Below are 57,671 nucleotides of genomic sequence, written 5' to 3' on the forward strand. Positions count from 1 at the left end.
GTACGTTGTCGTTTTTGGACGACGAGATAGATCAGTGCCCCACCTTGTAAGAGAACGAGTACGACGATGAATACTAGAATCGCCTGCATCATCGGCCGTCCTCGACTTTTCGGATCCATGCGCGGAACTCTTCGATTTTCAGCGGGAGCGTCATGATGTAATCAACACCACGATCAACCGCTAGGACGTGATCTCGTTCGCGATTATACATCGAGATCATCATCGATTGGAATGGCGCGATACTTTGTTGTTTTGCCCGCAACAACAATTCCAGTCCATCTGCTCGCGGTAATGCGGACGTGAACACGAGCAAGTACGGACGGGAGGCCACATACTCATCAAGGAACGTCTCTGCTCGTTCAAACGTTACGAACCGTTCGAATCGTTCCATCAGTTCCCGTTCCATCATCCGGCGGATATGTGGATCTTCCGTTACGACGACGACCTCCGCGATATGCTGGATTTTTTTATAGCGTGCAAGGCGATCGAGAACAAGCTCGCGCGACAGCGTCGCCGGTAAAATTTCGCGTGCATTTTCTAACCCATAGAAAGAGGATTCCGTATTAAAATACACGACGGGGATTCGTTCCTCGATGACGGGTTCACTCGCGAGGACGACATCGGCATACGAGATGTCTGTCCGCACGCACCATCCTTCCTCGATCAGACCATTGACCGTCTCCGGCATTTGTCCGACCGTGTGCACGAACAAGGTATTCGTCGACGATTGTCGGACAACCTCTTCCGTCCATTCAATCGTTGAACTGACCTCACGATCTTGACTTGTTGACTCAAACGACTGATTGATTAACTTCCACATCTCTTCACGCCGCATTTAGTTCCCTCCCTCAGTGAATGCTTTTTTCATCGTATGATAGACCGGCTTCAATTCTTCACGTTGCTGCGGATTCGTCCATTCCGCCCAGTTGTAGAAACCACGATCCTTCTCTGGAATGCGTGTCTCACCGACTTGACCTGTGACTTCGATTCCTTCTGTGATCATCTTCGCTTCGAGCCCATCTTTCCAGAAGTCGCCGATGATTTCGTGTTTACTAGGGTCACGCATATTCAAGACCATCCATGGAATACGGAGTTCGACGGTTGGTTTCGTCACATCTGAGATATCCGTCAAGATGTCATCCGGTTCTCCTTCGTGTAAAACACCTGTGTCCCATTTAACGGCTGGTTTGACGATTTTTTTCGTCACCGGATCTCGTCTTGCATAATCGAGCATTTGATAGATTGGAACGAACTTACCGCTATCTTTTTGATCAGATGGCGGTTTCACCATCTCAAACGGCATCTTCAAACCGTAATGATAACGGAAGATGTCATAGCGAGCATCGACATCGATACGCGCCGTCTGATCAATCGTCAGGCGATATTCGGCTCCTTCGTCAAGCGTCAACGGACCGACTTTCGTATTCCCATCATTCGGTTTCGTCGATAGTGCAAGTGTCGTCGGCTCTGCTTTCTTCCGATCGATGCGCAAGTAGAGATATGCCTCGTCAGAAGTCATGTAAATCGCTTGATCCTTATTTTCAGCAACTGGAGCATACCCTTTCCAGTCATCCAGTTTTCCGTCAATGACGATGTCCGAACGAAGGAAACCAAGCATCCCGAAATGTTGTTCACTCGTCTGGACATTCGACCAGCGTGGACGAGTATCCGCATCATCATAATCCATCGTGTTCCACGTCCGTTTGAACCATTCATCTTGCCAGATGAAGACAAGTCCACCGGCCGTCTTGACGTCCTTGATGTCCTGATAGAGCTGCGCGACGAGTTCACCTTGTTTCTTTTCACTGACATGTCCTTGATCAAAACCATTCGGTCCAAGGTGTGTCTTACCGCGTGAGCTTGGAATGCCGAATTCTGATACGAGTAACGGCATCTCATGATAGTCTTTCATTTCTTTCAAATAACGAGCATATGATTCAGAGCCCTTGTCTGCTTTTTGGCTGTATTCTTCCTTGATGAACGAAGGATAATACGGATAGATGTGATAAGACGCAAACAAGCCACCAGGGAAATCCTTCGTTGCTTTCAAATGATTGAAGTCGATCGAGACGAGATCTTGCTCTTCTTCAACTTCTTTCGGGTGTTTCAACGGATCCGTCGTCGGCCAGTTCGTCGAACCAATTGGTCGAGTCGTTCCGTACTCTTTAATTTCATGTGCTGTCGCTGTATCCATCCGACCGGCAAGCCACGATTCAAACGGTGACGCCTCTTTTGTCGTCGTCACGTACTTCCCTTCAAATCGTGTGCCTTTGTTCTTTTTATTCGTCTCAACGACGGCTTCCGGTAACCATTCGATTCCAAAGACGAATGCTGAAACGTATTGCGAAACGTCCGATGTATATGTTCCAGAAGCATGACCAACGACTTCCTTGACGACGGCGTTGCCATGAATGACATCGACCATTCGTTTTGCTTCCGTATCGGTCATCTTCAAGAAGTCTGGCTCAAAAGCGTTCTTCAACTCTTCGAATGGTTTTTCCTCGACCCACATACCTTGCATCAGATAAATCGGTTGTTTTGCACGTTCATTATAGGCTTTTAGTGCATCATAGAAAGCCGGTGGATGAAGCGTATATATTCGAATTGTATTGACGCCCAACTCACCAATTTCCTTTAGCCAACGATCGTATTCATTACGACTGATCGCATGTTCCCCGGGAAATGCACCGGGTCGACCGAGTCCGACGTTGACGCCTTTGACGAAATACGGCTTCCATTCGCCATCTTGATACATTTCAAGTGTGTCTTGTCCTTCACGTGCTCGAGTTCGTAGTTCTTGATTACCGACTTTCGTTTGAGAGAGTGGCTTAACTTTCGCAGCCTGCGTCGAGACACGTTTTGTATCTTCTAGAATTCGTGTCAGTGTCGGGGCATAAATCTTCCAAAAGAATGCTGATTCACTCTCTGCACTATCGAGAATGAACTGTTTGCGGAACCAATCGAGCCCACTATATCGATAGTAGCGCGGGATATCCGCGACATCAGTGTAGTCCCCAGCAAAATAGTGTCCACTTCCTTGCGTGACATACGCTGGGAATTCAAGCGGCAACTGATATTTCCGAAGCATCGCTTGGGTTTGTTTTGACGGTTTCCAAGAAAAATGCGCTTGTTGCTCGCCACCGTCTAGCTCTAAAATCTCAAACCAGTAGTTATAACGGACCTCATCTTTTGCATTGCCCTTGTTTTTATCCCATTTATAGAGAAGCGGCGTGTCATCATTAACAAAGAATGCTTTTTCTGTTGAGTCATTGATAAAGACATAACCTGGACCAGATAGTTTGAATTCTTTTTCTTTCGCCTGCGCTTTTAATTGAGCTACGACGTTCTTCTCAAGACCTTGCAGTTTTGTTAAATCCGGGAAAAACCGACCAATCCATCCTGTCCAAGCCGTTCCGAATAATTGGCGGAACGCATTGGACCGTTCGACTGACGTCGGACTTGCCGCCGTATTAAACTCCGCCACGACCGTTTTCCCTTGCGAAATCGCTTCGGTCGCAAGCTCGACGTCTTCCGTCGTCAAGCCACCACGATGTTCTTTTTTTCCGTTGACGTCATATGACTTTCCATACGTATCCGTAAACAACAGCACATCTGCTTTAGAGGCTTGTTGTAACATTTTTTCACCTTGTGTTCCGTCATAACGGTTGATGTAGTCCGAATACGCATAATCCTGCCCTTGCGCATTTCGGATCTTTAAGTGATTCAATAACCACGTCGTTCCGGCATGCTCTCGCTCCTCCGTTCCGTTCGTGTAGTCAAATAGCGCAATGTTTAATGTCTTTTCCTGTTTCAAGAACCAAATGGCAAATGGTGTCAGAATGAGTAAGACGACGATTGCGAACGTCCATTTATAACGCCTCATATTGGCATAGCCTCCCACTAGAACAATTTGTTCCTATCATTGTAACGTGAATCAAATGATGTTCATATAATGGAAATCAAAATTGATGGAAGGAAATGATAAGATGCTAATTTTAGATTACTTTACCCCTAACAAAAAAAAACGTTCCGTTCTCTTTTGTCGGAGAACAGAACGTTTCGTTTTTTACAGAAGACGATAAATCGCTTCCCATGCCGCATCGACGCCTTCTCCTGTCTCAGATGAGAAAGGAATCAAGGTATCTTGACCGTCAAATTGCAATTTACGTTTGATTGCCGCGATATGTTTATCACGTTGACTCTTTTTGATTTTATCGAGTTTTGTCGCAACGACGATGACTGGTAGATCATAATACTTCAAGAAATCATACATCGTCACATCATCCGCAGACGGATCGTGTCGGATGTCGACGAGCTGTACGACACCTTTGAGGATTTCACGTTGTGTGAAATACTTTTCCATCATCTTGCCCCACGCTTCGCGTTCCGTCTTCGAGACTTTTGCATAGCCGTAACCGGGTACATCGACGAACATGACTTCATCATTGATGTTGAAGAAGTTCAAGGTTTGCGTTTTACCTGGTTTTGAAGACGTCCGCGCGAGTGCTTTACGCTGGACCAATTTGTTGATGAATGAGGACTTTCCGACATTCGATCGCCCTGCGAGTGCCACTTCTGGCAATAATGGCTCCGGATAATGTTCCGGATTGACGCCACTCGTAATAAAATCAGCTTTATAAATTTTCATGTTACTCTCCTTTTAATGCATGTTCGAGCACTTGCTCCATCGTCGCGACTGGAATGAATTCCATTCCTGCGCGGACGCTTTCCGGGATATCATCGATGTCCCGCGTATTATCTTGCGGTAAAAGAACGGTCGTCAAACCCGCACGATGCGCTGCGAGCGACTTCTCTTTTAATCCACCAATTGGTAAGACACGTCCACGCAACGTAATTTCACCCGTCATCCCGACGTCCCGGCGCACCGGACGCTTCGTCAAGGCAGAAATCAGTGCTGTCGCGAGTGTAATCCCAGCAGATGGTCCGTCTTTTGGTACGGCACCTTCAGGAACGTGGATGTGGATGTCTTGCGTTTCGTAGAAGTTCGGTTCGATGCCAAGGGACGTCGCGTTCGCTCGGACGAAGCTGTACGCGGTCTGAGCCGACTCTTGCATGACGTCACCGAGTTTCCCGGTTAATTGTAATTTCCCTTTACCCGGAGCAAGGCTGACTTCGATCGTCAACGTATCGCCCCCAAAAGCAGTATACGCTAAACCAGTCACCGCGCCAATCATATCTTCCAGTTCGCCTTGACCATAGCGGTAGATCGGTTTACCTAAGAAATCATCCAGATTACGTTTTGTCACCGTCACGCGCTTCTTCTCACCCATCGCAATTTGTTTCGCTGCTTTCCGGCAAAGAGAGCCGAGGACACGTTCGAGATTCCGGACACCGGCTTCTCGTGTATAACGACGGACGACTTCTTCCAGCGCGTCTGCTTTGACTGTCAATTGACTCTTTTTCAGACCGTGTTCAGCCAGTTGCTTCGATAAGAGATGACGAACAGCAATTTCCGTCTTCTCTTGTTCCGTATAGCCACCGATTTGAATCAGTTCCATCCGATCGAGCAACGGTCCGGGAATGTTCGAGACATCGTTCGCTGTCGCGATGAACAGGACATTCGATAAATCGAATGGTTCTTCGATATAGTGATCAGAAAAGCTGTTGTTTTGTTCCGGATCAAGAACTTCGAGCATCGCGGACGACGGGTCACCACGGAAGTCATTTGACATCTTATCGATCTCATCGAGCAGGAAGACCGGGTTGTTCGTTCCTGCTTGTTTTAAACCACGAATGATCCGTCCTGGCATCGCACCGATATACGTCCGGCGATGTCCACGGATCTCCGCTTCGTCGCGCACGCCACCAAGTGAGACACGGACGAACTTCCGCTCAAGTGCTGTGGCAATCGAACGGGCAAGCGACGTTTTCCCGACTCCTGGAGGACCAGAAAGACAGAGAATCGGTCCACGTAATGAGTCCGTCAATTGACGAACGGCAAGATACTCAAGGATTCGTTCTTTGACCTTCTCTAGACCGTAATGGTCCTTTTCAAGCTGTTCTGAAGCAGCAGAGACGTTCAAAAAATCGTCCGTTGCTTCATTCCATGGCAACGAGAAGAACCATTCGAGATAGTTGCGAATGACCCCATGTTCGGGACTCGTCGCCGGTACGACCGCTAAACGACTGATTTCCTTCTCGACGTTCGCAACCGTCGTTTCTGGTAAATCAAGCATCGCAAGCTGCTCCCGGTATTTCGTCGCATCGCTTTCAACAGAAGCTGATTCGCCACCGAGTTCTTGTTGAATCGTCTTCAATTGTTCCCGCAAGTAATACTCGCGTTGCGATTGTTCAATCGTCTTCTTCGTCCGTTCACGCATCTCACGTTCGAGTTCGACGACTTCATATTCGTGTTTCATGACGTCTAGCAACATCAATCCTCGTTCGACCGGATCCTGTTGTTCGAGAAACTCCTGTTTCTTCGAGATATCGATTGGTAGCTTCGACGTGATATAGTCCGTCAATGAATCGAGGCGTTCGTATGTCTCGAACCGGCGACGTTCATCCGTTCCGATTCCTTTGATCCGAGAGACGAGTTGACCAAACTGTTCTTTGATGAGACGAACGAGCGCTTCTTGTTTCGCTCCTTTGATGTCCATCTTCTCGATTGGTTCGATGACGGCTTGATAGCCCTCGTCCGTCTCCTCGACGTTTTCAATCCGGACGCGTTCCTTCCCGATGACGCGGACACGGACCGTATCATTCCCGAGTTCACTCATCTTCGCGATTTGAACAAGTGTCCCAACCTGATGCAGCCCGTCGACAGACGGCTCCGCTTCTGGGTCACGTTGCGTGACGACGACGAGATCGATCTCGTGTTCCTTTGATGCAAGTAAGGCTTTTAAGGATACCGGACGCCCAACATCAATCGTCAATCCGATCAACGGATATGCGACGACACCGCGTAACGGTAAAAGTGGATATTGTTTTTTCTTCATTCGAATTCCTCCTAAACAAAAAGACTCGGAAAGGCGTACAAGTAGCCTCCGAGCCGATTTGTCACGGTGTTACGCCGTTTCTTTTTCTTTCCCATGTTCAATTGTACCATCTTTCAACTCGAGCGTTGGACCGCGTTTACCAGTCAACGTTTCTGCTGTAATGATGACTTTCGCGATGTCTTCACGCGATGGGATTTCGAACATGATATCAAGCATAGTTTCTTCGATGATTGAACGAAGACCACGCGCACCTGTTTTACGTTCGATTGCAAGTTTTGCAATCTCAAGAAGTGCATCTTCCGTGAAGTCGAGTTCGACATCATCAAGTTGAAGCATTTTCTTATATTGTTTCACGAGGGCGTTTTTCGGTTTCGTCAAGATTTGAACGAGTGCCTCTTCATCAAGTGGCTCGAGCGTCGCCATGACCGGCAAACGACCGATGAACTCTGGAATCAAACCGAACTTTTGAAGATCTTCTGGCAATGCAGCTGCGAGAATTTCTTTTTGCGTAAGGTTACGGTTCTCTGAATCGTTTCCGAATCCGATGACTTTTTTACCAAGACGACGTTTGATCGACTGATCGATACCATCGAATGCGCCACCGACGATGAATAAGATGTTCGTCGTATCGATTTGGATGAATTCTTGATGTGGGTGTTTCCGTCCACCTTGTGGCGGTACACTCGCAACAGTTCCTTCCAAAATTTTAAGCAAGGCTTGTTGGACACCTTCACCAGAAACGTCACGTGTAATCGACGGATTTTCTGATTTACGAGCGATCTTATCGATTTCATCAATGTAGATGATGCCTTTTTCAGCCTTCTCGACATCGTAATCCGCTGCTTGGATGAGTTTCAACAGGATGTTCTCGACGTCTTCACCGACATAACCGGCTTCCGTCAAACTTGTTGCATCGGCAATCGCAAACGGTACGTTCAAGATCCGTGCCATCGTTTGGGCAAGAAGTGTCTTACCGCTACCTGTTGGTCCAATCATGACGATGTTCGATTTTGAGAGCTCGACATCATCTGCACGACCACCAGCATTGATTCGTTTGTAGTGATTGTACATCGCTACAGACAACGATTTCTTCGCTTTCTCTTGACCGATGACGTAATCATCAAGTGTCGTACGAATTTCATGCGGTTTTGGAACATTCTTCAGCTCGACTTCTTCTTCAGTACCGAGTTCTTCCTCTACGATTTCATTGCAGAGTTCGATACACTCGTCGCAAATGTAAACGCCAGGTCCAGCAACAAGTTTGCGTACTTGTTCTTGTGTCTTTCCACAGAAAGAACATTTTAGCTGACCTTTTTCTTCGTTAAATTTAAACATAAAGGTCCACCCCTTTAACGTGGAAATTGTATGGATGCCTGTAGCATCCCGTCTCACGTTTTACTATTTATGATTGTAGCATGAACAAGGAAAGTCTTTCAAATCCTGGACGAACGATTTACAGTTTGATGTTCTGAACCAAGGATTGTTTGTCCTTGTTTGACCTATCGTACAAAAAAATCGACTCCAAGACCAGAAATTGGGCTTGAAGTCGATCGAAAACCATGAAATGGCTTATTTTGCTTTTGCGTTGTCGACGAGAACATCGATAGCTTTACGGAATTGAAGATCGCCTTTAAGCGTTTCAAGACCACCTTGTGGTGCAAGCATCGTTTCAAGTTGATCTGCAGGGATGTTGTAGAGTTCTGACATTGATTGAAGTTCAGCTTGAGTTTCCTCATCTGTTACTTCGATTTTTTCGTCAGCAACGATTTGCTTGAGGACGAGACGTGCTTTAACGCGCTCTTCCGCTTGCTCTTTCATTTCAGAACGCATTGCCTCTTCTGTCGTTCCAGTCAACTGGAAGTACATGTTGAGGTCGATGCCTTGTGATTGAATACGTTGTGTGAACTCTTGAACCATACGCTCGACTTCGTTTTCGACCATGACTTCTGGAAGATCAACTGTCGCATTTTTCGTAGCCGCTTCGACTAACTCATCGCGCATTGAAGCATCAGCTTCTTGTTTGCGTGTATTTTCGAGACGCGTACGGATTTTTGTTTTCAACTCGTCGAGTGAAGAAACTTCTTCATCCATTTCTTTTGCGAACTCATCTGTCAATTCAGGGAGCTCTTGTGCTTTAACTTCGTGGATCGTTACTTTGAATGTAACTGGTTTTCCAGCGAGTGATGCTTCGTGATATTCCTCTGGGAATGTCACTTCAAGATCTTTTTGCTCGCCAGTTTTTAAACCGACCATTTGCTCTTCGAATCCAGGAATGAAGTTTCCAGAACCGATGACGAGTGAGTAGTTCTCAGCAGTTCCGCCGTCGAATTGGTTTTCCCCATCGAAACCTGCGAAGTCGAATACGACTGTATCGCCATTCTCGATGACGCCATCTTCTTTAACGACGAGTTCTGCACCGCGTTCTTGCAATGTTTTGAGTTCAGCGTCGACGTCTTCGTCAGTAACGTTCGTTTCAACTGCTGTGTACTCAAGACCTTTGTACTCACCGAGTGTAGCTTCTGGCTCGATGACGAACGTGATTTTGAATTCGACTGGCTTGCCTTTTTCGAGTGTTTCAACGTCGATGTTCTCAAGCGCGATTGGCTCGATTCCTGATTCGACGACTGCACCTTCTATTGTGTCCTTGTAAAGGATATCGAGTGCATCTTGGTACAGTGCTTCTTCACCGTACATTTTGTTGAACATTGCGCGTGGCATTTTTCCTTTACGGAAACCAGGTGTGTTCAAAGTCTTAACGACTTTCTTGAACGCTTGGTCTACCGCTTTATCAAATGCTTCAGCAGGCGCTTCATACGTGAGGACGCCGAGGCTACCTGATTGTTTTTCCCATTTTGCAGTCATGCTGAGTCCCTCCAAAATTGTCAATTAGCGTACATGTGTGTACAACAAGTCACATTATAGCACAATCGTTCTGACGATTACCACTGTTGAACGAATCGTTTCCAGATGTCTCAATCGAAGTAAATCTGCTCGAATGCGATGACTTCTGGATAAAGGATATGTGCCGCTCGATATAACCGCTTCGCCAGCGGACTGAGGATACGTTCCGGTTCTTCACGTTCAAATGTTAGACCTGCGAGTTCTTCGCATGCTGTGAGCCACTTCTCCATGTCTGATCCGATTCGTTCTCGTTCTTCAAAATGAATCAGTTGATCCGATCGCAAGACGAGCAATGCTCGGAACGGATCCATTCGCTCTAACGTATGCATCGATGCGAGTAACGCTTGTTGCTCCTGTTGATGTACCACCAGGATTTCTTCTAAATCTTCGCGTGACGAAATCGTCCAGTCTACACCTAAGTGTGGCACATGAATGCTTATCGGATATGACACGTGATGAAGCACATTTCCTAATAACTGATCAATGACGAGTAGACTTTGATGTTCTGTCTCTTGCGCCTGAAGATATTTCTGCGTGATGTATGCAATGAGCTCAGTTGTCCGTTCAAATTCCATACCGGTCAAATGACGCATTTGTTCGACCCAACTGCCATGTCGCAACACATGCATCAATTCCGTTGCTGATGTTACTTCACGCTGTGCAACAGGGTTGTTTTGAACTGCCGGCTTTTGTTCTCGAACACGCATCTGTTGTTTGACTTCATCTAATCGAAGCGCGAGCTCATAAGGCAGATACGGTGACGCTGAGCGCAAAGCGAGTTTCATCGGATACCGTTCTCCGAGTTCATAAAGAAAGAGTGCGAGCACTTGCTCGACACCCTCGACTTCAAGAAATCGTTCTGCCACTGTTTCAAATCGTTCACGGTCATGCATTAAGAGTGGTTGAATGACATAGAGCCGGTGTAATACATCTTCTCCTGTCAATTGGTCAGTCTCTAATTCCATAATCAATTGTTCTTGTTTAGAAGCGGGCAAACGAAGAATCCGTGCTCGTTCTACTTCTAGTTCATGTTCCATCCAGCGCGATGTCCCCATATTCCGGCACTCCTTCATGTTCAACTTCTTATTTCGTAAATGGATCGAGTAAAGACGTCCAGTTCGTGATCGCTTCTTGAAGTTGTCCCGCCTGCTCGATTCCTAATCGATTCAACGTATCTAATGAGACGTCAGCTTCAAGTAATCGAGCGATGTCTTCCGACTGATTCACGTACTGCTCGAGTTTTGCACTTAAATTCTGCAATTCTTGCGGTGGATTTTCAAGTCCCGCTAATCGTTGATCGATTTGATCCAGTTCTTGATTGAACTGATCAATCGTTCCGTTTTCCTTCAACTTTTCGATTTGTTGATCAAGTGCTTGTTCAGGGGTCGCGGATTCACGCGCTGTCGTAGCAGCCTCATTCAAGGAAGCCGACAAATCTGACGTGACTTGTGCCGTATCTTTCGCAATGCCTTGAAGTTCTCCAGCGTAATCGACACTATTTTTTACATCGTTGACTTGTTGTTTTGCATCGTCGACTGTATTTGAAATCTCACTACATCCAGCAAGAAACGTACTTAGTACGAGGACTGCTCCAACTTTCTTCCACATTGCATTCATCCCTTTCGAGTTCATGATACCTTAATTATAATCGAAAATCGGAATAAAAAAAAGAGACCACCCTCGTAAGGGCAGTCTCTATTTTAATTATAGCGTCCCAAGAGGGATTCGAACCCCCGACCGACGGCTTAGAAGGCCGTTGCTCTATCCTGCTGAGCTATTGGGACGTGTCAACACGAATAAACTATACTAGAACAATTCTTTCGTGTCAATCACATTACAAACATTGCATTTATTTTATTACAAAAATGTTCCGTCCAGATGCAGGGCATTCACTCGATCGCCGTTCACATCGAGAAAATCGATAGAATAACGGTTTTGATCCACTTCAAGAATCGCATACGTCTTGTCTGGTCGATGGCGTGGCATCCGGATTGAACCTGGATTGATGAATAATACGCCGTCCCGATATTCAGCCTTCGCAACATGGGAATGACCATATAAGACGATGTCCGCTTGCTTTTCCTTCGCATGATGTTGCAAGACATCTAGACTGTATTTGACGTCCTGACGATGTCCGTGGACACAAAGGATGGTATGACCATCCATTTCCGACATGACTTCTTCCGGAAAATCGTGTCCGTAATCGCAATTCCCTCGCACAACACGATATGGATATAATGATTCGATGTCGCGCGTCAATTGGGAGTCCCCACAATGAAATGCCAAATCCACGTCTTGGTGACGTTCGAATATCGTAAGCAGTTCTTGTTCTAGTCCATGGCTATCACTAACGATCAACGCTCTCATCTTCATCACACTCCTAAGAAAGTAGTTAAGTCCTGTTCGAGCTTACGCAATGCATTGCCACGATGACTAATCATCGCTTTTTCTTCTTTCGTCAACTCAGCAGCCGTTTGTCCACTTGCCGTGACGAACAATGGATCATAACCGAAACCGTTCGAACCCGCCGCTTCAAAACCGATTCGCCCTTCCATCGTTCCACGAACCGTCAATGTCTCACCAGTTGGTTTTGCTAGCGCGAGTACACAAACGAAGCGCGCCGTCCGCTCCTCTTCCGGAATACCTTCTAACTTTTCAAGTAGTAGAGCATTGTTCGCCGCATCCGACTTTTCAAGACCCGCGAAGCGTGCTGAGTAGACGCCGGGAGCGCCATCTAAAGCGTCAACTTCAAGTCCTGAATCATCAGCAAGTACCGCGTGACCAAAGTAGGCTGCTGCCTCTGTTGCTTTCAAGAGTGCATTTTCCTCGAATGTTTCACCTGTTTCATCCGTTTCCGGAGCATCGGCGTGATCGAGTAACGATTCGACCGTATAACCGAGACGACCCAGCATGCTTTCAAGTTCCTTCACTTTACCTGCATTGTGTGTTGCGACGATGACCTTCATCTATGTTCCCCCACTTCTTCTCCTACATACCACCAAGAGACACCGAGTGCCTCACGGCCAGCATTAATCAGCTCCTTAATTCCTTTTTCCCCAAGTTCGAGCATTTCGAGCATCTCTTGACGGGAAAATGTCGACTCTTCTCCTGTTGCTTGCATCTCGACGATTTTACCCGATGAGGTCATGACGAGATTGAAGTCGACTTCCGCCGCAGCATCCTCTTCGTAGCATAAATCGAGCAAGACATTCGACTCGACGATTCCAACCGAAATAGCTGCGATACCCTCTTTGATTGGTGTATCCGTCAGTTTTCCCGCTTGAATCAATTGATCGATTGCACGGACGAGCGCTAGAAATCCACCGGTGATCGATGCTGTTCGTGTACCGCCGTCTGCTTGAATGACGTCACAGTCGATCCAGATTGTTCGTTCCCCAAGCTTCTCTAAATCAACGACTGCCCGAAGCGAGCGACTGATGAGACGTTGGATTTCCATCGTCCGTCCCGTCTGCTTGCCGCGGACGGCTTCTCGTGCCGTCCGCTGAGCCGTCGCTCGTGGTAACATCGAATATTCAGCATTGATCCAGCCCTGGCGTTTACCACGAAGGAATGGTGGTACTTTCTCCTCGACGGTCGCCGTACAGAGGACTTTCGTATCGCCCAGTTCAATTAAAACCGAACCTTCTGCATGTTTATTGATATCAACCGATAAGTGAATGGGACGGAGATTCTCCGCTGTTCGTTGGTCTATTCGCATTTAGTCTTCCTCCGTTCCAAGCACGATGCGTTCTGCGTGGATTGGCTGATCGAGCCAATCCGTTGCAATCTGATCAAATGAGCGAATATCGCCTGTCGCATAATAACGATGTTCCGGTATTTGTGTCACATCTGCTGAAATCGTATTGTAGTCAAGTAGTGCTGCTACCTCAAGTGCTGTCTCGTCCCCTGAAGAGATGAGTTGGACGCCTGGTCCGATGACCCGTCCAATGACATCTGCTAAGAGTGGATAATGTGTGCACCCAAGGATCAATGTGTCCATATCATAATTCATTAAAGGTCGTAATGTATTCGCAACGACACGTTCGACATAAGTACCGTCCGTCTGCATCGACTCGACGAGCGGAACGAACGGTGGGCAGGCTAACGATTCGACGACGACTTGTCCTTCGACATGTCGTAACGCCTTCTCGTAGGAATTACTTGTAATCGTCATCTTCGTTCCGATGACACCGATTCGTTTCGTCCGCGTCACTTTGACTGCCGCACGGGCTCCAGGATCAATGACACCAATGACAGGTATATTTAAACGTTCTCGCGCTTCTTTTAAAACAACAGCCGTTGCTGTGTTACAGGCGATTACGATCAATTTCACATCTTGTTGTACGAGATAATCAATCATCTCCCACGTAAACTCACGAATCTCCTCTTCTGGACGAGGACCGTACGGACACCGCAATGTATCCCCGACATAAATGATTCGCTCATGGGGCAACTGTCGCATCAATTCACGTGCGACCGTCAACCCACCGACTCCGGAATCTAGTACTCCAATCGCTCGATTCACTCTTCTCCACCTCTTTCTCTCTTTCCTATGGTAACAAAAAAGGACGACGGTGCAAGACCGGCGTCCGAGAATGTACGATTACAGGATTACTGAGCAAGACCTTCGCTAGTCAGCATATCTGAAAGAGTCGTGATTGCTTCAGAAGCATCGTCACCGTTTGCAACGATTTTGATATCTGAATCTTTCGCGATTCCGAGTGAAAGAACACCCATGATTGACTTCAAGTTGACAGTCTTCCCGTTGTATTCCAAGTTGATGTCTGATTGGAATTTAGAAGCTGTGTTGACGAGCTGAGTAGCCGGACGAGCGTGAATGCCTGAATCCGCGATGACTTTGAATGTTTTTTCCATGATTAAGAAATCTCCCTTCACTAATAACGTACTAGTGAGTCGTTTTCGAATATGTGAACTCATTATCAAATGATAACGGATTCGAATCGATTCTGCAAGGAATTTTTATACGCTTCACTCCACGGGAATGCTTTCCCGGCACGATCAATTTGTACCATCGATGTCCGTCCTGTGAACATCAGTTCACCTTGCTCATCAAATGCCGCATAATGGACGTCACACGACGCACTTCCGACATGTACGGGATAGGCATAGACGGCAAGACGCGTACGTGGATAAACTTGGCGAATGTAATTACACTGGGCATCCGCAACGACGATAATGCCGTCTTCTGCAAGCGAATATCCTGTTTCCTCTAACATCAATGTCCGAACGTCCTCAAAATAGACGAACGGTACCCGGTTATTCATATGACCATAGGCATCCGTCTCCGCAAAACGAACCGCGACGTCGAGTCGTGTGCCATGTTTCATCTGTTCAAGCCATGTTTCAAGTTCTGGAATATAAGCTGGTACGCGCACAATGAGTTCCTCCTGTCTGAATGAAAAAAGAAGGAGCAAGCTCCTTCTTTGATAAGTCATGAACTAACTGCTTCACCTGTCCGTCCTTCGTCACTACCAAAGAACTTCTTGAATGAATGAAGTGTCGTCTGACGGTTCATCGCTGCGATCGAAGTTGTCAGCGGAATCCCTTTCGGACAAACCTCGACACAGTTTTGAGCGTTACCGCACTGCATGATCCCGCCATCTTCCATCAACGCTTCAAGGCGTTCTTCCTTGTGGAAAGCACCTGTCGGATGCGAGTTGAATAGACGAACTTGTGAAATCGATGCTGGTCCGATGAATGTCGAACGATCGTTGACGTTCGGACATGCCTCGAGACACACGCCACACGTCATACATTTCGATAACTCATATGCCCATTGACGTTTGTTCTCTGGCATCCGTGGTCCTGGACCTAAGTCGTACGTTCCATCGATTGGAACCCATGCTTTGACTTTTTTCAACGCATCGAACATGCGTTGACGGTCAACTTGAAGGTCACGAACGATCGGGAACGTCTGCATCGGTTGCAGGCGGATTGGCTGTTCGAGTTTATCAACGAGTGCTGTACACGACTGACGTGGTGTACCGTTGATGACCATCGAACAAGCGCCACATACTTCTTCTAGGCAACCCATGTCCCAGTTGATTGGTGTCGTTTTTTCACCGGCTGCATTCACAGGGTTTCGGCGAATCTCCATTAAAGCAGAGATGACGTTCATGTTCGGACGGTACGGAATTTCAAACGCTTCATCATACGGTTTACCATCTGGTCCATCTTGACGTTGAACGATGAATTGAACCGATTTTTGCGTAGTAGATGATTCGAGTGGTGTCGCCATTATGCTTTCACCTCTTTCTTCGACTTCTTGCTGTAGTCGCGTTTCCGTGGTGGAATCAACGACGTGTCGACGTCTTCATAGAAGATTTCCGGATGACCATTCGTATAACGTGCCATCGTCGTCTTCAAGAACTGTTCATCATTACGTTCCGGGAAGTCCGGTTTATAGTGTGCTCCGCGACTCTCGTCACGTTTTAAGGCACCGAGCGTGATTGCTTCGGCTAGATCGAGCATGTGATCGAGCTGACGGATGAACGATGCCCCTTGGTTACTCCAACGTGCTGTATCCGTTGCCGAGATGCGCGTGAACCGATCGCGAAGTTCCTTGATTTTCGTCAGTGTCTCTTCGAGCTTATCGTTATAACGGACGACCGTGACGTTGTCCGTCATGATTTCTCCAAGCTCACGGTGGATTTGATACGCGTTTTCCGTACCTTCCATCGATAGGATATCGTTGAAGCGGTTGATCTCTTCGATTTTATGCGCTTCGACGACGTCTTCACTCATCTCATGAACTGATGTCTCGAGTTCGTTCATATACGCGATTGCTGATGGTCCAGCGACCATTCCGCCGTATACCGCAGAGAGAAGGGAGTTCGCTCCGAGACGGTTACCACCGTGCATCGAATAATCACATTCACCAGCTGCGAACAATCCAGGGATGTTCGTCATCTGATCATAGTCGACCCATAGTCCACCCATTGAATAGTGAACGGCCGGGAAGATCTTCATCGGTACTTTTCGTGGATCATCACCGACGAACTTCTCGTAGATTTCAAGGATCCCACCGAGTTTGACGTCGAGTTCTTTTGCGTCTTTATGCGATAGATCCAGATAGACCATGTTCTCCCCGTTGACGCCGAGTTTTTGATTGACACAGACGTCGAAGATCTCACGTGTTGCGATATCTCGTGGAACAAGGTTTCCGTATGCCGGATACTTCTCTTCGAGGAAGTACCAAGGCTTACCGTCTTTATAAGTCCAGACGCGACCACCTTCACCTCGTGCTGATTCACTCATAAGACGTAACTTATCGTCTCCAGGAATCGCTGTCGGGTGAATCTGGATGAACTCACCGTTCGCATAGATCGCACCTTGACGATAGACAGCTGCTGCTGCTTGTCCTGTGTTGATGACCGAGTTCGTCGATTTTCCAAAGATGACACCAGGACCACCTGTCGCGAGGATGACAGAATCCGCGGCAAATGCCTCGATTTCCATCGTCCGGAGGTTTTGACAAACCGCTCCACGACAGATGCCATTGTCATCGATAATGGCACGAAGGAATTCCCATCCTTCATATTTTTCTACCAAACCTTGCGCTTCGAACTTACGAACCTGTTCATCTAATGCGTACAACAGTTGTTGCCCTGTCGTTGCCCCAGCATATGCCGTCCGGTGATGCAACGTTCCTCCGAAACGTCGGAAGTCGAGTAAGCCTTCCGGTGTCCGGTTGAACATAACACCCATCCGGTCGAACATATGAATGATCTTCGGCGCTGCTTCCGCCATTTTTTGAACAGGTGGTTGATTTGCGAGGAAGTCCCCACCGTATACCGTGTCATCGAAATGCTGGTATGGTGAATCCCCTTCCCCTTTTGTATTGACCGCTCCGTTGATACCACCTTGTGCACAAACAGAGTGTGAGCGTTTGACGGGTACGAGTGAGAATAACTTAACTGGTACGCCTTGCTCCGCTGCTTTTATCGTAGCCATCAGACCGGCAAGCCCTCCGCCGATGATGACAAGATTCTTGTTCGCCATGTTGTCAGTTCCCCTTTCCTTACAACACGCCTGCAAACGTTAAGATCGAGCGTACGCCTACAAACGATAAACCGATGAATACGAGTGCTGCCACGTAAGACATCGCCCGTTGAGATGCTGGTGACTGTGTGATTCCCCATGTGATGCAGAACGTCCAAAGTCCGTTCGCAAGGTGGAATGTCGTCGCCAAGATCCCGACGATATAGAACGCGAGCATGAATCCGTTATCGACGATGTTCTGCATCATGCTTGCATCGACTGGAGTTCCCATCGCAGCGGCAATCCGTGTTTCCCAAACGTGCCACGTGATGAACACGACAAGGAATACACCGCTAAACCGTTGCAGTACATACATCCAGTTCCGGAAGTATGTATAACGTCCTGTGTTCGCAGAACCAGTGAATGCGATGTACACACCGTAGACGCCATGCAAGATGATCGGAATGAAGATGACAAAGATCTCTAAGAACAATCGATACGGAACGTTCCCCACGAATTCCGCGGCCTTATTGAAGTCTTCCTCACCACGTACGATGAAGTAGTTCGTCGTTAAGTGCGAAAGTAAAAATAACCCGATTGGAATGACGCCGAGCAGTGAGTGTATTTTACGACTCACGAAATCACGATGATTCGCCATCCAAATCCCCCCTTTTGTTTGCCAATCAACCGTTGGCGCATTTTGGTAGAAAAGCGCTTTCATAAGGAAATTCGTCTTTTCATCACTTATTCTACTCCTGTCCTTTTTAGAAGACAACCCGAGCCGTTGCATTTAACTGCAAATTTTTTTAGGAAAACAATGACCGACAAGAATCATCTCGGTATAATGGTTCACAGATAGGAGTGAATCATGATGGATGCTACACCAAATCAAACACCACTTTTCGGTATCGAATTGATCCGAGATTATGTGCTGACCGATCTTCTTGGATCGGATTATCGGCAAGTCATCTATTGGGCAGGTAAACGTTTAGCGCGTCAATTCCCTGTCGTAGATGAATCTGAATTAGCCTCATTTTTTGAACAAGCAGGTTGGGGAACGCTCGAAATCAAGAAACGCAAAGGAACTGCTATCTCATTCGTGCTGTCTCCTCCTGATACAACGAGAGATGAACGACCACAAGGCTACTTCCAACTCGAAGCCGGTTTCCTCGCTGAACAGTTCTCCCGTTTTAATGGGTGTGTCGCGGAAGGATATGCTGAGACAAGTAAAGAGCTCGTTCAAATCACGGTCCAAATCGACCCTAAAGATCCACTTGAACCGCTCAAGTAAAATTTACATAGAACGTGACAGGAATCTTAATTTTCAACATCGAAATAGATTCATGAAACCTTTTGCAGTAAGTGCTCGTAAAATCATTCGTACACAAATCGCGAGGAGGAACTTCACATGTTCAAAAAACTAGCAGCAGATTTAACGGGATTCAGTGATATCGGACAAGTCATTCATCCTGATGATTTCGACAAGGCAGCCGCTGACGATTATGTCTTGCATGAAGACGGTGAGAAAATCTACTTCTTGATCAAATCCAAATCTGATGAGTATTGCTTTACGAACTTGGCTTTAGTTCACCTAGATGGTGAGAGTGCCGTCAGTTCAAAACGCGTCTTGTATCGCTATCCGTACGCACACTATCCGATTCGCCACGTCATGTTCGAAACGGCGGGAACAGTCGATCTTGATGTCGAGATCAAATTCGAGATCGGTGGTAAACATTATTCGATCGACGTCGATAAAAAACAACTTGAACATGTGAAAGATCTTTATAAAACACTTCTTGCCATTGCTGAAAAACAGTATGAAGGACAAAAGATGCTCGAGTTCGCAAACAGCTCATTGAATCATTCGGTCACGATTCTCGGCGGACTTCGTCAAGGTGACATGAACGTGCCGCAAACATTCAAGGAGTTGTCCGAACAATCCTTCGAGTGGCTACAAGGTCACTACCATCAGTGGAACCAGCGTGACTTTGGTTCATACTACGAAAAGTACATCAACAACTAATCACTAAAAAAGCCGCCCTCTTCAAGAGGACGGCTTTTTTTCATTCTTCATTCGCTTGACTTAAATATTCAGCGACGGTTTCCGCTAACTTGACAGGTAATCCTGCTTCCGCCAACTGTTCGATCGTTGCGCGTCGCAAGCTACGCATCGATCCGAAATGACGAATCAACTGTTGGCGTCGTTTCGGTCCGACTCCTGGAATCTCGTCGAGCAAGGAACGGGTCATCCCTTTTGAACGGAGCGAGCGGTGGAACGTGATCGCAAACCGGTGGACTTCATCTTGCATGCGTTGAAGTAGATAAAACGCACTTGAACGCGGACTTAATTCAATTAACCGTGCACCTTCTCCGAACAACAACTGACTTGTCCGGTGTTTGTCATCCTTTTTTAATGACCCGACTGGCAGGGATAAACCGAGTTCATCTTGAATGACTTCTAAAGCAGCATTCAACTGTCCAACTCCTCCGTCAATCAGGACGAGATCTGGAAGGCGCGCTCCTTCAAGTAACAACCGACGATACCGACGGCGCACGATTTCCCGCATCGATTCATAGTCATCGGGTCCTTGCACCGTCCGGATTTTGAACTTCCGGTATTCCTTCTTAAGCGGTTTACCGTCTTCAAAGACGACGAGGGCCGAGACGGCATCCGCACCTTGAATGTTCGCGTTATCGATGATTTCGATCCGTGACAGTGGATGAACGTCGATCGCATCGGCGAGTTCTTCGACTGCTTGAACGGTCCGTTTCTCATCTTTTGCTAACAACTCGAAGCGTTCCGAGATCGCATTTTCAGCATTCTTCGTCGCTAGATCAAGTAATTTCCGTTTTGATCCTCGGACCGGAACGTGAATTTTAATCGATAGCGCCTCTTTGAGCAGCAACTGATTGACGAGTGGCGGTACATATACTTCACTTGGTTTGATGTTCTTTTCGTAGAACTGGACGATGAAACTCTCGAGCTCTTCTGCCGGCGTACCATAGATCGGGAAAAGCGAGACATCACGTTCGATCATCTTTCCGCCGCGAAGGAAGAAGACTTGGACACACATCCAGCCTTTATCGACATGGATCCCGAATACGTCACGTGACGTCAGATCCGCTGTGATCATATTTTGTTTGTTCATGATTGACTCGATCGCCCTTACTTGATCGCGCAATTCTCCCGCACGTTCGAATTCCATCGTTTCGGCCGCGTCCGCCATCTTCTGTTTCAAGTCTTCGACAAGCTCCTTCGTATCGCCCGATAAGAAACGTCGGATTTCCGAAACGAGCGCCTTTTGTTCCGACTCGAGATTCGGGATTTCGCATGGACCAAGACACTGACCGATGTGGTAATACAGACAAAGTTTTTTCGGCATCGGCTGGCATTTACGTAGCGGATATAAACGATCTAGCAGACGTTTCGTCTCGTTTGCCGCATACGCATTCGGATAAGGACCAAAATAATGACCACCATCTTTTTTCAACTTACGCGTCGTGATCAGGCGAGGATATGTCTCATTCGTAATTTTCAAGTACGGATACGACTTATCATCCTTCAACATGATATTGTACTTCGGATCATGTTTCTTAATAAGCGTCATCTCAAGCAACAACGCTTCTAGTTCACTAGCTGTGATGATGTATTCGAAGTCACGGACTTCCGCGACGAGACGTTCCGTCTTAATATCATGTGCTCCCGTGAAATAGGAACGGACACGATTCTTGAGATTTTTTGCTTTTCCGACATAGATGACTTCGCCGAATTCATTTTTGTGCAGATAACATCCTGGCTCATCAGGCAAAAGGGATAGTTTCGCTTTGATATGTTCTTGATGTCCCAAATAAATGTCTCCTTTCACCGTTTTTAGTTTTACTCGTTCGGGTAAATACCATACATTGATTATGACATACGGAGGATGAAAAATGCGTACATATGATTGCATTGTGATCGGAACAGGTTCCGCTGGAAATCAAGCGGCTTATAAATTCGCTGAAAAAGGACTACGTGTTGCCATCGTGGAGAACTTCACTCCAGGTGGCACATGCGCACAACGTGGATGTGACGCAAAAAAAATCTTACTGACGGGTAGTGAGACGAAAGACGCTGTCGAGCGATTGCTCGGATACGGCGTAAAGGGTCTGATTTCGATTGATTGGCGCCAATTGATGGAGCGAAAGAATGAATACACACGCGCCATCCCGGAGCAAACACGAAAGCGGTACGCGGAAACGGACATCGACTATTTCCATGGAGAACCGCATTTCGTGTCTTCACATCGCCTTCGAATTGGTGAAGACGAAATCGAAGGGAAACAGTTTTTAATCGCAACCGGTCTAAGACCTCGCGAATTAACTGTACCCGGTAGTGAGCGTTTCATAACAAGTAATGAGTTTCTTGAACTGAAAGAACTTCCACGACGACTCGTCTGCATCGGCGGCGGTTATATCTCGTTCGAGTTCGCCCATCTCGCTCGTATTGCTGGCGCAGACGTCACGATAGTATTACGTTCTAACCCCTTAAAACAATTCGAGAGCGAATTGGTCGATGTGTTGTTAGAAGCCACACGGGCACTTGGTATCTCGATCATCAAAGAAGCAGAGGTCGTCGCTTACGAAGAGGAATCACTTCATTTATCGAACGGCGACGTATTGAAGACCGACGTCGTCTTGAATGCGACTGGACGTGTCGCGAGTATCGACCAGCTTGGTCTCGAAGCCATTGGCGTTGCCCATAACGAAAAAGGAATCCATGTCAATGCGTACCTTCAGTCTTCCGTCGAACATATCTATGCCGCAGGAGATGTCGCTGTCAGCGGGAATCCCGCATTGACGCCGTTTGCTGGAACCGAAGGACGACTCGCTGCCGATAACATGCTCGAAGGGAACAACCGGAAACTGGAGCTGCTCCCTGTACCAAGCGTCGTATTCACTGCTCCGAACCTCGCCCTCGTCGGTGAAACGGAAGCTGCTTTGAAAAAAGCAGGTATTCCTTACCGTGGTCGCTTGATCGATACGTCCTCCTGGCAAACGAACGCACGGATCAAGGACAGTTTTGCTCGGGCGAAAGTGCTCGTTGGAGAAGATGATCAAGTACTCGGCGCACACTTCATCGGTGTCAATGCAGCGGAACTAGCAAACTATTTCTCGTTTGCGATGCAACACCGGATTCCAAGTACTTCGATGCAACAGACTGGATTCGCTTACCCGACACCGGCTTCAGATATCGCTTCGTTATTCGAGGATTGACAGGAGGCTTTTTGATGATTCAATACGGCTATACGATTTTATACGTTGAAGACACTGCGCAGACGCTGACATTCTATCGAGACGTTCTTGGACTATCCGTCAAGGCGGAGCACGGGAGCTACATCGAGTTCGAGACCGGTCAGACGACACTCGCCTTCAATACGCGTGAAGACGTGCAACAGTTGATTCCGGATTACACGATACCGAGTGGAAAAACACAACAGACGTTAGAGATTGGTTTTATTACGGATGACGTCCCTACTCTATTTCAGAAGGTGGTGGAGGCAGGATATGAGACCGTCCTCGCGCCTGCACAAAAACCATGGGGGCAAGTCGTCGCCTATGTTCTCGACCCCGATGGTCACCTGATTGAACTTTGTACGCCAATGTAATCTAAAAAAACAGACCGTTCTGCCTGTGCAGAACGGTCTGTTTTGATATGCAGGAAAGAATTAGTTAGATGTTTCAACGAATTCTTTAAGTGCATCTTTTGGCATGAAGCCCATTGTTTTGTTGACAGGTTGTCCATCTTTGAAGAGAACGAGTGTCGGGATACTTTGAACTTGGAATGCTCCAGCTACTTCTGGGTTTGCATCTACGTCGACTTTGACGATTTTTACATCTTGCATGTCAGCATCGAGTTCTTCAAGAACAGGTGCGAGCATACGACATGGTCCACACCATGTTGCCCAAAAATCAACAAGGACGAGTCCTTCTTGTGTTTCTTCTTTAAATGATTGGCTAGTTGCGTGTACGATTGCCATTGATCATAACCTCCTAATGAGTAGATCGACCCGGTAAAAAAAATAGGTGATCTCTTTATTGATTCGAGTATATCATAGCAGTCTCTTCCAACAAACGAAACTGCTCACGCGAAAAATCCGCAAAAATAACCGGCACCATGATAATGGTACCGGTCTTCAAACTTATCCGTGAACGAGCATTTTTTTGAATTCAGCTGTCAATAGTGGCACGACGTCGAACAAATCTCCGACGATACCATAGTCCGCGACAGAGAAGATGTTCGCTTCCGGGTCCTTGTTGATTGCAACGATCACTTTGGCATTCGACATCCCTGCTAAGTGTTGGATCGCACCTGAGATCCCGCATGCAATATAAAGGTCCGGTGTAACGACTTTCCCCGTCTGACCGATTTGAAGGGCATAGTCGCAGTAATCCGCATCACAAGCACCACGTGAAGCACCCACTGCTCCTCCGAGGACATCTGCTAGTTCTTGTAACGGTGCGAAGCCATCCGAGCTCTTGACACCGCGTCCACCTGCGACGATAACTTTTGCCTCTGATAAATCAACGCCGCCAGTTGCTTTGCGTACGATGTCTGCGACGATCGTTCGTAAATCCTTCAGTTCGACCGTGACCGACTCGACAGTTCCTTGTGAACTACCTGCTTCAAGCGGATCGATGTTGTTCGGACGGACCGTAAAGAGCGTCTTGCCCTCTGAGACTTTGACTTTTTCAAATGCTTTCCCCGAGTAGATCGGGCGAATGAATGACGCATCCGCGCCTTCCCCTTCAATCGCCGTCACATCACTGATCAAACCAGCTTGTAGTTTTGCCGCGATCTTCGGTGATAAATCTTTACCGAGCGACGTATGTCCGAAGACGAGCACGTCTGGTGACGTCCGGTTCATCAACTCGAGGAAGACTTGTCCGTAACCATCTGGCGTGTAGTGTAGAAGACGCTCATCCTCGACGACAAGCACCTGGTCCGCTCCGCGCGATGCTAAAGCATCAGCATCCTTTGCGACATCGTGCCCAATCAGGACTGCGATAACTTCGTCAGCGACACGTCGTGCTGCTGCGATTGCCTCAAACGACACATTCCGTAAACTGCCATCTCGTGATTCTGCGAGTACTAATGCTTTTGTCATTCGTTTCTCCCCCTTAGACCACTTTTGCTTCGTTGCGTAATAATGATGCGAGTTGCGCGACTTGCTCGTTTAGTTCACCTTCAAGGATCTTACCGGCTGCTTTGTTCGGTGGTAAGAAACGCTCAATCGTTTCTAGACGTGGTGCGAGTTCGTCTTCATCAAGTTCGAGATCATCGAGTTCGAGTTCTTCTAGCGGCTTCTTCTTCGCTTTCATGATCCCCGGAAGACTTGGATAACGTGGCTCGTTCAACCCTTGTTGCGCAGTTACAAGTAACGGAAGCGTCGTTTCAATCGTCTCTGTATCCCCTTCAGCGTCGCGTGTCACGATAGCTTTCGTACCGTCGAGCTCTAGTTTCGTGATCGTCGTCACGTAAGGAATATCGAGTAATTCTGCGACGCGCGGTGCCACTTGACCACTTCCGCCATCGACTGCGACGTTCCCAGCGATGACGAGATCGACTGTCTGTTCCTTCAAATAACCAGCGAGCACTTCAGAAATCGTGAAATGATCTGCCTCTTCGATGTCATCTTCAATCGAGATACGAACGGCTTGATCCGCTCCCATTGCGAGTGCTGTTCGTAATTCCTTATCCGCATCTTCCGGTCCGACCGTCACGACCGTCACCGTTCCCCCTTGTGCATCACGGACACGAATCGCTTCTTCTACCGCATACTCATCGTATGGGTTAATGATGAACTCAGCGCCATCCTCATCGATTTGACCATTCTCGAGTTGGATTGCTTCTTCCGTATCGAATGTGCGTTTCAACAGTACATAGATTTCCATCTCATGCTCCCCCTTGTCGTCTATTCACCATCATTCTTTGTATCCGCTTACACGATTGTTGTCATGAAAAGGGCTTAACTCAGCCCTTTGATCAACATCCGATGAATCCCGTCGCGTGTCTCAAGCAACTCATATTTGAATCCACTTGCCATCCAGCTCGTCACGACCTCATCGATCGTTCCGAAAATCATCTGACGTGCCAATCGATAATCGAGTTCGTTTGAAAACTCACCTGTCGTCATCCCGTGCTTGACGACCCGGTCAATCAGATGCAAGTACGGTTTCAAGACAGCAGCGATGTTTTGACGCATGTCTTGGTTCGATTGACGCAACTCGATCTGCGTGACGACCGCTAAATCATAGTCGACGGATAATTGCTCGAGGTGTGCCTCGATCAATGCTGCCAATTGTTCCGTCGCTGATGTATGGCTCGCGATTTGTCCTTCGGAATATTCGATGAAGCTTCCCATTTTCGCTTGGAATAGCGAAATCAAGAGATGTTCTTTATTCTTGAAGTATAGATAGATTGTTCCATCCGCAACCCCGGCTTCCTTTGCGATGGCAGTCACTTTCGCTCCATGGTAGCCGTTCTTGGCGATGACTTTTACGGCGGCATCAATGATGCGGTCACTCTTTGACATTGTTCGTTTCATTCCACTATCTCCTAACGCATAAAATGAATGATGGTTCATTCATATTTATTCTATCATGTCATTTTATCCTGTCAACTGCTTTCTTCGAGTTGTTTAGCACGTTCTTCTTCAACGAGAACACGGCGGAGGATCTTACCAACGAACGTCTTCGGTAACTCTTGCCGGAATTCATACTGCTTTGGCACTTTGAACGATGCTAACTGTTTACGACAGAATTGATCGAGCTCTTCTTCCGTGACCGTCATCTCATCCTTGACGACGATGAACGCCTTGACGGTCTCGCCTCGGTAGACATCTGGAACACCGATGACGACCGCTTCTTTGACAGCTGGGTGTTCATATAGGATTTCTTCGACTTCACGTGGATAAATGTTGAATCCGGAAGCAATGATTAAATCTTTTTTCCGATCGACGATTCGGAAGTAATGATCCTCACCGATATATCCAAGGTCTCCTGTATGCAACCAACCGTTTCGAAGTACCGCTTGCGTATCTTCTGGTCGTTTCCAGTATCCTTTCATGACTTGCGGACCTGTGACGATAATCTCGCCAATCTCACCCGGAGCAGCTGGTGTCTCTCCGTCCGCTTGGACGATTTTCGCTTGCGTATCGGGTACCGGAATACCGACCGTTCCAGGAATGCGACGATCCCAGATACAGTTCGTATGCGTCACCGGGCTCGTTTCAGACAGACCGTATCCTTCAACAATCCGCCCACCCGTCAGCGCTTCGAATTTTTCCTGCACTTCGACTGGTAGTGGAGCAGAACCAGAAATACAGGCTTCAATCGAAGAGAGATCATACTTCTTCAGTTTCGGATGATTCAATAGACCGACATACATCGTCGGAGCACCTGGGAACAGATTCGGTTTTTCCTTATGAATCGTCTTGAGAACCTGTTCGATATCGAATTTCGGAACGATGATTTGTTCATAGGCATTAAATATGCCGAAATTGAGGTTACATGTCATGCCATAGACATGGAAATAAGGAACGACCGCTAACAGCTTCCGTCCATCTCCTCGATTGTATTTATAGAACCAGTTGTCGATCTGTTCGACGTTTGCACTCAAGTTGAAGTGTGTCAACATGACACCTTTTGGAGCGCCTGTCGTTCCACCCGTATATTGGAGAACCGCGACGTCCTCCTTCGGTTGAATCGCGACTGGTGTAATCGGCTCATAACCTCGCAAAGATAAAAACGGAATCGAACCCGTCGTATCAATGATGATGTTGTTATCTTTCCGTGCTTTAATCGGGTACAGTTTATTTTTAGGGAAGGGAAGGTAATCCGCGATACTTGTCGTCACAACCGTCTTGAGTGTCGTCGCCGCCTTGACACGAGACGCTTTTGGATAAAGTAGATCGAGCGTCACGAGCATGTGTGCTCCTGAATCGACGAGAATCTGTTCAAGTTCACGGTCTGTATAGAGTGGGTTCACTTGGACGACGATACCACCTGCATAGAGGACAGCATAATAACTGATCATATACTGGGGACAGTTCGGTAACATCAGTCCGACGCGATCCCCTTTTTTTAGTCCGTGCTCTTGTAATAGGCTCCCAAGTGCGCGAGCTTCGTCACGTACTTCACGAAACGTCATACGTTTTCCTAAGAAACTCAAGGCACGTTGTTCTGGAAAATCGGTCGCTGCCTCATCGAGTGCCTGATAAAGAGGTAATTCTCGATAATCAATCGATGCGGGTACTTGCTCGGGATAATCAGATAACCAAACGGATTCCATACATTTCCCTCCCTGATAATGAATTACTATTCATTTTTATTATACGTTGAATCGAATTCGACATGCCAGTAAAATCCAAAAAAAGAAATCGAATCTGCTTGTTTTTTTTCGATTCTTTCAATCGGAATCATCATACAAAAAAGCAGCACCTCCCTTTCTCGTTTCCGAAAAAGAAGAAGTACTGCTTTTTAATAGGCATTACCGAGATGGATACGTGAATCCTTCACCAATGACTTCGCGCACTTTATGAATGACGACGAAGGCGCGGGGATCTGCTGCTTCGACGATCTGTTTCAACGGTGCCAGTTGTCGTTTATCGACAATCATATACAACATATCATTTTTTTGTTTCGTGAAATGACCGTGACTGTGAATGACCGTCGCGCTACGACCGAGCGTCTCTGTCAGGATCGTCGCGATTTCCTCTTGGCGATGACTGATGATCGTGACCGCTTCGCGGACATTCAATCCTTCGCTGACGAGATCAATCAAATACGAGCCGATGATGATCGCAATCAACGTGTACAGCATCGTTTCTTCTCCGAACAGAAATCCTGATGCACCGACGACCGCGACATCGATGATGAACATCGAGACCGCGATACTGAGATTCAAGTACTTATTCATCAGTCGAGCGATGATCACTCCGCCGCCCGTAGTTCCTCCAGCACGAATGACAAGTCCGATTCCGACGCCAATCAGAATTCCCGCATAGACCGTACCGATTAAACGGCTGTCAGATGATGTCGCAAGACTAGCAGTCGAGGAGAGGACAAATGATGTGACGGCGACCGAGATGACGGAGTAAAGCATCGTCTTCCGACTGAGGAATCGATAACCGACGATGAACAGCAAGGCGTTCGCAATCAGGGAAACAAGTCCCGTATCCCAGCCATAGAGATAGTAGAAGATGACCGTGATCCCGATTAATCCGCCTTCTGAAAGATCGTTCGGAATCGTAAAGTAGTTGATTCCAAAGGCGAGAATCGCCGACCCGATGATGACCCAAAAGATGTCCTTCCAAGAAATCAATTGCATCGCCTCAAAAGCACGGCGTCTCGTTTCTGTCGTTGTTGATGTTTTTCGTACGTTCATATGCGTTCCTCCTTTTTTGATTAGGCGTGGCTCAATAAAAATTCCGTACTGAAACGATGTCAGTACGGAATGATCACACGGTAAGACCGGTTCTTTTAATTAAATACAATCCAAAGGATACCGACGACCAAAAAGGCGATCGAAACCCCGAACATGATTTTCGCTAAACGTTCTAACACGAATTCACCCCACTAACGCTGATCCGATGACGTAGGACATGCCGATCGATAAGGCACATGAAATGATACCGACAGCAATGTTGCCATTCTCGATTTCACGGTCTACCGGCAAATTCGGTGTCAGGAATTCAAAGATCCAGTATGTCGATATTAACAGTAAGAAGCCAAAAGCACTTTCAAGAAATATCGACCCGACCCGTTCTTCCCCTTGAACAGCGAAATGAACGATATTGGCGAGTCCGATGATTTTTCCACCTGTTGCTAACGCAACGGCGATGTTGCCACTCTTGATATGTTCCCAGTTTTTATACCGGGTTGTCAACTCAAAAAGTGCAAGTCCTAAAATGATCAGTAATCCCGCGACCGAATAGAGCGCTGTCGTATAGACATAGACGTTCTCAAAAATGTTCATCTTACTTTCCTCATTTCAGTTCGATGATCGTCACACCGTGTCCGCCTTCACCTTGGCCACCTAAGCGGTGACCTTTGACGTGACGATGACCTTTTAAGAATTCTTGGACACCTTGACGCATCGCTCCCGTGCCTAGACCATGAATGACGCGAATATGGTCGTAGTTCGATAACAAAGCTTGGTCCATGAAGCGTTCGAGCTTCGATAATCCTTCTTCAACACGGACGCCACGTAAATCCAGTTCAGCTGAAGGCGCCGATTGTTTCGTCACACTCGTGCCACCAGAACGCCCTTTTGTTTGCGGACGTTTTGGAGTACTGCCGATCTTCGCAAGATCTTCCGGTTTGACGTTCACCTTCATGATGCCGACTTGAACGGTGTACTCGCCGTTCGCCTGTTGGTTGATGATATAGCCTTTTTGATTGAAGGTTGTGACTTTGACTTCTTCGCCTTTATCAAAACGTGGCGTTTGATCGTATTTTGCTTTCACTTTAGCGATCCGCTTTTCTTGCAGACTTGGCTTCGCATCTTCAAGTTTTTTACGTGCTTCGATCAGTTCGTGCTCTTTGACGGCACCAGCATCACGTAATTCTTTCAAACGTTTAATGACGCCTTCTGCTTCTTTTTGAGCACGTTCGACTGCACGTGCTGCTTTTTCTTCTGCTTTTGCCAAAATCTCGTTTTTCTCTTCTTGAATCTCGGCTTGTTCTTGCTCGAATTGCTCACGCTCCGCAACAAGTCGCTTCTTCTCTTCAAGCAACTGCGCTTCTAACGTTTCAGCACGTTGTTTTGCTTCTTCCAGTCGTTCAATCATCGTTTCGACGGACTGTGCGTCGCTACCGATTTGACCACGTGCCGCATCGATGATCCGATCTTCGAGTCCAAGACGTTTTGAAATCTCGAATGCGTTCGAGCGTCCGGGTACACCGATGAGTAAGCGATACGTCGGACTGAGTGATTCGACATCGAATTCCATCGATGCATTGACGACCCCTTCTCGGTTATAGCCATATGCTTTTAATTCCGAATAGTGTGTCGTCGCTGCAACGCGCGCTCCGCGGCGTTTTACTTCATCAAGAATCGCGATCGCCAAGGCAGCTCCTTCTGTCGGATCCGTTCCTGCCCCTAATTCATCAAACAGCACTAAACTCATGAAATCGATTTTTTCCATCATCGAGACGATGTTCGTCATGTGCGAACTAAACGTCGATAAGTTTTGTTCAATCGACTGTTCATCCCCGATATCAGCATAAATCGCATCGAAGACACTGAGCTCCGTCTCATCTGCGGCCGGTACGTATAGACCTGATTGCACCATCAATTGCAGAAGACCGATCGTCTTTAAGGTAACCGTCTTACCACCGGTGTTCGGACCAGTGATGACGAGGGATGTAAAATCGCCACCCAGCGAGACAGTGATCGGTACGACCTCTTCTTTTGGAATGAAGGGATGTCGTGCTTCCTTCAGAATGATATGGCGATTTTCATTCAAGCGTGGTTCGACAGCACCAATCTGATGACCGTATAATGCTTTCGCCATGATGAAATCGAGTTCTGCTAGTACATCGAGATTGATGCGCAGCGAATCACCGACACTCCCGACAAGTGCCGACAGTTGGGCAAGGATTCGTTCGATTTCAGCTCGTTCTTTCAAACGCGCTTCTTGGATCTCGTTGTTTGCAGAGACGACAGCTTGTGGTTCGATGAACAACGTCGCACCGGACGCCGACTGATCGTGGACGATTCCGCCGAACGCTTGACGGTATTCTTGTTTGACCGGAACACAATAGCGATCATTTCGCATCGTCACGATGGCGTCAGACAGCATCTTCGCTTTACTGCGTAAGACACTATCGATTTTTGAACGAACTTGTCCTTCGAGCGAGCGTAACTGACTACGTAACGCTCGTAGTTTATCACTTGCCGAATCTTGGACAGTTCCCTGATCGTCGATGGCATGACGGATCCCTTGTTCGATCTCAACAAGCTTCGTGATCTGTTCGATGCGACTATCGAGTCGTGGTAATCGTAGATCCGCGTGATCCTCATGCAATCGTTCCTGGAACGCCTTTACTTGACGTCCTGAATAAACGACGTCTGCGACGGATAAGAGTTCACTCGTCGAGAGGACCGAACCAATCTCTGCTCGTTTGACTTCACTGCGGACATCTGTCAATCCACCGAACGGATAACGGTCACGCAACCGATAGACCGTCGTTGCTTCCGTCGTGACAGCCAATAATTCCTTGACCTGCTCAAACTCTTCCGCTGGACGCATCGCTCGAACGAACTGTGCACCCAGTGAGCTTGCCGTGAACGATAACATGTTTTCTTTTAACTTCTCATATTCTAAGACGCGTAATGCGTTGGCATTCATTTAATCCACTCCTAAACGTTTTCGACCGAAGAAGGCAAGTGCCTCTTCGGCACCCCACGTATTGATGACATCAGACGCCTCCAAATAGGCTTTACGTGCATGGAGGACTCCAAGTTTCATATCTTCTAACATTTCTGGTCGGTGTGTATCCGTATTGATCAAAATTTTCACACCAGCAGCCTTTGCTTTTGCTAGGGAACTCGCCGTCAAATCGAATCGTGCCGGGTTTGCATTCATCTCAAGCGCTGTTCCTGTCTCGGCTGCCAGTTCGATCAAGCGATCGACGTTGACGGCATAACCCTCTCGTCTACCGATGATCCGTCCTGTCGGATGGGCAATCAGAGAAACGTAAGGATTACGACACGCATTCTCAAGCCGTTGCATGATCTCTTCTTCCGTCTGATCGAATTTCGAGTGAATCGAAGCAATGACGTAATCCATCTCTTTTAAGAAATCATCTTCATAATCGAGCGATCCATCAGGCAAGATATCCATCTCGACGCCACATAAAATCGTCATCTCGGGATGTTTCTTACGTGCTGCTTCAATTTCGACACGTTGCGCACGTAAGCGTTCTTCCGTCAATCCATTGACGAACTTCATATACTTACTATGGTCGGTGATCGCCATCCATGTATACCCTCGTGCAGCACACGCATCGACTAGTTCTTCAACGGATAATGTTCCATCTGACCATGTCGTATGCATGTGTACATCCGCTTGGATGTCCTGTTCCGTCAAAAGGCGTGACAAATCCTGTTCAAACTCGTGCCGCCCTGCTCGTAATTCAGGTGCGATGAACGGTAAGTCGTACCGCGCAAACAATTCTTCTTCCGTCTTCGGTTGGACTAATCCTTGTTCGGTCTCAACGCCATATTCAGAAATGCTCTCTCCTCGTTCTTTCGCGAGTTGACGCATCCGAACATTGTGATCCTTCGAACCCGTGAAGTGATGTAATGTGGATGCGTACGCCGCGTCATCGACGATTCGGAAATCAACCGCGATATAATGAACGTCTCGTTTTAAGACGAGTGATACTTTCGTGCTGCCGGCAGCGATGACTTCATCGATCAGCGACAGTTCCAAGAGTTGCTCCTTGATCCGTTCCGGTTCGTTCGTCGAGAGGATGAAATCAAGGTCCTTGCACGTCTCTTCTGCTCGGCGGAAGCTTCCACCAACTTCGAAGCGAATGATTTCATCGAACGACGCAAGGGTCTGATTTAATTCCGCAACGACCTTTCGCATGACACCATACGGTAATCGTTCCGGTCGTGTTTCAAACGTTTCGAGCGCTTTGACGTACTTTTCGACCGTCTTCTTACCGAATCCAGGCATCGCTTCGACTGTACCATCCGCTAATTTCTCTGCAAAGGAATCCGCATCAATAACGCCGACTTCATGTAATTTAGCAAGTTTCTTCCCACCAAGACCTGGAATCTTTAGTAAAGCGATCAGTCCTTCCGGTACTTCTTGTTCGAGTTCCGTCAGTGCCGTACTCGTTCCCGTTTCCCGGTACTCTTCAAGAACAGCAGCCGTTCCTTTACCAATCCCCTTCATCGCCGTAAAATCGTCGATTGCCATGAAGTCAGCATCCGATGCCTCGAGGATACTTGCTGCTTTTCGAAAAGCATTGATCTTAAACGGATTTTCCCCTTTAACCTCTAGGTAAACTGAGATTCGTTCCAAGTGACGCATTGCATCTTGAATCGTACGCATGTGCAATTCTCCCCTCAAAAAAAGCTCCCATTTAACGGGAGCATGTTTATTTTATCAATCCAACTTGATCCATCAGCCAATTCGCAAGGAGCGGTGTATGTTGGATGATGAAACTTGCCAAACTCGAGTCTGCGATCGCATCCTGTATCGACTGGATCGGAACGAATGCTGCGAGGAACAAGAGTAAGAAAATGAAGATGTACATCTCGATGAAGCCGAAGACACCACCTAATAATCCTTTGACTTGTTTTAAAATCGGAATGTTCGTCAACGAATCAAACATCGACAACAAAATTGCTAAGATGATCTTTGTACCGAAGAACAGGACGACGAACCAAAAGGCTTTGTAGAATACCTCATCAAGTCGTGCTGAACTTGGAATTGCGAACATCGTCAAGTCGATTCCCGCATCATCCAGTGTAGACGGATATGGAACCCACAAACGGAATTTCGTCGCCAGTTCCTCATAGAACGACAAGGCGACGATGAAGGAAATGATCAGGCTGAGCAAATGCCCGGCCTGCAATACGACTCCCCGTCGGACACCCGTCATGACGCCTAAGGCGAGAAGTAATAAGATAACGAGAGAAATCATAGTTTATAGTTCACCCAAATTCTTTTTTATTTTTACGTAATCACTACCAATATTAAGCGCCGCTAGGACGGCGATTTGACGAACGTCGAGTTGTGGTGCTTGTTCTCGGATTTCTCGAATTTTCGTATCCACGAGGAGACCCACTTCGCGTACGTGTTCTGGCGACTCCGTTCCGACAATCGTATAATCATTGCCTGCGATATGAATCGTCGTCCGGTTCAACCCTTCTGAATCAGCCATTTTTCTGTCCTCCTCATACTTTGCTTCTTTCATATAGTACCATCATTTTCGTTTTAGGAAAAGAAGTCCCCCATCGGTCTTAAGGATGGTATGCTTAATCCCGGAAAGGGAGGTTATCTCGTGGGAACTACCGTTTTACGCTTATCTAAAGAAAAGCAAGACCTCGTCATACAAGAGTTTAAGCAAGGACAGACGAAGAGTCCACCGTATGCCCGCTTCGCCGCTAAAGTACCTGGATGTGTCATCACAATTTACAATTCTGGAAAAGTGATGTTTCAAGGAACCGAAGCTGAAACCATCGCTTCACGCTTTGGCACGGCTACACCAACTAAATCGAAGGAACCACTTGTATCCACGTTACCAGCTGGTTTTGCAGAATGGTCCGTCGCTGGAAGTGACGAAGTCGGAAAAGGCGATTTCTTCGGTCCACTCGTCGTCGTCGCTTCCTTCGTTGATCGAAAGCAGATTGCACTTCTTCAGGAACTCGGTGTTCGGGACTCCAAACATCTGAACGATACCGAGATTCGTCGGATTGCTCGCGATCTCCATGCGGTCATTCCGTACACATATCGTATCCTACACAATCCAGAATACAATCAGATGCAACGGACGATGACACAAGGAAAGATGACTGCCCTGATGCATAATGATGTACTCGAGCGACTTCTTGACCAACTGGAGACGAAACCAGAAGCGATATTGATTGATCAGTTCGCTGAAAAGACTGTTTACTACAAACATTTGTCTGGTGTCGTCAATCCTGTTCGAGAAAATGTCTACTTCTCGACCAAGGCGGAACAACTCCATGTCGCCGTCGCTGCTTCCTCGATCATCGCTCGCGCCATCTTTTTGAAGGAGATGGACAAATTGAGTGAAACAACAGGTGTCGTCATTCCCAAAGGTGCTGGTGCTAAAGTGGATCAAGTCGCTGCTTCACTGATCTTACGTTATGGAGCTGATCAACTTCGTGACTGGACGAAAGCCCATTTTGCGAATACGAAAAAGGCACAACAACTAGCTGCGAAACGAAACCGACCATGACCTTAACGGAATGGTCGGTTTTTTTAAACGACGGACTCCCCTTCAGACAGTCGTTCTAATTCCGCAAGAAGTATGTGTTTTTCATTAAAAGGAATCGTTTTTGTACCGATTCGTTCTACCTCATCATGACCTTTCCCGACGATGACGATGCGTTTTCCTTCGTGCGCCAGATGCGCTGCTTGTACGAGCGCTTCGTGACGGGATGTATGGCACCCTACTAAATGTTCACGTGGAATATCGACGATTAGCTCTTCGATGATTTGATCCGGATTCTCTGTCCTCGCATCATGGACCGTTGCGATGATGTGTTCACAATATTTGCTTGCGATTCGCCCCATCTCTGCTCGTTTCGTTCGATCACGCTCTCCAGCTGCGCTTAAAACGACCGATAGCGACTCTCCGGAAGAAGTGAGTGCCTGTAAACATTTTTCTAGACCATCCGGTGTATGGGCATAATCGATATAAATCTCACAAGGTGCCCAGTCCAATCGTTCAAGTCGTCCTTTCGGCAATTCCAGTTCTGGAATATGACGAATCAACGTATAGAGATTGGCATCGCCTGCCCGCAATAATCCCATCGCCGCCGCTAAATTCGCTGCATTGAATTCACCTAGTAAAGCTGTCGGCACACGCGTCGTCGTCTCATCGATGCGCACGTTAACAGTATCCGTCAGCCATTCGACTGCGATTTGTGATGTTCGGTGCGGTTGCGTCGTATACCAGATGACGGGTTGCAAAGGCGCAGCTTCTCGCATGACGCGACTCCAACCATCTTCTCGATTTAAGACGATGGCCCGACCATTTGACGCAGCGACTTGTTGAAACAATAAGGCTTTCGTCTTGGCGTAATCCTCCATTGAATGATGGTAATCCAAATGATCATGTGTCAGGTTCGTAAATGCTGCCGAGTGGAAGGAGACTCCCTCGACTCGACCTTCAGCTAATGCATGAGAAGACACTTCAATGATGCAATCCGTCACGCCTTGTTCAACCATTTCATACAACAGTCGATGTAAGATGATGGCTTCAGGCGTCGTATTCGGCGTCTCAATGAGTTCCTCATCAATTCGTGCACCGACCGTGCTGATCATGCCGGCTTTTATACCTGCTGCTCGAAAGAGATCATACGCCAATTTCGTCGTCGTCGTTTTTCCATTCGTTCCGGTTACACCGTAGACACGCATCTTTTGACTCGGTTGATCGTAAAAGCGATTCGCGACTTGACCTGCAAGTCGTTTCGTATCCGGCACAGTAATGACGGGAACCGGACAATCCGGAAACGATCGTTCAGCTAAAATCGCCGCAGCTCCGTTTTTGATTGCCTGATTGATATAATCGTGACCATCAACAGTGTAGCCGTTGATACAGATGAATAATCCGCCAGGTGTGATTTGTCTCGAATCTGTTGCGATATTCGTGATGAGTGGATTGATTGCTTCATTTATAGTGATTGGTAATAGTTCAGTCAGAAGCTTCGCTAGTCGATTCATGATGTACTCTTCCCTTCTTGTCTCTTCTCTATGTCAAGATGATTTAGTCAACCGATCACATAAGCAGTCGTATCCATGGTTTCAAGTAAATCAAATACTCTTTTACGGAACATACCCGCTTTAATACCTGCTTAATCTTTTATCGTGCTAGAAAATAATTCACTTCAATGCATGAAATGAGCGTTTCTTCCCTTGCACCTCTTAATCAGCTTTGATACACTCTTAAAGTTAACTAGTTAACTAAAAGGAGAAATAAAATGCTCTACACACAAGAAGATGTTCTCGGACAATTATCAAAAGTCTCACGTCTCGTCAAACGAGAGATTGATGCTACTTTGCTTCCATACTCTTTACACACGGGTCAATGGGCACTAATAAAAGCAGTTGCATTACTACAACCTGTTTCACAAGTCCAATTGGCAGATTATCTAATCATTGAAAAACCAGCTGTGACAAAAACCGTCTCACGTCTTGAGACGCTTGGTTTCATCACTCGGATAAAAGAAGGACGAACACACTTTGTCTCATTGACACCTTTAGCCATCGAACGGTTCGACCAAATCGACGCTGCGGTTCAAGAAACACACCAACGATTACTTACCTCCTTCTCCCTTACCGATCAGCAACAGCTCGGTGAATGGATGACGCACTTACTTACTCTACATCGACAGGAGGAATCCTTATGACTGCTCGGTTATTCTCGCGTCATTACGTCATGACGCTGATCATTAATCTATTGCTCTTCATCACGTTTTATTTATTAAATGCGTCACTTCCTTTACTCGCTGCTAAACAGTTTCCAGTCTCCGCTTCAGCACTCGGGTGGATCGTGACGAGCTTCATTCTAGCAACCGTCTGTTCTCGTCCATTGATTGGTCACTGGTTGGATCGTTACGACTTAAAGCGCATCTTGATGATCTCTGCAAGTCTCTTTACAGTCATGAGTATCTGCTACATGCTTGTCCTACCTTTGGAATCATTTTTCTATCTAATCATCATCCGTATCATCCACGGGTTTAGTTTCGGGATGTTATCTTCTTCGATCAGCCTCGCCGTCACGACATTGATTCCAAAAACACGTCAAGGTGAAGGGATGGGGTATTTCGTCCTGTCGATGAACTTGGCATCCGTCCTTGGTCCTGTCATCGGTCTTGCCTTTATTCAAGAAAAAGCATTCGTTCTGTACTTCGTGACAGTTGCTGCCCTAGCAGTCATCGCCTTGTTGTTCATGATGCGTCTACCGCTGACGAGCCAACATGTTCCAAGTACTTCCGCGTTTCGTCTAAGCCAATCTCTCTTCTTATCACGTCCGCTTTTGTTGGTAGCGACTCTTTTGGCAGGCGTTGCGATTTCTAGTACATCCGCCTTCATCTCACTGTATACGGACTCGATTGGACATATCGCATATGCTTCTTATTTTTATGCGTTAGTCGCTCTCGGAATGGTCGGGATTCGACCAATTGCCGGAAAATTGTTTGATCAGCGAGGTGCTGCATTCGTGCTGTTGCCGTCGTATGCCCTTTATATGATTGGCTTTGTCATTCTCGGCATGTATCCTTCGTTTGCTGGTTTATTGACTGCTGCCATCATCATTGGTATCGGTTCCGCTTCCATCTTCCCGGGACTTCAAACTGTCCTCTTGAACTTCGCGCCGCCCGCACAGAAAGGGAAAGCCATCTCGACCTTTTTCCTTGCTTACGACACAGGCTTTGGAATCGGTGCCTTGATTCTCGCCACAGTCGCAAGCGGCATCGGCTATTCTAATATGTTCTTATCCTGTAGTATGATCGTTCTCGTAAGTGGTCTACTGTATTTCACCTTTACGAAACGAAAAGCTGCGTCATCTGAAACAGAAGAACTTGCTTCTTAAATCTATCCCATCAAACGAAAACAGCCGCCTTCCTTTGAAAGGAAAGCGGCTGTTTGTTTATCCTGATTATGCGCGAAGTTCCGCATTGAACGTTTCTTTCACTGCATCAACGACTCGCTGTTGCGCTGTCGTGATTTCTTCATCAACTAACGTCCGTTCTTTGTTTTGATAACGGAGGGAGAAAGCAAATGATATTTCATTCTCTCCGACGTTCTCACCCGTATAGACATCGAACAATTCGATCGTCTGTAGAAGTGGACCGGCTGCTTCCGTCATGACATCAACGATTGCTTGTGCTGGCACTGAACGTTCGACGACGATTGCTAAGTCTCGTGTCATCGATGGGAAACGTGAAATTTCCGAATAGACCTGCTCTTCCTTCGAACGCAGTACCATCGCCTCTAACTCGAAGACGTACACTTCTTTTAGACCATACTGTTCTTTTGACAGACCAGGATGGACTTGACCGACGAATCCGATCGCTTCTCCGTCAAGCAGAATGCGTGCCGTCCGTCCTGGGTGCATCGATGGAATGTTCGCTGCCTCGAACGTCAACGTGACACCGGCTACAGCAGCGAGTGTCTCGACGATTCCTTTCATGACGAAGAAATCCGTTTTGACAAGTGTTCCGTGCGCCCGGTGTTGTTCTGACACACCGACTGCGACACCACCGATCATTTCTTGTTCGATCGGGAGTGTTTCAAGTGACGCATCCCGTTGCAGATAAACACTGCCGAGTTCATAAAACGCAACGTCGGCATGCTGTCGTGCGACGTTATGCTGCGCGACTTCAAGGAGTCCCGGAATGAGTGCCGTCCGCAGTGTCGAACGGGCTTCACTGATTGGCATCGCCAGTTTGACCGGATGCAAATCTTCCCGTTCATTAAATTGCATCGCGCGTTGTTCGCTCGTCAATGAATACGTGATCGCTTGTGAAAGACCCGCTCCCTGCAATGTCCGGCGTAAATGACGACGGTGGATGTTCCGTTTCGGTAAAAAACCACGGCTCGCTTCAGACGGTAAGCTTGAAGTCAGGGCATCATATCCATAAAGACGTGCGACTTCTTCTGCTAAATCTGCTGGGATTTTCAAGTCTTGGCGGCGAGTCGGTACGCTGACCGTCAAGGCATCACCCGACAATTCAACACCGAGACCAAGACGTTCGAGTAACGTTTGCATGACCGTTCCTTCGATTTCCATACCAAGACGATGATTGATGTATGAGACACTTGCTTCAATCAAATGATCGTCAAGCTCGAGCGTTCCGGCTTGAGCGACACCCGCTTGAACCGTTCCACCCGAGAGTTCAGCAATCAAAGCTGCTGCCCGATCGAGTGCTAACAAGACACGACGTGGATCAACACCTTTTTCGAAACGGGCACTTGAGTCAGAACGAAGTCCAAGAACACGGCTCGTCTTCCGAACGGAAATCGGTGCGAAGTAAGCTGATTCTAAAATGATCGATGTCGTGTTCCCGTCAACTTCGGTATTCGCTCCACCCATGACACCAGCAAGTGCGACCGGGCGTTCCCCGTCTGTGATGACGAGCATCGAAGAATCGAGCGTCCGTTCGACTTCGTCTAGCGTCGTGAACGACTCCCCTGCGCGCGCTTGACGCACGACGATCCGTTTTCCGAGTTTTTCGGCATCAAATGAATGAAGCGGTTGACCTGTCTCGAGTAAAACGAAGTTCGTAACGTCGACGACGTTGTTGATCGGACGAATGCCGTTCGCGATCAAACGGTTTTTTAACCAAGTCGGTGATTCTTGAATCGTCACGCCTTGAATTTCTCGTGCCGCGTAGAACGGGCAGTCCTCTGAATCAAGCGTCACGTCGACTGCCGTCGCAGTTTCTGCTTCTTTGACTTCAACGACCGGGAAAGTCGGTGTCGTATCATAAAGCGCCGCCACTTCGTGTGCGACACCATACATACTGAGGCAGTCCGAACGGTTCGGCGTTAACCCAAGTTCGAGGATTTCATCGCGTAGACCGAGTAACTCCAAGACGTCTTGTCCTGGTGTGACTGGTTCACGGAACGTATGAATCCCGTCCTGCTCATCTTCTCGGATATATTTCTTTTCGAATCCGAGTTCTTCGAGTGAACAGATCATCCCTTCTGAGACGACACCGCGCAATTTGGCACGTTTAATTTTAATACCTGGTAAGCGAGCTCCGACACGTGCGACGATGACATCTTGTCCAGCTTCGACGTTCGGTGCACCACACACGATTTGAACCGGTTCGTCTTGTCCGATGTCGACCGTCGTGACGTTCAATTTATCTGCTTCTGGATGTTTTTCTTTCGTTAACACACGTCCGACGACGATATTGTTCAACGCTTCATCCCGGACATCGACGCCTTCGACTTCGATCCCGCTCTTTGTAATCAAATCAGCCAAATCTTGTCCTGACGTGTGACTGACATCCACATATTCGTTCAACCATTGTTTTGAGACTAACATCTGCGTTCCCCCTTAAAACTGTTCGCTGAAGCGAACGTCATTCGTATAGAAGTGGCGAATATCATCGACACCGTATTTCAACATGGCGATCCGTTCGATACCCATTCCGAATGCGAATCCTGACATTTTCGTGCTATCATATTCAGCCATTTCAAGAACGTGAGGATGGACCATTCCCGCACCCAGAATTTCAATCCAACCCGTCTGTTTACAGATATTGCATCCTTTACCGCCACATTTGAAACACGAGACGTCGACTTCGACGGACGGCTCTGTGAATGGGAAGAAACTTGGGCGTAAGCGGACTTCACGTGCTTCACCGAACATCTGCTTCGCGAAGGCTTCAAGCGTTCCTTTTAAGTCTGCCATCGAAATCGATTCTCCGACGACGAGTCCTTCGACTTGCATGAATTGGTGCGAGTGCGTCGCATCATCTTCGTCTCGACGATAGACTTTACCTGGGCAGAGAATGCGGATCGGTTCACCTTTAGAAGCGAGCATCGTCCGTGCTTGGACCGGTGACGTATGCGTTCGCATCAAAATTTCTTCCGTGATGTAGAATGAATCTTGCATATCGCGTGCTGGGTGATCCTTCGGTAAATTCAACATCTCGAAGTTGAAGAGATCTTGCTCGACTTCTGGTCCTTCGGCAATCGTGTAACCGAGTCCGACGAAGATGTCTTCGATCTCATCCGTCACTTGTTGCAAGAGGTGCGCATGACCGACCTTTTTCGGTCGTCCTGGTAACGTGACGTCAATTGCTTCCGCTGCCAGTTTCGCATCCATTTCTTGTTGTTTGACAGCTGTCAGACGTTGTTCCAATTGCTCTTGGATCGCTTGACGGACCGTATTTGCGATCTCACCGACGACTGGTCGTTCTTCCGCTGATAACTTTCCCATTCCTCGTAATACTTCTGTGATTGGTCCCTTTTTCCCGAGATACTTGACCCGGACGTCATTAAGATCTTTTTGTGTCGTTGCCTGATCGACTAATGTCAACGCTTCATCGCGTAATGCTTCTAATTGCTCGCGCATCTTTCCCACTCCTTTAGTTGAAGATATAAAAAATCGTCCCTCCGGCAAATGCCGAAGGGACGATGTAAACACCGTGGTACCACCCTTGTTTGACTTTTCAATCGAAAAGTCCTCCAATTGCGCGATAACGGGCGCATCCCGTCACGATCTCTCGTGCGACTCCGGAGTGAATTCGGTTAGCAGATTCACGAAGCAGTTTTCAGTCTACGACCGCTTCTCCCTGATTGAATCGTTCCCTAACGTACTCTGTTCCATCAACGTCCATGATGTATTCCTGATGTTCACTTTAGCATGAACGCCTGTCGGTTTCAATCCACGCTTGCAAAATGATAGAGCAAAATACCAGCCGCTACTGCCGCATTCAACGACTCTGCTTTACCACGAATCGGGATGTAGGCACGCTCATCACAGTACGAGAGCAACTCTGGCGAAACGCCTTGTGCTTCATTCCCGATGATTAAACCGAGTGCGTCCATCGGTGCGATTCCTTGATAAGACGTCGCCCCTTCTAACGCCGTTCCGATTACCGCAATGCCTTGCTCGTGCAAGGCATTGACTGCCTCTTCGAGCGGCATGGAGATAACAGGTAGGTGGAACAGCGATCCTTGCGTCGCACGGATGACTTTTCCGTTATAGACGTCAACTGTTCCCGGTCCGACGACGACACCATCGAATCCAGCTGCGTCAGCTGTCCGAATCATCGTTCCGACGTTCCCTGGATCTTGCAGACGATCGAGGAGCAGATAGCGTCCTCGCTCTAATTGTGCCGAAGCTTGTTTCATCTCACAGACAGCGAAAATGCCTTGCGACGTTTCCGTCTCAGCCAATACTTTGATGACGGCATCATCGATCGTAAAGACATCGGCATTTCGTTTCCAAGAACCGGGTACTTGGTACGATTCACGCACGATTAATTCCTTGACGATTCCGGCGCGAACAGCTTCTTCAATCAGATGTTCTCCTTCAATCAAGAAACGGTTCGTCTGCAGACGTCCTTTTTTCGTTAAGAGTTTTTTCCATTGTTTAACGATTTCGTTCTTTGCTGATGCGATGTGCTTCATTGTTTTATTACCCCTCGTAGATCGCTTGGACAGTCTCCGCATCTAAACGTTTTGTCACAGCAACGACTAAATCGACGGCTGCTTCGAAATCGGCTTTATGCATGATTGAGACGTTCGTGTGCAGGTAACGGATCGGTACAGTCAATGCAAGTGATGGAACACCTGTATTCGATAAGTGGAACTTCGCTGCATCCGTTCCGCCACCTGGTGTTAAGTCCAGTTGATACTTGATATTTTCTTCTGTTGCAACTTTCGTCACGAAATCAATCAATCCGCGATGTGCGATCATCGTTGCATCGAACATGATGACTTGAACGCCTTCACCTAATTTCGACAATGCTTCACGATCGGTCATCCCTGGCGTGTCACCCGGGATACCTGTATCGACAGCAAAGGCGATTGATGGTTTGAGCAAGTGTGCGACAGTTTGAGCCCCACGTAACCCGACTTCTTCCTGAACAGTCGCACCCGCGAAAATCGTGTTCGGATGTCCGTCTGCTTTTAAGCGTTTGATTGCTTCAATTGCGATGGCACAACCAATCCGGTTGTCCCACGCTTTTGCCATCAAGAAGTTCTCATTTTTCATCACAGTAAATTCGCAATGTGGTACGACCGTATCGCCCGGACGAATTCCCCAACCGTCGACTTCTTCTTTTGATGAAGCACCGATATCGATGAACATGTCCTTAATGTCGACCGGCTTATTGCGCGCTTCCGGTGGTAAAACATGAGGTGGTTTTGCACCGATTACACCTGGAATGACTTCACCAGATGACGTCACAATGTTCATACGCTGTGCCAAGAGGACCTGCCCCCACCAACCGCCGAGTGGTTGGAAACGAAGGAATCCTTTTTCATCGATCTTCGTGACCATGAATCCGACTTCATCCATGTGACCAGCAATCAACACACGTGGTGCATCTTCACCTGCGCCTTTATGTTCAGCAAACAGACTACCGAGACCATCTTGGTGGAATGCTTCTGCATGAGGTTCTAAATATTCACGCATGAGGCTCCTGACTTCTTTTTCGTTTCCCGGTACACCTGTTGCGTCCGTGAGACGTTTTAGCATATGTAATTGTTCGTTCATCTGATTTCCTCCTTAGTAACCGTTGTCTTGTCGCACATGGTTTGCTTCATTTTTAGAAATGTAAGCCTTGAAAATCATATCCTGTGTAAAGCCTAGTGTAGCACCTAATGCAAGGTATGCACCAATCAGAACGTCATAACTTTGTTCCGTCCGCGAAATCGCAAAGACGTTCGTTTTGTTATAGACATCTAAAAAAGCATCCGTTGCTGTCAAATAGAAGTCACCTTCTGTAAAATGACTTTTCTTGTATTCAAGCGCTAGACCTAGTGAGAGTAGAAAATGGACGCCATCGACATATTCCTCAAGAATTGTGACTTGAGCGGATGGTCCCTTCTTCGACCAGAACTTAAAGCAACGTGTCTCGTTCGCAAGTTCACCGAGTTCGACCAATAAGGCGAGTAAACGCTCGTCGAATTGATTGCCTGTCAATTGATGTTCTGACTGAATCCGTTTATCCAACTGTTCTTGCATCTCAAAAAGTGTCAACCAATCCATCTTTAATTCTCCTTCTATCTAAAAAAATCATATGACCGTCTCATCGACGTGCCTTCTTATTTTATCATTAAATCGAAAAAAACGTCGGAGAATTAAATTCCCCGACGAATTGTAGAACTTAAGCGTTCAATTTTGCTTTTGCTGTGTCAGCAAGTGAAGCAAATGCAGTTGCATCTGTAACTGCGAGGTCAGCGAGCATCTTACGGTTAACGTCGATACCTGCTAATTTAAGACCATGCATCATGCGGCTGTAAGAAAGACCGTTGATACGTGCTGCCGCATTGATCCGAGTGATCCAGAGGCGACGGAAGTCACGTTTCTTTTGACGACGGTCACGGTAAGCGTACATGAGAGATTTCATGACTTGCTGTTTCGCAACCTTGAAGAGTGTATGTTTCGAGCCGTAGTAGCCCTTAGCTAATTTGAGTTGTTTTTTACGACGTTGACGAGTCGTATATCCGCCTTTTACGCGTGGCATATAAATTCCCTCCTAAATCTGTATACGATTGGATAAATTACTTCGCGATCATGTGACGGATGCGTTTGAAGTCACCCGTAGATACCATGCTAGCTTTACGTAATTTACGTTTCGCTTTTGTTGATTTGTTACCGAACAAGTGGCTTGTGTAAGCACGACCACGTTTCAATTTGCCAGAAGCAGTACGTTTGAAACGTTTAGAAGCACCGCGGTGCGATTTCATTTTAGGCATGAGAGATTCCCTCCTACTTCGATTCGATTAGTCTTCTTTCTTAGGAGCAAGCACGAGGAACATGCTGCGTCCTTCCATCTTCGGTCTCTGTTCCACAACACCGAACTCACTTAAATCCGTTGCGAGGCGTTCGAGAACGCGTTTACCGATTTCCGAGTGAGTGATGGCACGACCGCGGAAACGAATACTCGCTTTCACTTTGTTACCATTCTCCAAGAATTTCTTCGCATTACGGAATTTCGTTTGGAAGTCGTTCTCCTCGATCGTCGGGCTAAGACGAACTTCTTTCATCTGAATCACTTTCTGATTCTTCCGAGTTTCTTTGTCCTTCTTTTGCATCTCGAAACGGTATTTACCGTAGTCCATGATCTTACAAACTGGCGGCGTCGCTTGTGGAGCGACCATGACGAGGTCAAGTTCCGCTTCCTCTGCGAGACGTAGCGCTTCGTTGCGTGATTGGACACCTAGTTGAGCACCATCCGCTCCGATAAGACGAACTTCCCGGGCACGGATGCTTTCATTGATTAACAGATCTTTGCTAATGGTTAGCACCTCCATCGTGCAATGCACGAAAAATGAATGATAGAAAACGCTATAAAAAAAGCGTCGGCAGTTCTTCCCGCCCACACTCATAAGGAACGTCAAAGCATAGCAATCGCTATACATTGCGTATCTTCATGATGAACCAGTACGAGTCGTCATACATGGTGAGAAGCGGGATGCTTCTGCTTTGTTGTCATTTCACTTTGCTATCATAGCACTTGTTTTCCCGTGATGTCAAGCCGCTTTCTATGTTCTTACAGAACGTTGCTCACATACTTGATTATAATAGCAATCCTTTAACGGATAAGCAAGAAGTTTCTAACCTGTTTTTCACGGGTACATTCACTACATGTCAAAAAGATTCAGAACATTCGCAAGCAAAATTGTTTATTTAGAATGATTATTGTTTTATAATCAATGTAATCTTACATAAAGGGGAGAATAACAGATGACTGAAAAACGATTAACGACCAATCAAGGTGTACCAATCGGAGACAATCAAAATTCACGCACGGCTGGACGTCGTGGACCTACATTATTAGAAGACTATCAATTAATCGAAAAGATGGCCCATTTCGACCGGGAACGTGTACCTGAGCGTGTTGTACATGCTCGTGGATTCGGTGCTCACGGTGTCTTCACTGTGAAAAACTCGATGAAAAAGTACACGAAAGCTGCGTTTTTACAAGAAGAAGGGACAGAAGTTCCTGTCTTCGCCCGTTTCTCGACTGTTATTCACGGCACGCATTCTCCAGAGACACTCCGCGATCCACGTGGATTCTCTGTCAAGTTCTATACAGAAGAAGGAAACTGGGATTTCGTCGGGAACAACCTTCCTGTCTTCTTCATTCGCGACGCTATGAAGTTCCCGGATATGGTCCATTCACTTAAACCAGATCCACGCACGAATATTCAAGATCCCGATCGTTACTGGGACTTCATGACACTTCGTCCAGAATCGACGAACATGCTCATGCACCTTTTCACGGATGAAGGTATTCCTGCAAGCTACCGTAAAATGCGTGGTTCTTCCGTCCACTCATTTAAATGGGTGAATGCTCACGGCAACACGGTCTATGTTAAACTACGCTGGGTACCAAAAGCTGGCGTTCATAATCTCTCAGCTGAAGAAGCAACAGAGATTCAAGGAAAAGATTTCAACCATGCTTCAAACGATACGTTCCAAGCGATTGAAGACGGAGATTATCCGGAATGGGATCTGTTCGTACAGGTGCTCGATCCGGCTGACGTCGATCAGTTCGATTTCGATCCGCTCGACGCAACAAAAGATTGGTTTGAAGATGTCATCCCGTTCCAACACGTCGGTACGATGACACTGAACAAAAACGTCGACAACTATTTCGCTGAAACGGAATCTGTCGGGTTCAACCCAGGTGTCTTGATTCCAGGGATGCTGCCATCTGAAGATAAGTTGTTACAAGGTCGTCTGTTCTCTTACTCGGACACACAACGCTACCGTATCGGAACGAACTATCAACAACTTCCGATTAACTGTCCGTTCGCACAAGTGAATAACTACCAACGTGATGGTGCAATGCCAGTTGGTCAGCAAACGAGTCCGGTGAACTACGAACCGAACCGTTATCAAGAAGAACCAAAAGAAACACCAGAGTATACGGAAGAAAACCAGCCGTTACTTGATGATAAACATGGTCGTCTCGAAATCGAGAAAACGAACAACTTCGGTCAAGCCGGCGAAGTATACCGTCGTTTGACAGAAGACGAGCAAGCAGCTCTTCTGAAGAACCTCGTCAATGATCTCGAACAAGTACGTCATGAGAACACAGTCTTGCTCGCAATCTGTAACTTCTACCGTGCTGATGCTTCACTCGGTCAGAAATTATCAGAAGCGCTTCAAGTCGATATCGAACCGTTCTTGCAACAAATGCGTTCGTAATATGACACAAGCACCCTTGACTTACGTCTTGGGTGCTTTTTTTTATGTCTTAATATGGGATGAAATCGTAGCGTTCTGCCGTCTTGTACGTGAACTCATTGAGTTTCTTGAACAAGACGATTTGATTGAGACCGACCTGCTTGACCGTATTTTGTTGCATGTAACGTTTTTGTTCTGACGTAAACGTATTATAGATGGGAGCATAACCATTGCTTTGGAACGGTTGCATTTGAATCGCCCGATCCGCATCTTCAAATCGATTGTAGCGAATCGTCCCTCCGACAACTCCTCTACCGAGAATCGTCATCGCTTTTCCATCCGCCCGGTGCACATTTCGAATCGTATTGTAACGAACCGTCGGATTCTTCCAGTTCATCATCGAAATCGCGTAATCCTTTGTTCCGTCAATCGTATTTTTTTCGATCCGGACATTCGTGTGTAATCTATTTTCTGTGTATTGATGTGTGCCAATTGCCACGTTGATATTACGGAACAGGTTATTGCGAATCATGATATCTGCGTTCGGCGTTCCGTCTTGTTTCGACCACTTCCAGTTGAAGCCCTTTGTGATCGGGTCTGGTGTATCGAGATTAATCGATTCATTCGGACCGGTATTCGGGATCATGACGGCGTCGACGAATTTCATGTTTTCGATGACTGCCTTCTTCGTCGCATCAAGTTCCATCGCATGTGAACCTTTTTGATTCCGTACTGTGATGCCGCCGATATACAAGTTTTGATTATGGGCAATGGCGAATGCTGAACCACGCGTATATCGATTCAAGTCGATTTGCGCATTCCCTTTCCCGATGATTTTAACGTTCTGTGAGCCATCATACTTTCCGACCTTTTTGTTCAAACGCAACACGGATGGAGCAACAAGATCAAATACACTAGTCGTCGAACTAATCTTCGTCGTTCCCGTTTCCGTCGTCTTCTTGATGATGACGCCATCTTCCAAGATCACCGTCGTATTGGACGGAATACCGACACGTAGTGGAGACAGGTACGTTCCTTTCGTCAAGACGAGTGTCCCGCCACCCTCTTTTTCAAGACGCTCCAAATAGGAGCGCATCGTATAGTGATTACGCGTCTTTGCGTTATAGGTCGTATATTTACGGATCGTCGGGTCAATTGCTTCTGTTTTTGGTGTGATCCGGTACGTCTTTTTTGTCGTCGCCGCACTCACTTCACCCGGATGAATACCAATCAAAAGTGAAGATGCGATGAACACAGCAAGAGTCGTCTGCTTCATTTTTTGTAACTTCCTTTCCCTTATATCAAAACATTACATCTACTAAAGGTTTATTATAGCATTTATCCAATTAAAGGAAAAAATTTTTTCGGTTATATTGGATAGATTTAGCTGAATGATCTCTCTTTTTCATCGGCATGCTGCTTCTTTCTTTTGATTATCACATCACAAAAAAAGTCCGCCCTACATCAGCAGGACGAACTCTTTCGTGAGACTATCATTATTTTGAACGATTCGCGATTTCTTGTTCTAAGTCGGCGACGAATTGTTCAAGTGATGCATTACTTGAATCTTTTGAACCGTAGCGACGAATATTGACTTCGCGCGATTCGACTTCTTTGTCACCTAAAACAAGCATGACTGGTACTTTGTTGACTTGTGCTTCACGAATCCGGTATCCGAGTTTTTCGTCACGGAAATCTGTTTCAACACGAATTCCCTTCTTCAGTAGGATCGCTTTGATTTCACGGGCATAGTCTTCATGAACTTTAGAAACCGGAATCAATTTCACCTGAACCGGTGCGAGCCATGTTGGGAACGCGCCTTTGTATTCTTCGATCAAGTATGCGACGAATCGTTCCATCGTCGAAACAACACCTCGGTGTAAGACGACCGGACGATGATCTTGTCCGTCATTTCCTTTGTATGTCAATTCGAATCGCTCTGGTAAGAGGAAGTCGAGTTGGACTGTCGAAAGCGTCTCATCTTTACCAAGTGCTGTCCGAACTTGAACGTCAAGCTTCGGTCCGTAGAATGCAGCTTCGCCTTCTGCCTCGAAGTATTCGAGTTCGAGCTCATCCATCGTTTCTTTCAACTCACGTTGCGCCATTTCCCAGATCGCATCGTTATCGAAGTACTTCTCTTTATCCGCTGGGTCACGATACGAAAGACGGAATTTGTAATCTGTAATCCCGAAGTCCGCATAGACTTCTTGAATGAGATGAACGATGGCTTTGAACTCATCCTTCATTTGATCAGGACGGACAAACGTATGTCCATCGTTAAGGACCATGTAACGAACGCGTTGAAGACCAGTCAAGGCACCAGACATTTCGTAACGGTGCATGCCACCAAGCTCCGCAACACGAAGCGGTAAATCACGGTACGAACGTGGTTCATTCTTGTAAACCATCATGTGGTGTGGACAGTTCATTGGACGAAGAACGAGTTCTTCATTGTCCATCTCCATTTTCGGGAACATGTCGTCTTGATAGTGATCCCAGTGACCCGATGTCTTGTATAGATCGACTGAACCGAGGACCGGTGTATAGACGTGCTCATATCCAAGTTCGAGTTCTTTATCGACGATATAACGCTCGACCGTCCGACGGATCGCTGCTCCTTTTGGTAGCCACATCGGAAGTCCTTGACCGACTTCTTGAGAAGTGAAGAACAAGCCAAGTTCTTTCCCGAGCTTACGGTGATCCCGCTCTTTTGCTTCAGCAAGGAAGTGGAGATGTTGTTTCAACTGATCTTTTGTCGCCCATGCTGTACCGTAAATCCGTTGTAACATCTTGTTTTTTGAATCGCCACGCCAGTAAGCACCAGCAATGCTCATCAATTTGAAGACTTGTAGCTTCGCTGTCGCTGGAACGTGTGGTCCACGGCAGAGATCGAAGAATTCGCCTTGACGGTAAATTGTCAAATCCTGATCAGCAGGAATCGACTCGATCAATTCGACTTTCAACGGATCATTGAGCTCTTTATAGATCGCGAGTGCTTCGTCACGAGAGACGACTTCGCGTTCGATCGGCAAGTTTTCACCCGCGATTTTATTCATCATCTTCTCGATTTCCGGAAGATCCTCTTCTGTCAGGCGACGTTCCATATCGATATCATAGTAGAAACCATTCTCGATTGTCGGTCCGATTCCAAGATGAATCGTTTCATCCGGATATAGACGTTTGATGGCTTGTGCCATCAAGTGAGCCGATGAGTGACGAATCAAGTCGAGCCCTTCTTCTGAATCCGGCATAATCAATTCGATTGTACCGTCCTCTTCGATTGGACGACGGTAATCGATTGCGTGCCCGTTTAGTTTTGCAGCAAATGCTTTTTTACGAAGTCCTGGGCTGATTGAAGCAGCGACTTCTTCTGCTGTCGTACCGACTGCGAATTCCTTTACGGCGCCGTCTGGAAATGTAAGTGCGATGTTTGACATGACTGTTTCCCCCTTTAACAAAATAAAAAAGACTCATCCCTAAAAAGGGACGAGTCTTAATCTCGTGGTACCACCCTCGTTCCCGGACCATATACTGGTTCGGCTCGAACACGCGTTAACGGGCGTGAAGCGCAAACGGATTAGCCCCGTTCGTGCTATGAGGGAGTAAAGACATGAATGATGCCATGAGAAGCTTCCACCGCTCTTCTCTCGCTAGTTTGGTTCATTTCATACTTCATATCCTCAATCGTTGCATCGTCTATTGACGTGTCATTAGTATAACGAATCCGTCGCTTCCTTGACAAGGAAAATTAGTAGCGACGTCGATTTTCACCGAGGAACTCGATCGGTTGTGTCGTCGTCCGAATCCGTTCCATCAATCGTGCGGCCTTTAACTTATCGCCTTGATCGTTCGTAATCCCAAAATGGAGTTCGAGTTCATCGTAAGATAAGTTCGAGCTGAACAATGTCGGCAGACGATGCATCATCCGATATTGCAAAATGATTCCGAACAACTCATCTCGTACCCACGGACTGATCGATTCTGCGCCGATATCATCAATCAATAAGACCGGAATCGTTTGGAATCCTTCAAGAAACGTATCGAACGAGTCAGACCGAATCCGCCGTTTCGCTTCAGCGACGAACCCAGGAGCATGGACAAGAATCGTTGCAATCCGTTCTTTCTTTAGTGCATTCCCGATCGCAGCCAAGAGATACGTTTTCCCGACACCAAAGCTACCGTGCAGGTACAGTCCCTTTACATGCTCTTTTGAGCGCAGATGATTGAGGAACTGCGACGCCGCACGTAAAGCGAGCTTCCGGTCCGTCGTCGACAAGTCAAAATCACTGAAGTTCGCATCGCGCACTTCGTCCGGCAGGAACAGACTCTTGAACTTTTTCTCAAGTGCACGTTCATCTTCTCGGTCTTTGAGTGCTTGCGACTTTTCATATGAAACGACGATTTGTCCTTTTTCGACGTGCAGGATCGGCTGATAGCCTTCGATGACGGCTTTACTTTCAATCAGTCGATTCCCATCCATCTGTTCCGCGTATTCGTTCAGTTTGAGCATACCCCGCTCGATCATCCGTTGATCAATCTCTGGATGGGTCCGTAAGAACATGACGACCCCCGGATGAGACAACACCCGTTGTTGAATCGCTCGAACCGATTCTGCGACGTCCGGTCGACTTAATATTTTTTCGATAGATGATTGGATATGTTCCATGTCCCGACTCCTTTAGTTCCCCTTCAGTTCTCGTAAGATTCGTTCCATCTCTTCATCGTCTGGAACATCTGCTTCGAAACTCGCTTTTTTAGAGGCTTCATACTGTTGCTGCTTCGCCTTCTCTTCTTGCAACCACTTCGGATTCGGACCGCCGTTCGTATTGCTCGTCCGTCCCCGACGTCCACCGACAGTCTGACGCGCACGTTCTTGTTTTTGCTCCTGCTTCTTCGCAATTAAGTCATCCTGCTCCTGTGTCTTCGCCAGCGCCTCGGATGCTGTCACGTATCCCTTCTGTTTCCAATCATCAACAATTGATAAGAGGAAGTTCTTACTGAAGCGATTGTCTTTTTTGACGACAAGCGCATAGTAGTAGGCGGCATTGACAATCCCGGATGACATTTCATAATCGATGATCAATTGCTGGATCAATTCTTCATCCCGTTCAGACAATGCTTTGACTTTTCGCAACTTCGCGACATAATGCTTCGGATGGGTACTTTCCATCGTTTCCGTCGCTTCAACGTCTCCGACCTCAATCGTGTCGAGTGAGGCGACCTTCGCTTTTTTCTCTCGGCTGAGCTTTTGTTTCGCTGACAACATCATCTGTTTGCAACGTTCTTGTTTCTCAGCATCGGTCATCGGCAAGTACGCTTCGTGGCGGAAACGGGCATTCAATAGTTCCGCCATCAGCGCTTCATTCGACTGCGTGACGTAAGCAAGCTTCACGAGCAGATGATCGATTGCCTTTGAGTAAAATGTTCGTGGCAAGAAACGATCCGTCTGTCGCTTCATCTCTTCTAGGTCAAACGAATAATCAAATTCATATACTGCTCGTTCCTGTTTGGCATAGGCTTTCGGCTGATGCGCGGAAGCAAGACCAGCTTTCACATCGAACACTTGATCAAACCTGACCGTCCGATCAACGATGTTCTTCGGAAGCGGTTCTGTCCGGAAACGATGCTGGAGGGAGCGGAAACGAATTTCACCGACGCGGTAAAATAGCAGACTCGATAACACCCCGTCATTCAAGAAAGTGTTCGGCGCGAGCGGCACCCGGATTTGATAGATGTAGCGATACGCGGCTTGGCGCGCTTCGAACGTCCGGATCAAACCGATGCCTTCTAGCTTGAATAACTCTTCCTTGAATTCATCGACGGAAAAACCGAGTAGTGTTCCGAGTTCCGCATGGGAGATGTATTGGGATTTTGTTTTTCCTGGAATCATCTCGCTCCAAAACGTTTGATAAAGTCCAAGTGCTTTGACGCCGATGATCGGCTGGTACAAATAATATAAAGATTGATAGGCTTCACGGTCGACGACACCATTGCTCATCACTAAGCAAAGATCGGTACCGGAAAGTTCACGTTCTACCATCTGACTCGTCCTTTCCTTAGGGAGAAAAAGAGAGGTACGCTGACCGGACAGACGACCTCTCTTATATCACGTTCAATTTTCACGGTCATTTTCTTGATGTCGCTCCATCAGCTCAGAAAGCTCTTGGAAGAAGACATTGATGTCCTTGAATTGTTTATAGACACTCGCAAAGCGAACGTATGCCACTTCATCGACGGAAGCTAGTTCATTTAACACGAGACGCCCGACCTGCTCACTTGGAATCTCATGCTGAGCTGTCGCTCGTAATGCCTTTTCGACTCGACTGACGACTGTTTCTAACTGTTCAATTGAAATCGGTCGTTTTTCACAGGCACGCACTAGTCCCCGCAAAATTTTATCACGATTGAACTCGTCGCGCGTTCCGTCTTTCTTTACGATGATTAAAGGGGTCTGTTCGACCATTTCGAAAGTCGTAAAGCGATAACCGCAAGACTCACATTCACGTCTCCTCCGAATCGAACCGAAATCCTGGACCGGTCTTGAGTCCAGTACTTTTGTTCCGTTAAAATTACAGGCTGGACAGCGCATGCCGTACCTCCGTTCACGTGATTTCTTTTGTTCCAATCATTTTTAATCGGTATCCCGCATCAAGTGAGGCATAGATTCGCTCGATGTGTTTTTCGAGATCAGGTCCGAGAAGACTCTCACGATGTAAGAATAGATCGACGGCCGTACGTCCGCCCGCCACCATGATGACGGTCGCGAGTCCGTCGACTTCTTTTAATGTAAAAGCGAGTTCTCCACGTTCCGCGTCAACACGACGCACCGTCCCACCCTCTTGCTTTAAGATATTTTCTAAACCAGCAAACAACATCTCGACCGTTGCTGCGTAATAGTGTGTGCGTAGATTTTCGTTTTTATGTGTATCGGATGTCTCTAGCTGTTTTTGTAAGCGTTCCTTCAGTCCCATGGTCATCCTCTTTTCTTTGTTTCTTCTACTATTAAGAATAACAGACGTCAGACATATTAAAAAGCCCTCGTCTGAACGACGAGGGCTTGACGAATTCGTGTGTGTTGTCAGTTGACGTGCTGGACAGTAGCCGCTGGAACTTGAACTGGTCCCATACCACGTGGAATTTCGACATTTTCACGGATTTTCGCATCGAGCTTTTCAGCAATGTAGTTCGCTGCGATGGCTGGATCGATCCGATCCCCACAAGTAAAGACATCAACCGATGCATACCCGTGCTCTGGGAAACTGTGAATCGTCAAGTGCGATTCAGAGATAATGACGACGCCACTGACGCCGTGTGGTGCAAACTTGTGGAATGCTACTTCTCGTACTTCTGCACCTGCTTGAAGTGCTGCGTCAACGAAAAGTCGTTCAACGAATTCCATGTCGTTCAATTTTTCAGGATTACAATCCCAAAGTTCTGCAATAATGTGTCTTCCCATAGTATCCATTTGTGGATCCCCCCTACATTCAATGGTCTTCAAAGTAGTTGATCACTTACTTTGCGCCTGAGTCGTTCGCACCCACGGGGGAAAGTTAGTCCAGAGAGGTCCTAACCCTTTAAGCTGCGATTGCCAGACCGATTGAAGTTCACGATTTGAATTATAGCGAGTATCAAAAAGATACACAAGGATAAATTTCAAAAATTAATACATTTCTAGAAAAAAAACGGGACAGGTCCCGTCGTTACTGGGATCTGCCCGTTGTCATTAATTCAATTCAAGTTCTTTTTCAACCGTTCCCATCGCCTCTAAGTGCGCCGAAACAAGGTGTACGAGGTCGACGACGCGGCAGGAGTAACCCCACTCATTATCGTACCAAGCGAGGACCTTCACTTGACGACCACCCATGACCATCGTCGAGAGTCCATCGACGACCGTCGAACGCTCTTCTCCGTTGAAGTCGATCGAGACGAGCGGTTCCATCGTCATTCCGAGAATACCGTCAAGCGCACCGTCCGCTGCTTTCGTGAACGCTTCGTTCACTTCAGCAACCGTCGTATCGCGACTAACTTCGACGACGAGATCGACGAGTGAGACGTTCGGTGTCGGAACACGAAGCGCGAGTCCATTCAATTTCCCTTCCAAGTGTGGCAAGACGAGTGCGATTGCCTTTGCTGCACCTGTCGATGTTGGAATGATGGATGATCCACATGCGCGGGCGCGTCGTAAATCCTTATGCGGATTGTCAATATTATTTTGATCATTCGTAAACGCATGAACCGTCGTCACGAGACCGGATTCGATTCCGAATGCCCGGTCGATGACTTGCACGACAGGTGCGAGACAGTTCGTCGTACACGATGCGTTCGAGACGATAGCATCTGTTTCATGATCATACATGTCGTCATTGACACCCATGACGATCGTTCGGACATCCCCTTTAGCAGGTGCCGTGATGACGACCTTTTTTGCGCCTGCCACTAAATGCTTCGCAGCACCCGTATCTGAGTTGAACTTTCCTGTCGCTTCGACGACGATATCGATGCCGAGTTCCCCCCACGGCAATAGCTCAGGATTGCGTTCACTGACGATTTGAATTTGTCTTCCGTCAACCATCAACGCCCCATCGATGATGTCGACCGGATAATTGAATTTCCCATGTACCGTGTCGTACTTGATTAAATGTGCGAGTGTTTCGACTGGATAACTTGCATTGATTGCTACGACTTCGCTTTTCCCCTCAGCGATCAGACGTCGAAAGACCATTCGACCAATTCGACCAAAACCATTGACTGCCACCTTGACTCCCATGTGCGGATCCCCCTTCAATGTGACGGATGTAGCTCCGTTTACAGATAGAACTATATCATGAAATGTAAGCGATTTCATTATGTTCTCTAAAAAAAGTGAGAGAAGATGGAAACTTCTCTCACTTCACACTTTTTATGTGTCACTCTCATGATTGCCGGTGTCATATAACGCTAACCATTTATCGATTTGCTGATATAACGAATCAAGACTCCCATCATTGAAGAACACATCATCCGCGAGCTCTTTTTTCTGTTCAATGCTAAGTTGCGAATGAATACGTGCATATGCTTCTGCTTCCGATAGATCATTACGTTGCATCAATCGTCTTAACTGCATATCTTCTGGGCAATAAACGACTACGACACGGTCGAACAGCGTCCGCCAATCGCCTTCAAGTAATAACG

Annotated in this window: 56 protein-coding genes and 1 tRNA gene (2 of these 57 running past the window's edge); 8 read left to right on the forward strand and 49 right to left on the reverse strand. The window is 47.1% G+C overall.

Annotated features, from left to right (window positions below; genetic code table 11):
• The 19 genes from ESP131_RS14045 to ESP131_RS14135 all read right to left on the reverse strand — a co-directional run.
• Nucleotides 1-119: the start of a HEAT repeat domain-containing protein gene (locus ESP131_RS14045; RefSeq protein ID WP_197499329.1), read on the reverse strand. 931 nt of this gene lie to the left of the window's left edge; only the first 119 of its 1,050 coding nucleotides appear in the window; it begins with the start codon at nucleotides 117-119; the stop codon falls past the left edge of the window.
• A complete protein-coding gene (locus ESP131_RS14050) occupies nucleotides 89-835 on the reverse strand; it encodes a response regulator (RefSeq protein WP_029342283.1) in 747 nt (248 codons plus the stop codon). The genes ESP131_RS14045 and ESP131_RS14050 overlap by 31 nt, the downstream gene beginning before the upstream one ends.
• Nucleotides 836-3,883: a hypothetical protein gene (locus ESP131_RS14055; RefSeq protein ID WP_029342284.1), complete on the reverse strand. Its 3,048-nt coding sequence runs from the start codon at nucleotides 3,881-3,883 to the stop codon at nucleotides 836-838.
• Nucleotides 3,884-4,066: 183 nt separating this feature from the next.
• The gene (yihA, locus tag ESP131_RS14060; RefSeq protein ID WP_023468975.1) at nucleotides 4,067-4,648 is read right to left on the reverse strand and encodes a ribosome biogenesis GTP-binding protein YihA/YsxC; all 582 of its coding nucleotides are present in this window, start codon (nucleotides 4,646-4,648) and stop codon (nucleotides 4,067-4,069) included.
• Between the two features lies 1 nt (nucleotide 4,649).
• The gene (lon, locus tag ESP131_RS14065) at nucleotides 4,650-6,959 is read right to left on the reverse strand and encodes an endopeptidase La (RefSeq protein ID WP_023468976.1); all 2,310 of its coding nucleotides are present in this window, start codon (nucleotides 6,957-6,959) and stop codon (nucleotides 4,650-4,652) included.
• Between the two features lie 69 nt (nucleotides 6,960-7,028).
• A complete protein-coding gene (clpX, locus tag ESP131_RS14070; RefSeq protein WP_023468977.1) occupies nucleotides 7,029-8,294 on the reverse strand; it encodes an ATP-dependent protease ATP-binding subunit ClpX in 1,266 nt (421 codons plus the stop codon).
• Between the two features lie 234 nt (nucleotides 8,295-8,528).
• Complete coding sequence (gene tig / locus ESP131_RS14075) at nucleotides 8,529-9,821, reverse strand: trigger factor (protein ID WP_029342286.1); 1,293 nt, start codon at nucleotides 9,819-9,821, stop codon at nucleotides 8,529-8,531.
• A 110-nt stretch (nucleotides 9,822-9,931) separates the two neighbouring features.
• Entirely contained in the window at nucleotides 9,932-10,915 is a 984-nt protein-coding gene (locus ESP131_RS14080) for a hypothetical protein (protein ID WP_069940876.1), read from the reverse strand.
• A 28-nt stretch (nucleotides 10,916-10,943) separates the two neighbouring features.
• Nucleotides 10,944-11,468 carry a hypothetical protein gene (locus ESP131_RS14085; RefSeq protein ID WP_231925643.1) on the reverse strand — a complete coding sequence of 175 codons (525 nt, stop codon included), beginning with the start codon at nucleotides 11,466-11,468 and terminating at the stop codon, nucleotides 10,944-10,946.
• Between the two features lie 102 nt (nucleotides 11,469-11,570).
• Nucleotides 11,571-11,644 (reverse strand) — tRNA-Arg (locus ESP131_RS14090).
• A gap of 73 nt (nucleotides 11,645-11,717) precedes the next feature.
• Nucleotides 11,718-12,227, reverse strand: coding sequence for a metallophosphoesterase family protein (locus tag ESP131_RS14095; protein ID WP_029342289.1), 510 nt, complete (start codon nucleotides 12,225-12,227; stop codon nucleotides 11,718-11,720).
• Nucleotides 12,228-12,232: 5 nt separating this feature from the next.
• Nucleotides 12,233-12,826 (reverse strand): XTP/dITP diphosphatase, encoded by a 594-nt coding sequence (locus ESP131_RS14100; protein WP_029342290.1) that lies wholly within the window; start codon nucleotides 12,824-12,826, stop codon nucleotides 12,233-12,235.
• Complete coding sequence (gene rph / locus ESP131_RS14105) at nucleotides 12,823-13,578, reverse strand: ribonuclease PH (protein ID WP_029342291.1); 756 nt, start codon at nucleotides 13,576-13,578, stop codon at nucleotides 12,823-12,825. Before rph ends, ESP131_RS14100 begins: the two co-directional genes overlap by 4 nt.
• Nucleotides 13,579-14,385, reverse strand: coding sequence for a glutamate racemase (gene racE, locus ESP131_RS14110; RefSeq protein WP_029342292.1), 807 nt, complete (start codon nucleotides 14,383-14,385; stop codon nucleotides 13,579-13,581).
• 86 nt (nucleotides 14,386-14,471) lie between these two features.
• Entirely contained in the window at nucleotides 14,472-14,735 is a 264-nt protein-coding gene (locus ESP131_RS14115; RefSeq protein ID WP_012371023.1) for a phosphocarrier protein HPr, read from the reverse strand.
• Nucleotides 14,736-14,800: 65 nt separating this feature from the next.
• Nucleotides 14,801-15,256 (reverse strand): acyl-CoA thioesterase, encoded by a 456-nt coding sequence (locus ESP131_RS14120; protein ID WP_029342293.1) that lies wholly within the window; start codon nucleotides 15,254-15,256, stop codon nucleotides 14,801-14,803.
• 56 nt (nucleotides 15,257-15,312) lie between these two features.
• Nucleotides 15,313-16,119, reverse strand: coding sequence for a succinate dehydrogenase iron-sulfur subunit (sdhB, locus tag ESP131_RS14125; RefSeq protein WP_023468986.1), 807 nt, complete (start codon nucleotides 16,117-16,119; stop codon nucleotides 15,313-15,315).
• Entirely contained in the window at nucleotides 16,119-17,882 is a 1,764-nt protein-coding gene (sdhA, locus tag ESP131_RS14130) for a succinate dehydrogenase flavoprotein subunit (RefSeq protein ID WP_023468987.1), read from the reverse strand. Before sdhA ends, sdhB begins: the two co-directional genes overlap by 1 nt.
• A 19-nt stretch (nucleotides 17,883-17,901) precedes the next feature.
• Complete coding sequence (locus tag ESP131_RS14135; protein ID WP_029342294.1) at nucleotides 17,902-18,519, reverse strand: succinate dehydrogenase cytochrome b558 subunit; 618 nt, start codon at nucleotides 18,517-18,519, stop codon at nucleotides 17,902-17,904.
• Nucleotides 18,520-18,729: 210 nt separating this feature from the next.
• Between ESP131_RS14135 and ESP131_RS14140 the strand changes: the two genes are divergently transcribed.
• Both ESP131_RS14140 and ESP131_RS14145 read left to right on the forward strand, forming a co-directional pair.
• Nucleotides 18,730-19,152, forward strand: a complete 423-nt coding sequence (locus tag ESP131_RS14140) for a YslB family protein (RefSeq protein WP_231925644.1) — start codon at nucleotides 18,730-18,732, stop codon at nucleotides 19,150-19,152.
• 117 nt (nucleotides 19,153-19,269) lie between these two features.
• Complete coding sequence (locus tag ESP131_RS14145; RefSeq protein WP_047393600.1) at nucleotides 19,270-19,884, forward strand: PH domain-containing protein; 615 nt, start codon at nucleotides 19,270-19,272, stop codon at nucleotides 19,882-19,884.
• Between the two features lie 40 nt (nucleotides 19,885-19,924).
• Here the strand turns inward: ESP131_RS14145 and uvrC are convergent, their stop codons facing one another.
• On the reverse strand, nucleotides 19,925-21,709 hold the full coding sequence (gene uvrC / locus ESP131_RS14150) for an excinuclease ABC subunit UvrC (RefSeq protein WP_047393598.1): 1,785 nt from the start codon (nucleotides 21,707-21,709) through the stop codon (nucleotides 19,925-19,927).
• Nucleotides 21,710-21,791: 82 nt separating this feature from the next.
• Here uvrC and ESP131_RS14155 point away from each other — a divergent pair, with 82 nt between their 5' ends.
• On the forward strand, nucleotides 21,792-23,114 hold the full coding sequence (locus ESP131_RS14155) for a dihydrolipoyl dehydrogenase family protein (RefSeq protein WP_047393596.1): 1,323 nt from the start codon (nucleotides 21,792-21,794) through the stop codon (nucleotides 23,112-23,114).
• A 14-nt stretch (nucleotides 23,115-23,128) separates the two neighbouring features.
• Nucleotides 23,129-23,506: a VOC family protein gene (locus tag ESP131_RS14160; protein WP_050677629.1), complete on the forward strand. Its 378-nt coding sequence runs from the start codon at nucleotides 23,129-23,131 to the stop codon at nucleotides 23,504-23,506.
• A 60-nt stretch (nucleotides 23,507-23,566) separates the two neighbouring features.
• On the opposite strand, the gene trxA is transcribed toward ESP131_RS14160, so the two are convergent.
• The 11 genes from trxA to zapA all read right to left on the reverse strand — a co-directional run bounded on the left by trxA (nucleotide 23,567) and on the right by zapA (nucleotide 34,805).
• Entirely contained in the window at nucleotides 23,567-23,878 is a 312-nt protein-coding gene (gene trxA, locus ESP131_RS14165) for a thioredoxin (protein WP_023468994.1), read from the reverse strand.
• Nucleotides 23,879-24,040: 162 nt separating this feature from the next.
• Nucleotides 24,041-25,006, reverse strand: coding sequence for an electron transfer flavoprotein subunit alpha/FixB family protein (locus tag ESP131_RS14170; RefSeq protein ID WP_047393592.1), 966 nt, complete (start codon nucleotides 25,004-25,006; stop codon nucleotides 24,041-24,043).
• A 13-nt stretch (nucleotides 25,007-25,019) separates the two neighbouring features.
• Nucleotides 25,020-25,793, reverse strand: a complete 774-nt coding sequence (locus ESP131_RS14175; RefSeq protein ID WP_029342301.1) for an electron transfer flavoprotein subunit beta/FixA family protein — start codon at nucleotides 25,791-25,793, stop codon at nucleotides 25,020-25,022.
• A gap of 74 nt (nucleotides 25,794-25,867) precedes the next feature.
• Nucleotides 25,868-26,446 carry a fatty acid metabolism transcriptional regulator FadR gene (locus ESP131_RS14180; RefSeq protein ID WP_023468997.1) on the reverse strand — a complete coding sequence of 193 codons (579 nt, stop codon included), beginning with the start codon at nucleotides 26,444-26,446 and terminating at the stop codon, nucleotides 25,868-25,870.
• 71 nt (nucleotides 26,447-26,517) lie between these two features.
• The gene (locus ESP131_RS14185; protein ID WP_047393589.1) at nucleotides 26,518-28,191 is read right to left on the reverse strand and encodes an AMP-binding protein; all 1,674 of its coding nucleotides are present in this window, start codon (nucleotides 28,189-28,191) and stop codon (nucleotides 26,518-26,520) included.
• 198 nt (nucleotides 28,192-28,389) lie between these two features.
• Nucleotides 28,390-29,286: a YitT family protein gene (locus ESP131_RS14190; protein ID WP_034786074.1), complete on the reverse strand. Its 897-nt coding sequence runs from the start codon at nucleotides 29,284-29,286 to the stop codon at nucleotides 28,390-28,392.
• 183 nt (nucleotides 29,287-29,469) lie between these two features.
• Nucleotides 29,470-29,877, reverse strand: coding sequence for a DUF350 domain-containing protein (locus ESP131_RS14195; protein ID WP_023469001.1), 408 nt, complete (start codon nucleotides 29,875-29,877; stop codon nucleotides 29,470-29,472).
• A gap of 10 nt (nucleotides 29,878-29,887) precedes the next feature.
• Nucleotides 29,888-32,254 (reverse strand): endonuclease MutS2, encoded by a 2,367-nt coding sequence (locus tag ESP131_RS14200; protein WP_029342305.1) that lies wholly within the window; start codon nucleotides 32,252-32,254, stop codon nucleotides 29,888-29,890.
• Nucleotides 32,255-33,970, reverse strand: coding sequence for a DNA polymerase/3'-5' exonuclease PolX (gene polX / locus ESP131_RS14205; RefSeq protein ID WP_029342306.1), 1,716 nt, complete (start codon nucleotides 33,968-33,970; stop codon nucleotides 32,255-32,257).
• Nucleotides 33,971-34,016: 46 nt separating this feature from the next.
• Nucleotides 34,017-34,565 carry a CvpA family protein gene (locus ESP131_RS14210; protein WP_029342307.1) on the reverse strand — a complete coding sequence of 183 codons (549 nt, stop codon included), beginning with the start codon at nucleotides 34,563-34,565 and terminating at the stop codon, nucleotides 34,017-34,019.
• 3 nt (nucleotides 34,566-34,568) lie between these two features.
• Complete coding sequence (gene zapA / locus ESP131_RS14215) at nucleotides 34,569-34,805, reverse strand: cell division protein ZapA (RefSeq protein WP_029342308.1); 237 nt, start codon at nucleotides 34,803-34,805, stop codon at nucleotides 34,569-34,571.
• A gap of 120 nt (nucleotides 34,806-34,925) precedes the next feature.
• Here zapA and rnhC point away from each other — a divergent pair, with 120 nt between their 5' ends.
• Complete coding sequence (gene rnhC / locus ESP131_RS14220; RefSeq protein WP_029342309.1) at nucleotides 34,926-35,846, forward strand: ribonuclease HIII; 921 nt, start codon at nucleotides 34,926-34,928, stop codon at nucleotides 35,844-35,846.
• A 23-nt stretch (nucleotides 35,847-35,869) separates the two neighbouring features.
• Here rnhC and ESP131_RS14225 read toward each other — a convergent pair whose 3' ends face one another.
• On the reverse strand, nucleotides 35,870-37,336 hold the full coding sequence (locus ESP131_RS14225) for a UDP-N-acetylmuramoyl-L-alanyl-D-glutamate--2,6-diaminopimelate ligase (protein WP_047393582.1): 1,467 nt from the start codon (nucleotides 37,334-37,336) through the stop codon (nucleotides 35,870-35,872).
• 257 nt (nucleotides 37,337-37,593) lie between these two features.
• Here ESP131_RS14225 and ESP131_RS14230 point away from each other — a divergent pair, with 257 nt between their 5' ends.
• Complete coding sequence (locus ESP131_RS14230) at nucleotides 37,594-38,022, forward strand: MarR family winged helix-turn-helix transcriptional regulator (protein ID WP_029342311.1); 429 nt, start codon at nucleotides 37,594-37,596, stop codon at nucleotides 38,020-38,022.
• On the forward strand, nucleotides 38,019-39,206 hold the full coding sequence (locus ESP131_RS14235; protein ID WP_047393579.1) for an MFS transporter: 1,188 nt from the start codon (nucleotides 38,019-38,021) through the stop codon (nucleotides 39,204-39,206). The genes ESP131_RS14230 and ESP131_RS14235 overlap by 4 nt, the downstream gene beginning before the upstream one ends.
• 66 nt (nucleotides 39,207-39,272) lie before the next feature.
• Here ESP131_RS14235 and pheT read toward each other — a convergent pair whose 3' ends face one another.
• The 8 genes from pheT to infC form a co-directional block, all read right to left on the reverse strand.
• On the reverse strand, nucleotides 39,273-41,669 hold the full coding sequence (gene pheT / locus ESP131_RS14240) for a phenylalanine--tRNA ligase subunit beta (protein ID WP_069940877.1): 2,397 nt from the start codon (nucleotides 41,667-41,669) through the stop codon (nucleotides 39,273-39,275).
• 12 nt (nucleotides 41,670-41,681) lie between these two features.
• Entirely contained in the window at nucleotides 41,682-42,704 is a 1,023-nt protein-coding gene (gene pheS / locus ESP131_RS14245) for a phenylalanine--tRNA ligase subunit alpha (protein ID WP_035396564.1), read from the reverse strand.
• A 308-nt stretch (nucleotides 42,705-43,012) separates the two neighbouring features.
• Nucleotides 43,013-43,798, reverse strand: a complete 786-nt coding sequence (locus ESP131_RS14250) for a TrmH family RNA methyltransferase (protein WP_371742152.1) — start codon at nucleotides 43,796-43,798, stop codon at nucleotides 43,013-43,015.
• Nucleotides 43,773-44,855, reverse strand: a complete 1,083-nt coding sequence (locus ESP131_RS14255; RefSeq protein WP_029342316.1) for a M42 family metallopeptidase — start codon at nucleotides 44,853-44,855, stop codon at nucleotides 43,773-43,775. Before ESP131_RS14255 ends, ESP131_RS14250 begins: the two co-directional genes overlap by 26 nt.
• Before the next feature lie 12 nt (nucleotides 44,856-44,867).
• Complete coding sequence (locus ESP131_RS14260; RefSeq protein ID WP_029342317.1) at nucleotides 44,868-45,350, reverse strand: dUTP diphosphatase; 483 nt, start codon at nucleotides 45,348-45,350, stop codon at nucleotides 44,868-44,870.
• Between the two features lie 118 nt (nucleotides 45,351-45,468).
• On the reverse strand, nucleotides 45,469-45,828 hold the full coding sequence (rplT, locus tag ESP131_RS14265; protein ID WP_012371057.1) for a 50S ribosomal protein L20: 360 nt from the start codon (nucleotides 45,826-45,828) through the stop codon (nucleotides 45,469-45,471).
• A 37-nt stretch (nucleotides 45,829-45,865) separates the two neighbouring features.
• Nucleotides 45,866-46,060, reverse strand: a complete 195-nt coding sequence (gene rpmI / locus ESP131_RS14270; RefSeq protein ID WP_023469015.1) for a 50S ribosomal protein L35 — start codon at nucleotides 46,058-46,060, stop codon at nucleotides 45,866-45,868.
• A gap of 27 nt (nucleotides 46,061-46,087) precedes the next feature.
• A complete protein-coding gene (gene infC, locus ESP131_RS14275; protein ID WP_029342318.1) occupies nucleotides 46,088-46,618 on the reverse strand; it encodes a translation initiation factor IF-3 in 531 nt (176 codons plus the stop codon).
• Between the two features lie 433 nt (nucleotides 46,619-47,051).
• Here infC and ESP131_RS14280 point away from each other — a divergent pair, with 433 nt between their 5' ends.
• On the forward strand, nucleotides 47,052-48,521 hold the full coding sequence (locus ESP131_RS14280) for a catalase (protein WP_029342319.1): 1,470 nt from the start codon (nucleotides 47,052-47,054) through the stop codon (nucleotides 48,519-48,521).
• 49 nt (nucleotides 48,522-48,570) lie between these two features.
• Here ESP131_RS14280 and ESP131_RS14285 read toward each other — a convergent pair whose 3' ends face one another.
• The 9 genes from ESP131_RS14285 to coaE form a co-directional block, all read right to left on the reverse strand.
• Nucleotides 48,571-49,776, reverse strand: a complete 1,206-nt coding sequence (locus ESP131_RS14285; protein ID WP_231925645.1) for a glycoside hydrolase family protein — start codon at nucleotides 49,774-49,776, stop codon at nucleotides 48,571-48,573.
• Between the two features lie 220 nt (nucleotides 49,777-49,996).
• On the reverse strand, nucleotides 49,997-51,937 hold the full coding sequence (gene thrS, locus ESP131_RS14290; RefSeq protein ID WP_029342321.1) for a threonine--tRNA ligase: 1,941 nt from the start codon (nucleotides 51,935-51,937) through the stop codon (nucleotides 49,997-49,999).
• A gap of 311 nt (nucleotides 51,938-52,248) precedes the next feature.
• Nucleotides 52,249-53,166, reverse strand: a complete 918-nt coding sequence (dnaI, locus tag ESP131_RS14295) for a primosomal protein DnaI (RefSeq protein ID WP_023469020.1) — start codon at nucleotides 53,164-53,166, stop codon at nucleotides 52,249-52,251.
• Between the two features lie 12 nt (nucleotides 53,167-53,178).
• A complete protein-coding gene (locus tag ESP131_RS14300) occupies nucleotides 53,179-54,540 on the reverse strand; it encodes a replication initiation and membrane attachment family protein (RefSeq protein ID WP_023469021.1) in 1,362 nt (453 codons plus the stop codon).
• Nucleotides 54,541-54,612: 72 nt separating this feature from the next.
• The gene (gene nrdR, locus ESP131_RS14305; RefSeq protein ID WP_023469022.1) at nucleotides 54,613-55,089 is read right to left on the reverse strand and encodes a transcriptional regulator NrdR; all 477 of its coding nucleotides are present in this window, start codon (nucleotides 55,087-55,089) and stop codon (nucleotides 54,613-54,615) included.
• Nucleotides 55,090-55,102: 13 nt separating this feature from the next.
• On the reverse strand, nucleotides 55,103-55,471 hold the full coding sequence (locus tag ESP131_RS14310; protein ID WP_023469023.1) for a hypothetical protein: 369 nt from the start codon (nucleotides 55,469-55,471) through the stop codon (nucleotides 55,103-55,105).
• A 107-nt stretch (nucleotides 55,472-55,578) separates the two neighbouring features.
• Nucleotides 55,579-55,965, reverse strand: a complete 387-nt coding sequence (gene speD, locus ESP131_RS14315) for an adenosylmethionine decarboxylase (protein WP_023469024.1) — start codon at nucleotides 55,963-55,965, stop codon at nucleotides 55,579-55,581.
• Nucleotides 55,966-56,223: 258 nt separating this feature from the next.
• Nucleotides 56,224-57,267: a glyceraldehyde-3-phosphate dehydrogenase gene (locus tag ESP131_RS14320; RefSeq protein WP_029342324.1), complete on the reverse strand. Its 1,044-nt coding sequence runs from the start codon at nucleotides 57,265-57,267 to the stop codon at nucleotides 56,224-56,226.
• Nucleotides 57,268-57,399: 132 nt separating this feature from the next.
• Nucleotides 57,400-57,671 carry the end of a dephospho-CoA kinase gene (coaE, locus tag ESP131_RS14325; protein WP_231925646.1) on the reverse strand. It continues 352 nt past the right edge of the window, so the window shows 272 of its 624 coding nt (coding positions 353-624); its start codon lies off the right edge, out of view; the stop codon is at nucleotides 57,400-57,402.

The organism is Exiguobacterium sp. U13-1 (assembly GCF_001750115.1).
Lineage (GTDB): Bacteria > Bacillota > Bacilli > Exiguobacteriales > Exiguobacteriaceae > Exiguobacterium_A > Exiguobacterium_A acetylicum.

Coding starts and splice junctions, on each gene's coding strand:
- ESP131_RS14050 (WP_029342283.1), bottom strand. CDS start 835: ATGCGGCGTGAAGAGATGTGGAAGTTAATCAATCAGTCGTTTGAGTCA.
- ESP131_RS14055 (WP_029342284.1), bottom strand. CDS start 3,883: ATGAGGCGTTATAAATGGACGTTCGCAATCGTCGTCTTACTCATTCTG.
- yihA (WP_023468975.1), bottom strand. CDS start 4,648: ATGAAAATTTATAAAGCTGATTTTATTACGAGTGGCGTCAATCCGGAA.
- lon (WP_023468976.1), bottom strand. CDS start 6,959: ATGAAGAAAAAACAATATCCACTTTTACCGTTACGCGGTGTCGTCGCA.
- clpX (WP_023468977.1), bottom strand. CDS start 8,294: ATGTTTAAATTTAACGAAGAAAAAGGTCAGCTAAAATGTTCTTTCTGT.
- tig (WP_029342286.1), bottom strand. CDS start 9,821: ATGACTGCAAAATGGGAAAAACAATCAGGTAGCCTCGGCGTCCTCACG.
- ESP131_RS14080 (WP_069940876.1), bottom strand. CDS start 10,915: ATGGGGACATCGCGCTGGATGGAACATGAACTAGAAGTAGAACGAGCA.
- ESP131_RS14085 (WP_231925643.1), bottom strand. CDS start 11,468: ATGTGGAAGAAAGTTGGAGCAGTCCTCGTACTAAGTACGTTTCTTGCT.
- ESP131_RS14095 (WP_029342289.1), bottom strand. CDS start 12,227: ATGAGAGCGTTGATCGTTAGTGATAGCCATGGACTAGAACAAGAACTG.
- ESP131_RS14100 (WP_029342290.1), bottom strand. CDS start 12,826: ATGAAGGTCATCGTCGCAACACACAATGCAGGTAAAGTGAAGGAACTT.
- rph (WP_029342291.1), bottom strand. CDS start 13,578: ATGCGAATAGACCAACGAACAGCGGAGAATCTCCGTCCCATTCACTTA.
- ESP131_RS14115 (WP_012371023.1), bottom strand. CDS start 14,735: ATGGAAAAAACATTCAAAGTCATCGCGGATTCAGGCATTCACGCTCGT.
- sdhB (WP_023468986.1), bottom strand. CDS start 16,119: ATGGCGACACCACTCGAATCATCTACTACGCAAAAATCGGTTCAATTC.
- sdhA (WP_023468987.1), bottom strand. CDS start 17,882: ATGGCGAACAAGAATCTTGTCATCATCGGCGGAGGGCTTGCCGGTCTG.
- ESP131_RS14135 (WP_029342294.1), bottom strand. CDS start 18,519: ATGGCGAATCATCGTGATTTCGTGAGTCGTAAAATACACTCACTGCTC.
- ESP131_RS14140 (WP_231925644.1), top strand. CDS start 18,730: ATGATGGATGCTACACCAAATCAAACACCACTTTTCGGTATCGAATTG.
- ESP131_RS14145 (WP_047393600.1), top strand. CDS start 19,270: ATGTTCAAAAAACTAGCAGCAGATTTAACGGGATTCAGTGATATCGGA.
- ESP131_RS14155 (WP_047393596.1), top strand. CDS start 21,792: ATGCGTACATATGATTGCATTGTGATCGGAACAGGTTCCGCTGGAAAT.
- ESP131_RS14160 (WP_050677629.1), top strand. CDS start 23,129: ATGATTCAATACGGCTATACGATTTTATACGTTGAAGACACTGCGCAG.
- trxA (WP_023468994.1), bottom strand. CDS start 23,878: ATGGCAATCGTACACGCAACTAGCCAATCATTTAAAGAAGAAACACAA.
- ESP131_RS14170 (WP_047393592.1), bottom strand. CDS start 25,006: ATGACAAAAGCATTAGTACTCGCAGAATCACGAGATGGCAGTTTACGG.
- ESP131_RS14175 (WP_029342301.1), bottom strand. CDS start 25,793: ATGGAAATCTATGTACTGTTGAAACGCACATTCGATACGGAAGAAGCA.
- ESP131_RS14180 (WP_023468997.1), bottom strand. CDS start 26,446: ATGAAACGAACAATGTCAAAGAGTGACCGCATCATTGATGCCGCCGTA.
- ESP131_RS14185 (WP_047393589.1), bottom strand. CDS start 28,191: ATGGAATCCGTTTGGTTATCTGATTATCCCGAGCAAGTACCCGCATCG.
- ESP131_RS14190 (WP_034786074.1), bottom strand. CDS start 29,286: ATGAACGTACGAAAAACATCAACAACGACAGAAACGAGACGCCGTGCT.
- ESP131_RS14195 (WP_023469001.1), bottom strand. CDS start 29,877: ATGAACATTTTTGAGAACGTCTATGTCTATACGACAGCGCTCTATTCG.
- ESP131_RS14200 (WP_029342305.1), bottom strand. CDS start 32,254: ATGAATGCCAACGCATTACGCGTCTTAGAATATGAGAAGTTAAAAGAA.
- polX (WP_029342306.1), bottom strand. CDS start 33,970: ATGCGTACGATTCAAGATGCAATGCGTCACTTGGAACGAATCTCAGTT.
- ESP131_RS14210 (WP_029342307.1), bottom strand. CDS start 34,565: ATGATTTCTCTCGTTATCTTATTACTTCTCGCCTTAGGCGTCATGACG.
- zapA (WP_029342308.1), bottom strand. CDS start 34,805: ATGGCTGATTCAGAAGGGTTGAACCGGACGACGATTCATATCGCAGGC.
- ESP131_RS14225 (WP_047393582.1), bottom strand. CDS start 37,336: ATGAATCGACTAGCGAAGCTTCTGACTGAACTATTACCAATCACTATA.
- ESP131_RS14230 (WP_029342311.1), top strand. CDS start 37,594: ATGCTCTACACACAAGAAGATGTTCTCGGACAATTATCAAAAGTCTCA.
- ESP131_RS14235 (WP_047393579.1), top strand. CDS start 38,019: ATGACTGCTCGGTTATTCTCGCGTCATTACGTCATGACGCTGATCATT.
- pheT (WP_069940877.1), bottom strand. CDS start 41,669: ATGTTAGTCTCAAAACAATGGTTGAACGAATATGTGGATGTCAGTCAC.
- pheS (WP_035396564.1), bottom strand. CDS start 42,704: ATGCGCGAGCAATTAGAAGCATTACGCGATGAAGCGTTGACATTAGTC.
- ESP131_RS14255 (WP_029342316.1), bottom strand. CDS start 44,855: ATGAACGAACAATTACATATGCTAAAACGTCTCACGGACGCAACAGGT.
- ESP131_RS14260 (WP_029342317.1), bottom strand. CDS start 45,350: ATGGATTGGTTGACACTTTTTGAGATGCAAGAACAGTTGGATAAACGG.
- rplT (WP_012371057.1), bottom strand. CDS start 45,828: ATGCCACGCGTAAAAGGCGGATATACGACTCGTCAACGTCGTAAAAAA.
- rpmI (WP_023469015.1), bottom strand. CDS start 46,060: ATGCCTAAAATGAAATCGCACCGCGGTGCTTCTAAACGTTTCAAACGT.
- infC (WP_029342318.1), bottom strand. CDS start 46,618: ATGGAGGTGCTAACCATTAGCAAAGATCTGTTAATCAATGAAAGCATC.
- ESP131_RS14280 (WP_029342319.1), top strand. CDS start 47,052: ATGACTGAAAAACGATTAACGACCAATCAAGGTGTACCAATCGGAGAC.
- ESP131_RS14285 (WP_231925645.1), bottom strand. CDS start 49,776: ATGAAGCAGACGACTCTTGCTGTGTTCATCGCATCTTCACTTTTGATT.
- thrS (WP_029342321.1), bottom strand. CDS start 51,937: ATGTCAAACATCGCACTTACATTTCCAGACGGCGCCGTAAAGGAATTC.
- dnaI (WP_023469020.1), bottom strand. CDS start 53,166: ATGGAACATATCCAATCATCTATCGAAAAAATATTAAGTCGACCGGAC.
- ESP131_RS14300 (WP_023469021.1), bottom strand. CDS start 54,540: ATGGTAGAACGTGAACTTTCCGGTACCGATCTTTGCTTAGTGATGAGC.
- nrdR (WP_023469022.1), bottom strand. CDS start 55,089: ATGCGCTGTCCAGCCTGTAATTTTAACGGAACAAAAGTACTGGACTCA.
- ESP131_RS14310 (WP_023469023.1), bottom strand. CDS start 55,471: ATGGGACTGAAGGAACGCTTACAAAAACAGCTAGAGACATCCGATACA.
- speD (WP_023469024.1), bottom strand. CDS start 55,965: ATGGATACTATGGGAAGACACATTATTGCAGAACTTTGGGATTGTAAT.
- ESP131_RS14320 (WP_029342324.1), bottom strand. CDS start 57,267: ATGGGAGTCAAGGTGGCAGTCAATGGTTTTGGTCGAATTGGTCGAATG.